Origin of the sequence: Amycolatopsis albidoflavus, from assembly GCF_039525725.1 — a bacterium.
In the GTDB taxonomy this organism is placed as follows: domain Bacteria; phylum Actinomycetota; class Actinomycetes; order Mycobacteriales; family Pseudonocardiaceae; genus Amycolatopsis; species Amycolatopsis albidoflava.
This window is the reverse complement of sequence record NZ_BAAAHV010000022.1, coordinates 108,621-164,035: the sequence shown is the minus strand read 5'-3', so window position 1 is coordinate 164,035 and position 55,415 is coordinate 108,621. Positions and strand designations below refer to the sequence as shown.

The window sequence follows — 55,415 nt, the reverse complement described above, 5'->3', positions numbered from 1 at the left end:
CGGGCTGGCCGACGCTCGCTTTCGGGGCCGGGTCGTCGTTTTCGACGTTCAGCGAACCCTCCGCCGACCCGACAACCGTCCCGTGGGTGGCCTTCACCCCGGCCAGCAGCCGGTACGGCCAGCTCCACCGGGTGTTCCCTACGATCGTCGCGGGCAGGTCGAGTGTGTGCTGTCCCGGCGCGAGCGTGACCGCCTGGTACGTCCACTTCATCGACATCGGCGAGAGCGAATCGGCCCGGAAGACCCGCACCGAACCGCCGCCGTCGCCGGTCACCGTGACCGGGATCTGGTAGGTCTTCGAGCCGGAATCGCCTTCCTTGACCGTCATCGAGCCGAGATCGACGCGCGTCAGCGGGGCCGGGTCCGGGTCCGGCAGGCCGGGCCGCCAGGCGTACGCGTCCAGCAGCCACGCCTCGCCGCCCGCCTTCCGCGGCGTCAATTCCAGGCCGGCCACCTCCAGATACGGCGGCAGCGGGACCCGGACTTCCTGGCCCCAGAACGATTTCGTCCGTTCGGTCCCGGCCAGCCCGGCCACCGTCACCGCGCCCAGTTTCGTGCGCTTGCCGCGCGCGTCGGTGACCGCGACGTCGAACGACTCGGCCGGAGCGTTCTCCGGCGCGATGATCCGCATCGCCAACGCCCGCGCGCCGATGGACGAAACCGGTTGGGGCAGCTGGATCTTCGCCGGAGCCCCGGCAGTCGCCGAGCGCACGTGCACGGCGGTCCGCGTCGGATCAGGCGCTTCTTCCAGCCCGACAAAATGCGGCGACTTGGAAGCGCCGGAATTCGTGAGACACCGCTGGTCCGGGCCGACCTGCTGGCAAACGTCCCCGCTGCCGGTGACCTTCGTCGACGAATCCGGGACCAGCACCGGGGTCCGCGCGCCGCCGAGAGCATGCGTCAACACGTGCGCCGGATCGGCGGACGGCGCACGCACGCCGGAGCCGTCCAGCAGCGGCTCGACCCGCAGATCGTGCTTCTGGAACAGCTGCGCCGCCGCGGCGACATAGGTCGCGCCGACCGCCCGCTGCTGCGCGTCCGTCAACCGCGCGGGCACGCCGGGCGAGCAATTCGGATCCGGTTCCGGAGAATGGAAATCGTCCTGCGCCGGGGCTACCGCGACGCCCGGAGTCCATTCGGCGTTGAAGTAATTGTGGTTCGCGCCCGAGACGTAAAGGGCACTGTGCAAGGCCGTGTCCCGGCTGACGCCGCGTGCCGCGTCGATGTATTGCTGCCCTTGAAGATCCGACACGTCGCCGTCGCACGAGGGCAGGAAGGTGACCGAGGGGACGTCCGGCGTCGGGTTGAGCCCGAACACGGTCGGCGCGATGAGCACGTCGCCGCGGATCTTCCACCGGACCGGCCCGGAGAAGCCAGTGTCGCCCGGCGGCGGATACAAACTGTCCATCGCGGCGCGATTGACGCCCTCGCCGCCGCGAGAATGCCCGACCAGCAACACATTCGACAGATCCGCCGCCGGAGAATCCTTCACGATCGCCGGAGCGGTCGAACGAGCGCTGCCGGACCAATCCGCCCAGTGCGCCAGGTGCAGCCGGACCAGCGACGACCGCGCCTGCGCACCGCCGTCCTCCGCCGCGTGGTCGAGCGCGTTGATCGCGTTGGCCGAAATGGACACCGTCACGAATCCCTGCGACGCCAGCAATTCCTGGGTCTGCAGGTAGCCGCGGTAGCTCGGGATCGGCAGCATCCCGGCCTTGCACGGCCAGGCCGTCGAGTAGTCGTCCGGATCCGTCGGGTTGTAGCAGGGCTGGTGCCTGCCGTGCAGGAACACCACCAGCGGCCGGTTCCCCGGCGCGTGTTTCGGCGCGACGACCAGGCCCTGCATTTCGATCGGCCCGTCCAGCCCGGGCAGTCGCACCGGGTCGAGCGAGTACTCGCCCTTGACCGTCGAGAACTGCCCGGGTTTACCGGGATCCACCGCATTAGCGGGCAACACGGGCAGCGGCGCCGCGGCCGGTTGATTCGCCGTCGCCTTGGGCGCTTCGGTCAGCGAACGTCCGCCGACGCGCGCCTCGAGCCCGCGCACCTCGCGGATCCCGCCCGCGGGCAGCGAGAACGTCCGCAGATCCGCGGCCGGCTGGGCACGCCCGAGCAGCTTGCCGCCGGACCAGAACTCCACCGCGCCGTCGCCGAACAGCGGCTTTGGCGCCGTCCAAACCAGCTGGCCGTTCGCGACGCGCCACTCGGGCGACGACGCGGCTGGACCGGCTGCCGGACGCGCCGCCGCGGGCTGTGCCAAGGTGACCGCCAGTACGGCGGCTGCCGCGATGGGGACAAATTTGCGCAGAAGGACCTTCACTGGGTGCTCCCTCCCCGATGATCTTTCCTTTCTACCGGGAAAGACGACCGCCGTGCCAGGCCGAGGTTCAGGCCCGGCTTTCCGGCAGCGACCCGGTGCGCAGCCCGGCGACGACGATCTCGCCGAACGCGTCGCCGATCTGCCGGGGCGTCATCGCGCCGCGCGGGTCGAGCCAGGTGTGCGCCCACGCCGCCACGCCGATCACCGCGAACGCGAGCACCCGCGCGGTCGCGACGGGTTTGAACGCGCCGCTCTCGATCCCTTGCTCGACCACTCGCGTGACGAGCGCTTCGAACTCGTCGCGCTTGCGCTCGATCGAGGCGAACGTCGTACTGGAGAGAAACCTGCGCTCCTGCTGGAAAATCGAGATCTCGGACCGGTAGACGCCGATCGGCTCGACCAGCACCTCGGTCATCACCCGGCGGAGCACCCGCTCCGGCGCGCCGCCCTCGGCGAGCACCTCGCGGATCCGGCGCAGCTGGAAATCCATGAACTGGTCGTGGATTTCGTGCAGCACGTCTTCTTTGGTCTCGAAATGGTAGTAGAAAGCGCCTTTGGTGAGCTTCGCGCTGTCGACGATTTTCTGCACCGAGGTGGCGTGGAAGCCGTCCTGTTCGAACAGCGTGAGCGCGGCGCCGACCAGTGCCCGCCGCGTGGCGTCCGGATCGCGCGGAGCCCGGGCCCGGCCGCCGCGTTTCCCCGTGGACGGCGGGACAGCGGCCATCGAAGTGCTCCTCACTGGCCGGTCTGGCCGCGGATCCGGGCCCAGAAGGTAACAAACAATCACGCCCGGACGGCGGGGAACGAGCAAGTCGGGGCGCATCGCACCAGGGCAGAAGTGCCGCCGTCGCGCACCCGCACCAACCGGCTGACACGAACGGAGCAACGCGCTTCGGCTTACGATGGACCGGAGCGGCGGAAAGGCGGTGCACCGATGGCGACACTCTCGCGGTTCTCCGTGCTGCACACCGCTGACCTGGAGCAGTTCCGGGCCGCCGCCTCGCGGTACCTGACCCCGCACCGGCTCTCGCCCGCCGGGCGCCACGCGGGCCTGCAGACCGACGTGGCGATGGCCGAACTGGGCCCGATCACGCTCGTCTACTGCCGCAATACCGGCGCTGAGCTGCGGGTGGAGCTGACCGAGCAGGTCGACTACTACGACGTCAACCTGGCGCTCGGCGGAACGAACCTGCTGCATGCCGACCGCGACGAGGTGTACGTCGACGCCGGGACCGCGGGCATCCTCTCCCCCAGCATGGTCGCCCGCATGGCGCTGTCCGACGGCTACCGTCAGCTGCACGTCCGCGTCGAACGGCACGCGCTGGAACGGCACCTCGAAGAGCTGCTCGACCGCCCGATCGCCGCGCCGATCCGGTTCCTTCCCGGGATGGACCTCGCCCGGCCCGCCGCCGCGTCGTGGGCGCAAGCCGTCCAATTGCTCCTGCGGGACCTCGATCAGCCTGCCGGGCTCGCCGAGGCCGGCGTCGACAGCCCGTGGCCGCGGTTCCTGATGACCGGGCTCCTGCTCGCCCAGCCGCACAACTACCGCCGCGAACTGGAGAACCGGCAGGCAAGCCCGCGCCGTTCGACGCCGGTCAAGCGCGCGCTCGAGCTGATCGAGCGGGATCCGTCGGCCGAGTTGTCGATCGAACGGCTGGCGTTCGAGGCCGGAACCACGCCGCGGTCGTTGCAACGGCATTTCAAGGAATACGTCGGCTGCAGTCCGCGCGAATACGTGCGAAGCATTCGCCTCGCCCGCGCGCACGAAGACCTGCGATCGGCGCGGCCCGGTACAACAGTCACCGACATCGCCCTCAAATGGGGATTCGGTCACGTGCCGCGATTCGCCGGGGCTTATCAAGCGCGCTACGGCGTGCCTCCCTCAGAGACCCTGCACAGTTCGTGTCGCGCGGCGGATCGGCCTGTCGCGAAACGGATCGGCGACGCGGGCGAACGTTCTTAATCTCCTCCCACGGGTTCCTTCCCGATGGGAGACAACAGATGCGCCACGACTTCGACGTCGCAATCGTGGGCTACGGACCGACCGGACTGGTCCTCGCCTCGGCACTCGGCAAGAAAGGCCACCGCGTCGCGGTGTTCGAACGCTGGCCCGGCCTGTACGGGCTGCCCCGGCTGACCCACATCGACGGCGAGACCGCGCGGATCGTCCAGGCGACCGGCGACCTGGACCACGCCCTGCGCGACGCCCTTCCGCTGCCGCACTACCGCTACCTGAGCGCGGACGGCGAGCAGCTCATCGAACTCGACTGGCGGGGCACGTCGTGCGGGCACCCGGCGCATCTGTCGATCTACCAGCCGGACATCGAGGACGCGATCGACCGGCACGTGCGGGCGACCGGGAACGTCGAGGTCAATCAGGGCTGGGCGGTCGTGAATCTCCGCGCGGAGGCCGACGGGGTGCAGCTGACCGCCCGGCCGTGGTCGAAGGACCGCACCGGCCAGTGGTCGCACTCCGGCGAAGAGCGCACTGTCACGGCGAAGTACCTCGTGGGCGCGGACGGGGCCGGCAGCTTCGTCCGTGCCACCTTGGGCATCGAACGCAGCGACACCGGCGTACACGACCAGTGGCTGAACATCGACACCGAGCGGCTGCGGCCGTTGCCTGAGCGGTTCAGCCGGGTGACCCAGTTCTGCGATCCGGCGCGCGGTCACATGCACATGCCGATCGGCCGGAGCAGGCAGCGGTTCGAGCTGGCGGTGCTGCCCGGCGAGGACGTCGCGGCGTACGAGGATCCGGAGTTCGCCTGGCGCTGGCTCGGCGAAAAACACGGTCTCGGCCGCTCGGACGTCCGGATTCTGCGGCAGGTCGTGTACACCTTCCAGGGCCGGATCGCGCAATCCTGGCGGCGCGGGAGGGTTCTGCTCGCCGGGGACGCCGCGCACACCACGCCGCCGTACCTCGGGCAGGGCGCCTGCTCGGGCATGCGCGACGGGATCACGCTGGGCTGGAAACTCGACCTCGTCCTGCGCGGCCTCGCCGGGGACCAGCTGCTCGACACCTACGAGGCGGAACGCAAACCGCACGCCACCGCGATCACTGATATCTCCACCGCGCTGGGCAAGGTCGCCAACACCCACGATCTGGCCGAAGCAGCTGCCCGCGATGATGCGTTCCGCAGCGGGAATGTTCCGCCTCCGCCGCCGTTTCCGACCATTGTCGCCGGGGTGGTCCACCCGCACAGCCCGTTGGCTGGAACGCTTGCGCCGCAAGGGGTGGTGCGAGGCTTGTCCGGTGAGGGCCGGTTCGACGATGTCGTCGGCGGCGGGTTCACCCTGGTCTCTCAGACCGATCCCGTTGGTGTGCTCGACGCGGAACAGCAGGGGTTCCTGTCCCGGTTCGGCGTGACTATCGCGACCGTCGCACCAGGCGCCGTCGAGGACGTCGACGGGACTTACCAGCGGTGGTTCTCCTCGACCGGAACGGAAGCGTTCCTCAGCCGCCCGGATTTCCATCTCTTCTGGGCCGGAACGCTCGCCGAGCTGCCTTCGGTCGTCGATCAGCTCCGGCAGCAGCTCAGCGCGGCGGTGCCCGCATGAGCTTGACCGAAGCGCTCTGGCGCGCCATGCCGCCGACCCGGCTGCTGGACGGCGGCATGGACTACGCCGACGTTCTCGCCCTGCGAACCCGCACCGCCGCCGGGCAACCGTGGGATGTCGCGGCCGAACAACTCGCTGACGCGCGGCTCGCTCGGGGCCCCGCGAATCCGGTCACCGCATTGGCGGAATTGCGTTACGCCGCAGCTGATCTACTCTTCGCGCAAATGGCGTTCAACTTCGACGAGCCACGTAAAATCGCGCTCTACCAACGGTTCACGTCCATCGTCGCACGCGCCGCCGAACTCGCGACGCCGCGCTGGGAACGGGTGGAATTGCCGTTCGGGAACGGAACGCTGTACGGCTGGCTGGTCCGCCCTTCCGGCCCGATCTCCGGAACTGTCGTGGTGTTCGGCGGCCAAAGCGGCTGGGGCGCGACGTATCTTCCGATCGCCGACGCGCTCGCGCAACGTGGGATGGCTGCCTTGCTCGCCGAAGGCCCCGGCCAAGGCGAGACGCGAATGCGCGGCGGAATCCTGCTGGACGTCGATGTCCGGGCCGCGTACTCGACCTTCGTCAAGCACGCGCCGGGCGAGCGCATCGGCTTGTGGGGCAACAGCATGGGCGGTCTCTACGCCGCCACCACCGCGGCGTCCGACGACCAGGTGACCGCGGTCTGCGTCAACGGCGCACCTGCGGCTCCCCGGCTGCTGGGCTTCCGGACGTTCGACGAACAAGCCTGCGCCATGCTCGGCACCCGGGACCACCAGGCCGTCCAAGACAACTTCGACCGGCTCGCGTTCAAGCCGGAGGACCGGATCCGCGGCGATCTGCTCGTCCTGCACGGCGGCGAGGATCCCATTGTGCGCCTGGAGGAACAGAAACCGTTCCTTGCCGCCGCGGAGGGTCGCGCGGACCTGAAGCAATGGGACGACGGCGAGCACACGATCTACAACCACGCCGCCGAACGCACCGCCTACGTCGCCGATTGGTTCGCCGACCGCTTCCGCGAACAGAAAGACTGACCACTGTGGACTTCACCGAAACCACCGCCGAACAAGCCGTTCTGGACAGCTTCGCGGCCACTGCGGACCCGCGGCTCAAGGAAATTCTGTCGGCCGTCACCCGGCACCTGCACGCACTCGTGCGGGAACTGCGCCCGACGATGGCCGAGTGGGAGCAGGCGGTCGGATTCCTCACCGACGTCGGCCAGACCTGCGACGCCACCCGGCAGGAATTCGTGCTGCTGTCCGACGTGCTCGGGGTGTCGATGCTGGTCGAAACCCTCAACGACAGCGACGGCGGCACCGAGGCGACTGTGCTCGGCCCGTTCCATCTGACCGAATCGCCGGAACGCGAGCTGGGCGACTCGATCGACCTGCTCGGCACCGGAACCCCGTGCGTGATCACCGGAACCGTCCGCTCCGTTGACGGCACCCCGCTCCCCCACGCGAGCGTCGACATCTGGCAGTGCACCGAGGACGGCTTCTACGACGTCCAGCAGCCCGAGGTGCAACCGCCGGGCAATGGACGCGGCCGGTTCCGCGCGGACGAGAACGGGAAATTCTGGTTCCGCACCGTCGTCCCCAGCCATTACCCGATCCCCACCGACGGCCCGGTCGGCCGCCTGCTGAACGCGACCGGACGGCATCCGTACCGCCCGGCTCACGTCCACGTGATCGCCGAAGCCGCCGGGCACGAGTCGCTGACCACCCACATGTTCGTCGCGGACAGCCCCTATCTCGACAGCGACGCGGTGTTCGCCGTGAAGCGAAGTCTGGTCACCGCCTTCAGTGACCACGGCGACCACCGCGAAGCCCACTTCGACATCCGCCTCACTCCGGACGGAGACTGTCCATGATGGACTCTTTCACCTACGAAGCCCTTCCCATGCGCGTCATGTTCGGCTCCGGCGCGCTGTCCCGAATCGCCGAGGAAACCGATCGCCTAGGCCTGCGCCGGGTCCTGGTTCTGTCCACTCCGGAGCAACGCGACCTGGCCGACCAGGTCGCCGCCGTCCTCGGCGACCGCTCCGCCGGAGTCTTCGACCAGGCCCGCCCGCACGTCCCGGTGCCGACCGTGGCCGCCGCCTCGCGCGCAGCCGCCGAATCGCGGGCGGACGGCTGCGTCGCGGCAGGCGGCGGATCGACGATCGGACTAGGCAAAGCCCTTGCCCTGCGCCAGGACTTGCCTGTCGTCGCACTCCCGACGACGTACGCAGGCTCCGAGATGACGCCGATCTGGGGGCTCACCGAGAACAACCGGAAACAAACCGGCCGGGACCGGAGAGTCTTGCCCCGTTCGGTGGTCTACGACCCGGACCTGATCGCCAGCCTGCCCGCGACGGTAGCCGCGACCAGCGGTCTGAACGCCATCGCGCACGCCGTCGAAGCCCTTTACGCGCCGGACGTCTCGCCGGTGATCGCCGCCATGGCGGAACAGGGCGTACGAGACCTGGCCTCGAATTTCACCGGCCCCGCCGCCCTGCGCGGAGCCTGGCTCTGCGGTGCCTGCCTTGGCGCGACAACCATGGGCCTGCACCACAAACTCTGCCACGTACTTGGCGGAATGCTCGACCTGCCGCACGCCGAAACTCACGCGATCCTGCTCCCGCATGTCGCCGCCTTCAACCTGCCCGCCGCTCCCGACGCGGCTGCCGCCCTGTCCCGCGCGCTGAACACCGACGACCCGGCCGCGGCCCTGGCCAAACTCACCGCCGACACCGGCGCTCCGACCAATCTCGCCGCATTAGGCGTCACGGAAACGGACTTGGCTTCGGTCGTAAACGAGGTACTGGCCAACCCCTACGCCAACCCTCGTCCGGTGCACCGTCCAGACCTGGAAGCCTTGCTGCACCGAGCTTTCAGGCCCGCATAGCCGTCTCAGCCCATTCCTCGAAGGAGGTCAGCGGAATCCCGAGCTCGCGCGCGAACTCCGGCCGGGCAGGCTGTCCGATCTCGTTCAACATCGTGTGCGAGAACCCCATCGGCGGCATGCCAGCGGCAAGCGCCTCGTCGACAGTCATGTCGGGCGCCGCCAGCGGCACCCCCAGCACGCGAGACAGCACCGGCGCGATCTCCGTCATCGTCCGGTAGTCGCTCGCCAACTCTAGCTCGACCCGGTCGAACCGCTCCGGCTCAGCGATGGCCGCGGCAGCCGCGCGGCCGATGTCCCGCACCGCCACCAGCGACAACCGGGTCTCCGGGCGCAGGAGCGTCACCAAGCCGCCCTCGATGCCGCGCGGGAACACGTACTGCAGCGACGGCAGGAAGTTCTCCATGAAGAATCCCGGCTTGAGCAGCGTCCACCGCGGGAACCCGGCTGCCCGGAGCCGATCCTGGACCGCTGCCTTGGCATCCATCGTCGGCGCCATGAACGCCCAGCGCTCATCGGCCAATTCCGGCGAGCCCGCCCCGCTCACCGAGGTGTGCACGAACTGCGGCACCCCCGCTTCCGCCGCTGCCTCGACCAGGTTGATCCCCTGAGCCGCCTCGCCCGCGAAATCCGGCTCCGGTCCGCTCATGTCCGGCATCTGCACGCTGAACACCGCCCGCACGCCCTTCACCGCGGGCGCCAGCCCGTCCCGATCGCGCAAATCCCCGGCGACGAGTTCGGCGCCCAACGCCTCGACCGCCTTCGCCCGCTCCGCCGCCGGATCCCGGACCAGCGCCCGGACCGGCACCCCAGCCGCCAGCAGCTCCCGCGCGGTCGCGCCGCCCTGCCGTCCCGTCGCGCCGACGACCAGTACCGGTGCTTGCTCAACCATGATTCTCCCTCGGAAACACTAAGTGGCGGACCCCGCCGTTTCGTGTCCGCTACGATACGGCGGGGTCCGCCACTTAGCAAACCCGGAGGTCACGCCATGCCCGGCCAGCAACGCGCGGACGCGCGGCGCAACTACGCGCGAATTCTGGAGGTGGCCGAGGAAGAGGTCGCCGCACACGGGGCGAACGCGTCGCTGGAACAGATCGCGCGCACCGCCGGCGTCGGCTCCGCGACTGTGCGACGACACTTTCCCACCCGGCACGCGCTGCTGGAAGCGGTCTCACAGGAACGGATCGCCCTGCTGGCCGCCCGCGCGCAGGAACTGGCCGGGGAATCCGACAGCCGCCGCGCACTCCTCGAGTGGCTTGACGACGTGGTCAGCTATTGCGTAACGGCTCGCGGACTCGCGGCGGCCCTGGCGTACGACACACCGGATCCGGCGCACGGGAACTCCTGCTCGATGACGCTGGAAGAGTCCGCGGCCCCACTGGTCGCGCGCGCCGCCCGCGACGGGGCAGTCTCGCCAGGGGTGACTGTGGGCGACCTGATCGCGTTGATCGTCGGCATCACCTTGACAACCGAACGCCACCCCGACCCGGCTGCCGAGGCCAGCCGCCTGTTCCGGATCGCGGTGGCGGGGATCAGCCCGGAAAACTAGCGCACTCGTCGCCGGTTCTCACCGCTGCCCACCACACTCCGCACCCCGGCCAGCAGCAATTCCAGCCCGAACGCGAACCGCGCCTCGAAGTCGAGCATCGATTCCATCGGCCCCGACTCCAGGTGCGCGTACTGCCGCGTCCCCAAAACCCCCATCAACACGTCGATCTCGCCCCCGGTCGCACCCTGCTCCTCGAGCGTCTCCCCGAGCACGTAGCAAAACACCGCGCCGGCCGCCCAGATCGCCTGCTTCCGCGGCAGCCCGGACGCCAGCAGGCAGCCGAGCAGAGTGTCCACAAAGGTCAGATTGCTGCGCTTGGCCGCGTAGTTCCCGCCGACGATCCGCGCGCCGTCACGATGCGCGAGCAGCGCCGTGCGCAATCCGGCGGCCAGGCTCCGCACTCGGCTTTCCCAATCGCCGTCCTCGGCGGGCAGGTGGGCGACCGCGCCGGCGAGGATCGCCTCGGCCATTTCGTCGATCAGCGCGTCCTTGCCGTCGAACAGCCGGTAGATCGCGGGCAGGTGCAGGCCCATCCGGTCGGCCAGCTGGCGCATCGTGAGCGCCTCCAGCCCGCCGGCGTCGACCAGGTCCAGCGCCTCGGCCACCGCCCGCTCGGCCCGCGTCGCCGCGATTCCCGCCCGTTTCGCCTCGGTTGACATGTTAACGATGTTACCAATACGCTCGGCCAGGCGGCAAGTAACAACGTTAACAAAAGGAGGGAAGCCGATGACTCCGAATGCCGGAACCGCCGGGAAGCTGGACGTCGCCGTGCGGCAGCTGCGCTGGGAAGCCGACGGCGTCGTCTCGCTGGACCTGGCGGACCCGACCGGGAAACCGCTGCCGAGCTGGGAACCGGGCGCGCACATCGACCTCGTGCTGCCGAACGGCCTCGAACGGCAGTACTCGCTCTGCGGCCCGCCCGGCGAACGCGCGTACTACCGGATCGGCGTCCGCCGGGAACGCGCGAGCCGCGGCGGTTCGGAATACGTACACGCGTTTCTCCGGCCCGGCCAGCGCATCTCGATCAAAGGCCCGCGGAACAATTTCGCCTTCCATCCCGCCAAGTCGTACGTCTTCGTGGCGGGAGGCATCGGCATCACCCCGATCCTGCCGATGGTCCGCGCCGCGGCAGCCCGGGGCGCGGACTGGCGACTGTACTTCGGCGGCCGCACCAGCGCGTCGATGCCGTTCCTCGACGAACTCCGCGGCTACGGCGATCGCGTGCGCTGCCACTCCTCGGACACCACCGGCCGGATCCCGTTGACCGAACTGGAAAGGCCCGTCGAGGCCGGCGCGAAGGTGTACGCGTGCGGCCCGGCGTCGCTGCTGTCCGATTTGGACACCGCAGCGGCGAACTGGCCCGCCGAAGCATTGCGGCTGGAGCGCTTCAAAGCCCCGCAGGCCGCCCCGGCGGAAAACAAGCCGATCGAAGTGGAATGCGCGGCCTCGAAGAAAACCGTGTCCGTCGCGGCTGACGAAAGCATTGTCAGCGCCCTCGAAAAGGCGGGAATCCGGCCCCTGACCTCATGCCGGTCCGGGATCTGCGGCTCCTGCGAGACCAAGGTGCTCGACGGCGTCCCCGACCACCGCGACGGCATCCTCTCCGCGAGCGAACAGGCGGCAGGCGACCGGATGTTCGTCTGCGTGTCCCGCGCCCGCACCCCACGACTGGTCCTCGACCTGTGACGGGAGAAGTCATGACCACCGCGGCAGACGCCTACCCCCCGATCACCATGGCGCGCGTCCGGGAAATCATCGGTTTCCCGGACCAGTTCATCGCCGAGAAAAAGGAACCGCACCTCGGCGAATTCGCGATGCGGTTCATCGCGCACAGCACGTTCTTCTGCGCCGCCACCGTCGGCGCGGACGGCCTCATGGACGTCGGCCCGAAAGGCGACCCGCCCGGTTCGGTGCGGATCCTCGACCCGTGGACGCTCGCCATCCCCGACCGTCCGGGCAACAAACTCGCCGACACCTTCGAGAACATCACCGCCAACCCGTCGATCGGGCTCGTCTTCTTCGTGCCCGGCCTGCGCGAGGTGATGCGGGTCAACGGCGACGCTTTCGTCACCGACGACCCGGAACTGCTGGGCATGCTCAGCGCGGACGGCAAACCCGCCGTGCTCGCGACGATCGTGCGCGTGCGCGAGGTGTTCGGCCAGTGCGGAAAAGCCATTATCCGCGCGAAACTGTGGGAGGGCGACACCCGCGGGCTCGCCGAAGCTGCGACCCTCGGCGGCGATTTCTACACCCTCTCCATCGCCGAGCAGGCGCAAAAGATGAACAACAGCCTTGGCGACCTCGTCAGCGGCACCCTATACGACGTGATCGACGACAAGTACCAGAACGAGCTGTTCTGAAAACTCCGTTGCTCCCACCACGAAGCCCTGCCTAGTATCCGTTTTGTGCGATCTCGACCGTCCTTCGTCACTGATGGCGCCATCACCCGCGCGCTCGCCGAGCATTGGCAGCCCGTCTCCGAGATCGCTTACCTGCCTTGGGGTTTCGGCGCGCACCACTGGCGCGCCGATACCCTGTTCGTCACGCTGGACCAGCTCGAACCCCGGCACACCGCGGCGTCTCTCGAAAGCACCTACGCGAGTGCCGCCGAACTGGCCGCCTCGGGGCTCGAGTTCGTCTGCGCGCCAGTACCCGCGCGGTCCGGCCAGTTCACAGTGGACACCGGCGTCGGCGCACTCAGCGTCACCCCGATGCTGAACGGCCGCAGCCCCGCGGAAGACGAGGTCGACAAACCGGCAATTCTCGCCGCCCTCGACGCTCTACACAGCACCCCGCCACCCGCCGGACTGCGCCACTGGTCCCCGCAAGTCGGCCCGAATTTCGCCGCCGAACTACGGTCCCGCACCGCCGAACCGTGGACGTCCGGTCCCTTGGCCGAAGAAGCCCGCACCGCCCTCGCCGCCCGCGCCGACGCGATCGCCTGGTGGAACGCCCGCTACCTGGAACTGGCCGCCTTCGCCGCCTCCCGCCGCGACTCCTGGGTCCCCACCCACGGCGAACCGCACAACGACAACCAGGTCCTGACCCCGGACGGCCTGCGCCTGGTCGATTGGGAAAGCCTCGCCGTCGCCCCGCGCGAACGCGACTACGCCGACCTGCCCGACACGGCGGGCCTGGACCCGGCGATGGTCGAACTGTTCGCCCTCGACTGGCGGCTGTCGGAACTGCGCGAATACGCGGACTGGTTTTCCGCGCCGCATATCGGGAGCGAGGACGACGTCATCGCGCTGGAAGGCTTGCACGAGGAACTGGCGGCCCAGGTCGTCGGACGCGAGTGACGACATCCGGCTGCCTGAGCCCCCGGGCGTCGGCCCAGCCGCCCTCAAGGTGCCCGGTGGCGACCAGCCGGTGAAGCTGGTCAGGCGAACAGAACGGGCGGTTGTCCCTGGCCCCGACTATCTCCCCGGTGTCCGCGAACAGGTGGATCTGGCGCGTGAGCGTCCATTCGCAGCGCACGATCGGGCGGCGCAGAACGGCCTCGAACCAGTTCGCGGCTTCGGCTGCCAGTTCGGCTGGCCCGCCGGTCGCGGCGAACGCGAGACCGGTCGGCTCGTCCGGCAGCGTGAACAACTGGTTGTGCAGCTCGTCGCCGCACAGAGTCCGGCCGTCCAGATGCACCCCGACGGTCACTAGGACAAGCCGCGCATCGGGATCGACCAGGTCCAGAGAAGCGACGAGCGGGAGATCCCCGTCAGGCGGGCCCAACCGGCTGTCGAGGGGGCTTGCCCGCTCACCGGCTAAGTACCCAGCAATTCCGGCACAAAAATCTCCTCCACCGTCATCAACCGCCGAGACAACCCCTGCTCGAAGTGCCACCGCAAGAACGCCTCCACCGCCAGCCGGTTCTTCTCAATCCCATACGGCCACCAATCCTCCCCGAACAACCGGCGATTCTCGTCATACAACGCGCTGAACCACGGCACCATCCCGGCATCCCCCATGTGATTGAAGATGCGCCCCCGCCGGTAATCCGCCATCGCCGTTTCCTTGGCGTCGACAAAACCCCGATACAGCCGCTCCGCCAGCCCCGGATGCTCCGCCAGCAGATCCCGCCGGACTACCACCGCATGCATAATCGGCCGGATCCCGGTACGCCGGTAATACTCCCGCTCCACCTGCACGTAATCCGGGAACAACTGCGCCACCTCCGGCGAATCCTCCCGAATCCCGCGCGGCGGATCCGCCGAAATAAACGCGTCGATCTCCCCGCTCTCCAGCATCGAACCGAGCGCTTTCCCCGCCGGAGCCTGCCGCACGTCCACTTCCGGAGGATGCAGCCGGGGCACGAAGTCGAACCATTCCATCGGCCAGTCGAACCCGCCGATCACCCATCGGCTCTGTTCCGGCCGCACGCCGTACTCGTCGGACAGGATGCCTTTCGCGACCACTCCCGCGTCGTGCCCGTAGGTCGCGAACTCGCCGATCGTCTTGCCGATCAAGTCCCGCGGCGCCCGGATGCCGCTGCGGGCGTTGACGTAGATCGCCGAATGCCGGAACTGCCGGTTGGGGAACACCGGCAGCGCGACGAACGGCGGATCCGGCAGGTCCAAGGTGCGCAGGTAGAAGGTCAGGCCCAGTTCGGAGACGGCGAACTCGCGCCCCCGCACCATCCGCTCGAACAGGTCCGAGACGATGTCGGCGGTGTGCAGGGTCGCGTCGACGCCCTCGAAGCGGACCCGTCCGTCGAACAACGGGCGGGTGTTGTCGTAGCGGTACAGGCCTAGGTCCAGTCGCAGGTCAGTCATCAGGAACCCCTCTCCGTCCCCTCCGATACTAAACGCGTTTACTATCGGAGGGCAACCGCTACGATGCCTCCCGATGGACAAGGACGCGCTCGCCGAACTCTTCGCCACCGCCTCGCTCGGCGCCCCCGAGAACGCGGTGGGCTTCGTCATGTGGCGCGTCGTGCACCGCTACGTCCGCGAGATCGACCAGGCGCTCGCCCCTCTCGATCTGACGCACCTGCAGTTCCAGACGCTCGCGCTCGCCGCCTGGCTGAACCGCGCCGGCGGCCCGGTCACCCAATCCGGTCTCGCGACCTCCGGCGACATTCACCCGATGCAGGTGTCGCAGATCCTGAAAACACTGGAGCGCAAGGGATTTGTCGCCCGCGCGCGCAGCGCCGAGGACGTCCGCGCCAAACGCGTCGAGGTGACCGACGCCGGCGGAGCCGCCCTGCGCGCCGCGCTGCCGCTCGTGATCGAGGTGCAGCACCGGATCTTCGGCGACGAGGGGCTGCCCGGCGGAAACCTGCTGAACACCTTGCTGCGCCTGGACAACGCCTGACCGCGGCGACCGGTGCTACGGTGTAAGCGCACGGTAACCCGTCTCGGGGAGGGACGACATGCCGGGAACTTTCACCGACCCCGAAGCCCAAGAGCGCTACTTCGCCGCCTACGCGAAGGTCCTGCGAAAGTGGCCGGTTCCCTCGGAGGAACTGGACATCGCCACGAAGTTCGGCCCCACCCGCGTCCGGCGCAGCGGCCCCGAACACGGCACGCCGATCGTCCTGCTGCACGGCGTCATGGGCTCGTCTTTGTCGTGGTACCCGCACCTCGCCGAACTGGCCGCCCGCCACCCGGTCTACGCCATCGATTCGATCGGCGAACCAGGCCACTCGGTCGAGACCGCCTCCGCCAGCACCGACGACGACCTCGCCGAATGGCTCTCCGAAGTCCTCGCCGGCATCAGCCAGGAGAAGGTCTACCTCGCCGGGGTTTCGCGCGGCGGTTTCCTGGCGCTGAACCTCGCGACCCGGTCCGCCGACCAGATCGCGGGCGTCATCGGGCTGGAACCGGCCGGATTCGCGGCGATCAGCGTCCCGAAGTTCATCCTTTGGAGTTTCACGGAGATCTTCCTGTGGCTGCTGCCCGCCGCGGTCCAGCGCCAGATCGTCGCCGGCGATCCGGCCGTGCGGCACACTTTGCGACCGCTGCTGTTCGCCAGCCTCAAATACAAAGCGCAACTACCGCCGCAGCACGTCTTCACCGACGACGAGCTTCGCGCGATCGAAGTCCCCGTCCGGCTGGTCCTCGGCGAACGCAGCCATATCCACCGCGCACGAGAGGTCGCCGCACGCGTCGCGCCGCTGAATCCCCTTATCAGCACGGAAATCGTGCCGGGAACCACTCACGCGCTGACGCTGCAGCAACCCGATCTCGTCACCGCCCACGTTCTTGACTTCGCCGAAGCGGACCCGGGCTGACATCAGACCTGTCGGGCAGTGGCCATCGCGCGCTCGGTCTCCCAGAACGCGCGCATCGAAACGACCAGCCCGTCCTCGTTGACCCGGTACACGAACACCCCGTCGGTGTCGACGCGGTAGCCGCCGGGCAGATACGTCGTGATCGTGCCGACGTTCGCGACCTCCGAACCCGCCGCGTGCGAATCGCGGATCACGAACTCGAACTTCTCGACGTTCCCGATCGTCTTGTCCCAGAAGGCGGAAAGCCCCTCGCGACCGTGGTGGCCCTTGCCCTCCTCGTCGAACATCGACGGGCCGACCGGGTCCTCGACGACCGCGTCCGGGGCGAACAGCGCGAGCCAGCCGTCCTTGTCCCCGGCGGTCGCCGCCGTCATCGACTTGAACGCCGCTTCCCGCGCGGGCGGCTGCTTCGCCGCGGGGTCCCAGCAGACCTCGACTCCCATGTCACTCCTCGATTTTCGCGATGATCTCGTCGCCGAACTTGCGGATCGCGTCGACCTTCGGGCCGAGTTCCGCGTCGAATCCGTGCCCCTCGAACACCCACGGCATGGTGATCGCGTCGGTGACGCCCGCCTCGGCCTGTTCGCGGAACCCGTCGAGCCCGAACCGGTCGACGCACACGGCCTGGAATTCGAACGGATCGTCGGCGCGCCCGCGCTCGGCGAGCAGGCCCTTCAGCTTGCCGATGGTCTCGCGCAACTGGTCGAGCGTCATCATCGCGGACGACCAGCCGTCCGCGACGCGCGCGGCCCGGCGCAGCGCGACGTCGGTGTGCCCGCCGATGTAGAACGGCACCCGCGACGGCGGCGCCGGGCTCATCTTGAGCTTGTCGAAGTCGAAGAACTCGCCGTGGAACTCGACCATGTCGCCGCTGAGGATCAGCCGCAGCACCTCGATCGCCTCGTCGAACCGCTTGCCGCGCCGCGCGTACGGCGCGCCGCACCATTCGAATTCCTCCGGCGACCAGCCGATCCCCAGCCCGAGGCCGAACCGGCCGCCGGTCAGTGCGGCGACCGAGTTGACCTGCCGGGCGAGCAGCACCGGATTGCGCGAGCCGAGCTTCAGCACCGACGTGTAGAACTGGATCCGCTCGGTCACCGCGCCCATCGAGGCGGTCGCGACCAGCGGATCCGCCCAGGGCGTGTTCTCGTCCCAGAACCGGCTGCCGTCGGGGGTGTAGGGATAGTCGGCGGAGACTTTCTCGGAGTAGAAGAGCGAATCGGGCAGCACGATCGAGGAGAACCCGGCCTCCTCGGCGGCGCGGGCCAGGCCGCTCAGCTGGTCGAGCGGGCTCATCGCGATCGACAAGGAGAACTTCATGCCGCGGACTATAACGTGTTCTAGTTTTGTCGGCCACCGCCCGATCGGAGGCGCCGCCGGGAACTCTCCGCGCACGGTCCGCGTTGTCCGTTTCAGAGACGGCTGCCCGGCCGTCGCGTCAGATCGAGACACGGAGTGACCCATGGGCACCGCGATCCTCCTGATCGTGCTGGTCGTCGTCATCGTCGGAGGCGTGCTGTACCTGTCGAAGAAGCAGGCCGCGACCAGACAGAGCCAGCTCGACGACGCGAAGGCCGACGCGCGCCGCCTCGTCGAGCGCCTCGGCGGCCAGGTCCTCAACATCACCGGCACCGACACCGCGTCCCAGCAGGCGATGGCCGACGCGAGCGAGCGCTACAACGCCGCCGGTTCGCAACTGGAGCAGGCCAAGACGGTCGAACAGGCCCGGCTGGTGAAGGAAACCGCCATCGAAGGCCTGTACTACGTGCGCGCCGCGCGCACGGCGATGGGCATGGACCCCGGCCCCGCGCTGCCGGACGAGGCCGAACGCGAACGCGCGGGCAAGGTCACCGAACACCGCGAGGTGGACGTCGAAGGCCAGCGCTACGCGGCCTCGCCCGACCCGGGCCAAGAAACGCCGTACTACTACCCCGGCGGCCGCGTCGCCGGCCGCCCGGTGCCGCAGGGCTGGTACAGCGAGCCGTGGTGGAAGCCCGCGCTCGTCGCCGGCGCCTGGGGCCTGGGCTCGATGTTCCTGTTCAGCGCCATGTTCTCCGGCATGAGCGGCATCGCCAGCGCCTCGGCCTGGGAATCCGGCTACGACGCGGGCCAGGCGGACGCCCTGGACGCCGGCGGCATGGACGGAGGCTTCGACGGCGGCGGTTTTGACGGCGGAGGCTTCGACGGAAGCCAGGACTTCGGCGGCGGTTTCGACGGAGGCGGCTTCGATGGAGGCGGCTTCGACGGCGGCGGAGGCTTCGACTTCTGACCGATGATCGATTGAAGGCCCCGTGGCAGGTTTGCCGCGGGGCCTTTGCCGTCTCCGCTCGCGGACAAGCTTCCGTGTGGCCGGACGGAGGTGATCTCGACGGGGTCTTCTCCATTGCGAGCCGCCGCCGCGACGATGTGCGGGATTCTCTCCGGCCGACCGGCGCGGTCCCGCGTTGTCGTCGTCCGTGAAGGGCTCCTTGAGGGAATCTGATTCCCTCAAGGAGCCCTTCACGGACGTCTGCGGATGCATCGCGCGGCCTCGCCGCGGCTGGCCTGGCGCGCAAGGCCGAGTTCCGTGAGGGGAACCCTGAGGGACTCTGATTCCCTCAGGGTTCCCCTCACGGACCTTCGCCGGAACCGGGCCACGCAGCCAGGTGGGGCCGCATCCCCGCACGCCCGCACTACCGAGAAAACCTCATTGGGGCGCGGTAATCGGCCAGCAGCGAACCCAGCTCAAGCGCTAAGCCAACTGCGCAGAACTCAAGCAGGCTGGCAAGAAGGGCACCAATAAAGATTCCGCGCAGCCAATTCCTTCTGCGCCACCGGCGTCCCGCAAACCAAACACGGCATCCCGGCCCGCCGGTAAACGTAGACCTCGCCCCCGTGCCGGTCCTCGCGCGGCGCGCGCCCCATCGCCGCGGGCAAATGCTCCGGCGCGACAGTGTCGATCCGCCCGACCCGGACCCCGGCGCGCATCAGCGTCACCAGGTCCGCCCACATGTCGTCCCACAATGCGCGGTCCAGCGCACGCCCGGGAACCATCGGCGAAATCCCGTGCCGGAACAGCACTTCCGCGCGATAAACGTTCCCGACACCGGCCAGCACAGCCTGATCCATCAGCAACGCCGCGATCGTCGTCCGAGACCGCGAAATCCGCTCCCACGCGCGATCCGGCTTGGCGTCGCGGCGCAGCGGATCCGGGCCCAGCCGGGCTTTGATCGCGTCGACCTGCGCCGGGTCCAGCAGTTCGCACCGAGTCGGGCCGCGCAAATCGGTCCAGTGGGTGCGGCCGACGAGACGCATCCGCACCTGACCGACCGGCGTGGTCTCGGGCAGCGAGGCTTCCCCGAACGTGCCGTACAGACCTAAGTGGACATGGACTGTCCCCAAAGGACCGTAGTTGTGGAACAGGTGTTTCCCGTACGCCTCAGCGGAAACGAGCACCTGCCCGTCAAGCTTCTCCGCCTCCGCGGCGAACCGGCCCTGCGGGCTGCGCACCGCGACCGGTTCGCCGGCGTACCGGCGTTTGTGCAGACGGGCCAGCCGATGGAGCGTGTGCCCCTCGGGCATCAGGCCTCCGGCAGGGCCGGCGGGGTGCCGGTGCGCTCGTAGTCGAGCAGCTGCTGCACGCGCCGCGCGTGGCGTTCGGCCGGGTCGACCGGCGTGGCCAGGAACGCCTCGACGATCTCGGTCGCCTGCTCCTCGGTGTGCATCCGCGCGCCGACGCCCAGCACCTGGGCGTGGTTGTGTTCCCGGGTCAGCTGCGCGGTTTCGACGCTCCAGCCGAGTCCGGCACGGATGCCCGGCACCTTGTTCGCGGCGATCTGCTCGCCGTTGCCGGACCCGCCGATGACGATGCCGAGGCTGCCCTCGTCGGCGGCCACGCGGCGCGCGGTCTCGACGCAGAACGCCGGGTAGTCGTCGGCCGCGTCGTAGACGAACGGACCGATGTCGGTCACCTCGTGCCCCTGTTCGCCGAGGTGGCGGACAAGGTGGTTCTTCAGCTCGAAACCGGCATGGTCGGATCCCAAGTAGACACGCACAGCGGGAGTGTGCCATCTCGCCGCCGACCCGGCATGCTCCGGGGGTGGACATCGCAACGCAGCACGGCGCGGACGTACGGCTCGAATGGGGCGGCGACGGCGTCGAAATCCTCGGCCGGGAGTGCGCGGTTCTGATCATCGTGGACGTGCTTTCCTTCAGCACCACAACGGATCTCGTCGTCAGCCGGGGCGGCCGCGTGCTGCCGGTGCGCTGGCGCGACGAACGCGGAATCGCCGAGGCGCGCGGAGCGGGAGCGGTGGTCGCCGGCGAAGAGGAATGGACGCTCCGGCCGTCTTCTGTGACGCAGATCCCGTCCGGCACGCTCCTCGCCCTCCCCTCCCCCAACGGCGCGACGCTCTGCGCGGCCGCGGCGAAAACCGGTGCGCACGTATTAGCCGGTTGCCTGCGGAATGCGTCGGCGACTGCGGCGAAAGCCAGGGAAATCGCCGACGGACGGCCGATCGGCGTCATTCCCGCCGGGGAACGCTGGGGCGTGGACATGTTCGGCGAAGGTGAAAGCATCGAGTTCGGCCCGCTGCGACCGTGCGTCGAAGACCAGCTGGGCGCGGGCGCGATCGTCAGCGCGCTGACCGGATCGAGGTCCGCCGAAGCCGCACTCGCGGCGGCTGCCTACGCGGCCACCGATGTGCCAGCCGCGCTGCGCGACTGCACCTCCGGCCGGGAACTCGCCGCGACCGGCCATGGAAACGACGTATTTCTCGCCGCCCAGCAGGACGTCAGCGATAGCGTGGCGAAGCTGTCGCACGGAATTCTGGAGGGGCAATGAGCTGGACCGAGGTGGCCGACGGGGTTTTCGCCCGCCGGTACGACGAGCTGGACCTCACCACCGGCTTGGTGCTCGGCCAGGAACAGTGCCTGGTGATCGACACCCGCGGCGACGTCGACCAGGGCGCCGAATTCGCCGCCGCGGTGCGTGAGCTGACGGAGCTGCCGTGGTCGGTTGTCTACACGCACGCGCATTTCGACCACGCCTTCGGCACCACGCCGTTCCTGCCGTGTGACGTCTGGGCCCACCCCGGCTGCCTGCAAGCCCTGCTGAAGAACGGCGAAGCCGACAAACAAACCTGGGCCGCCCACTACCGCAAAGAGGGCAAGCCGGAGATCGCCGACGCCATCGAGCGCACCGGGCTCATGCCCCCGGACCGCCTCGTGCCCGACCGCGCCGAACTCGACCTCGGCGGCCGCACCGTCACTCTCGTGCACCCCGGCCCCGCGCACACCGACCACGACCTGCTGGTGCACGTGCCGGACGCCGACGTCGTCTTCGCGGGCGACGTCGTGGAGCACGGTCCGCACGGCTTCACCGCGTACTCGTTCGGCCCCGACGACGAACTCGACGCCTGGGCCGCCGCGATGGACGCACTGCTCACGCTCAAACCGCGCGTCGTCGTCCCCGGCCATGGCGACCCGGTGGACGAAGCGTTCGTGCGCACGCATCGCGACGGACTGTTGCGGCTGCACGAGCTGAAGACCGCCAAGACGCCGCTCGAGGAGGCGCTGAAAAACTCGCCCTACCCCGAGGACGTCACGAGAGCAGCGCTCGGTTGCTGATCCCGGCGGAAACCGGGACCAGCACTCCCGAGAGCGGTCAGTCGAAGTTCAGGTCCCCGGTCCGGGTGCGCTTCAGCTCGAAGAAGTCCGGGTAGCTGGCCAGCGCGACCGCGCCGTCGAACACCTTCAGCGCGTCCTCGCCCCGCGGGATCGACGAGAGCACCGGGCCGAAGAACGCGGAGCCGTTGACGTGGATGGTCGGCGTGCCGACGTCCATGCCGACCGGGTCCATGCCCTCGTGGTGGCTCTTGCGCAGCGCCTCGTCGTATTCGGTCGATTCGCCCGCCTCGGCGAGTTCGGCCGGGGCGCCGATCGCGGCCAGCGCCTCCTTGATGACGAGCTTGCGGTCCTCGTTGTGCTGGTTGTGGTAGCGGGTGCCGAACTCGGTGTAGAAGTCGCGCACGGCTTCCTGGCCCTGGGTCTGCGCCAGCGCGGTGGCGACGCGGACCGGGGCCCAGCCCTCGCTCAGCAGCGCCTTGTACCGCTCGGGCAGGTCTTCGCGGCCTTCGTTCAGCACCGACAGGCTCATCACCCGGAAGGTCAGGTCCAGCTCGCGGTGCTTCTCGACCTCGAGGATCCACCGCGACGAGATCCACGCGAACGGGCAGATCGGGTCGAAGAAGAAGTCCACCGTGGTGGGCTGGGACGAGTCAGTCATTTTTCACGGGCTCCTCGGCGAGGCTGCTCCCCGGCGCTCGCCGAGGGCGGGGCGAACCCCCGCACTGCGAGGCAACGCGGGAAGCCCTCCGCATTGTTCCCTGGTCGCCGGTTCCGGGCGCGTCATGATTGGATGCTGAACGTCGTGCCAACCGGAACCGAAGACCAGAGGTGCCCGTGCCCGCCCCCAACCTGACGCGTGACGAAGCCAAGCAGCGCTCCGGCCTGCTGGACGTGTCGTCCTACGACATCGAGCTGGACCTGACCGACGGCCACGGCCGTCCCGGGGAGAAGACCTTCCGCTCCACCACCACGGTGCGGTTCTCCAGCAGCCGTCCCGGCGAAGCGTCGTGGATCGACCTCGTCGCCGAAGGCGTCCGCTCCGCCGTGCTGAACGGCGCCGAGCTCGACGTCAGCGGCTACGCCGAGGAAAAGGGCATCGCGCTGCCCGGCCTTGCCGCGGACAACGAACTCGTCGTCACCGCGGACTGCCGCTACATGAACACCGGCGAGGGCCTGCACCGGTTCGTCGACCCGGTCGACGACGGGGTGTACCTCTACACCCAGTTCGAGACCGCGGACGCGAAGCGCATGTTCGCCTGCTTCGACCAGCCGGACCTCAAGTCCGTCTACCGCGTCGCGGTGCACGCCCCGCGCGACTGGAAGGTCGTTTCCAACGCGCTGGTCGAAAGCGCCGAGGACACCGAGGACGGCGCGCGCCGCACGCAGTTCGCCGAATCCGAGCGCATCTCCACCTATCTGGTGGCGCTCGTCGCCGGCCCGTACGCGGAGTGGACCGACGAGTTCCGCGACGAGCACCGCACCATCCCGCTCGGCATCTACTGCCGCGCGTCGCTCGCCGAGCACATGGACGCCGAGCGGCTGTTCGTCGAAACCAAGCAGGGTTTCGCTTTCTACCACGAGAAATTCGGCACCCCGTACCCGTTCTCCAAGTACGACCAGCTGTTCGTGCCGGAGTTCAACGCGGGCGCGATGGAGAACGCCGGCGCGGTCACCTTCCTCGAGGACTACGTCTTCCGCAGCCGCGTCACCCGCTACGCCTACGAGCGCCGCGCCGAGACGCTGCTGCACGAGATGGCGCACATGTGGTTCGGCGACCTGGTCACCATGCGCTGGTGGGACGACCTGTGGCTGAACGAGTCGTTCGCGACCTTCGCGAGCGTCTTCGCCCAGGCCGAGGCGACCGAGTACAAGAACGCCTGGACCAGCTTCGCGAACATCGAGAAGTCCTGGGCCTACCGCCAGGACCAGCTGCCCTCGACACACCCGATCGCGGCCGACATCGTCGACCTGCACGCGGTCGAGGTCAACTTCGACGGCATCACCTACGCCAAGGGCGCGAGCGTCCTCAAGCAGCTGGTGTCCTACGTCGGCATCGACCACTTCCTCGACGGCCTCAAGGTCTACTTCGGCAAGCACGCCTGGGGCAACGCCACGCTCGCCGATCTGCTGGCAGCGCTCGAGGAAGCGTCCGGCCGCGACCTGTCGTGGTGGAGCGCGGAATGGCTGGAGACCACCGGCCTCAACTCGCTCAGCCCGCGCTACGAGATCGCCGCGGACGGCACCTTCGCGTCGTTCGCCGTCGTGCAGACCGGCGCGAAGCCGGGTGCCGGCGAGCTGCGCACGCACCGCGTCGCGGTCGGCGTGTACGACGAGGACGCCGACGGCAAGATCGTCCGCACCCGCCGCGTCGAACTGGACGTCACCGGCGAGCGCACCGAGGTCCCGGACCTCGTCGGCCAGGCCGCGGGCAAGCTCGTGCTGGTCAACGACGACGACCTCACCTACTGCCGGATGCGCCTCGACCCGGCGTCGCTCACCACGCTGATCGACCGGATCGGCGACATCACCGAATCGCTGCCGCGCACGCTGTGCTGGTCGGCTGCTTGGGAGATGACGCGCGAGGCGGAGCTCAAGGCGCGCGACTTCGTGACGCTCGTGGCGCGCGGGATTCATGCCGAGAGCGAGGTCGGCGTGGTGCAGCGGCTGCTGCTGCAGGCGCAGACCGCGCTCAATTCGTACGCCGATCAGAAGTGGGCGGCCGCGGAGGGGTGGCCCGCGTTGAGCGGGCGGTTGCTCGAGTTGGCTCGGACCGCGGAGGCTGGGTCGGATCATCAGCTGGCGTTTGTGAACTCGCTGGCCGGTGGAGTGTTGAGCGACGAGATTCTGGCGGAGATCGCTGGGTGGCTCGACGAGTCCGCACCGTTGCCGGGTCTCACGGTGGACACTGATCTGCGGTGGCGCTTGTTGCAGGCGTTGGTCGCGCACGGCAAGGCTGGTGCGGACGAGATCAATGCCGAGCAGGAGCGCGACGACACTGCTGCTGGGCGGCGGCACGCTGAGCGGTCTCGGGCGTTGCAGCCGACCGCTGAGGCCAAGGCAGATACTTGGCAGCGGGCTATTTACGACGACGAGATTCCCAATGCGGTCAGCGATGCGTTGATTTCCGGGTTCTCGCACCCGGGGCAGAAGCATTTGCTCGGGGAGTACATCGAGCGGTACTTCGAGGTTATCGACGACGTTTGGGCTCGCCGTTCGAGCGAGCGTGCTCAGCCGACTGCGATTGGGTTGTATCCGTCGTGGGCTGTTGAGCCTGCGACGGTGAATGCTTCGGATGAGTGGCTTGAGGGGGAGCATCCGGCGGCGTTGCGGCGGCTTGTTTCCGAGGGGCGCGCGGGGATTGTGCGGGCGTTGGCTGCTCGGGACTTCGACAGCCAGGGTTGAGTTTTCTTGGGGTTTTGACGCAAGCGTGTTGCGTTGGGGCACCCCGAAGCTGATGGTGACTACGGGCTGAGGGTGCTTGTCAAGGCGGGAAAGATGCCTTGACAAGCACCCTCAGCCCGTGTTTTTGGCTTCGTATCGGGGTGCAGGGCCGGGTCTGGGTGCCTGGCTGGTTTCGCAGGTCGGCTGCGGTTGGGTAGGGCGGCTAGCGCCCCAATGTGGCATTGGGTGCATGCGACGCACCCAATGTGGCGTTCGGTGCGTCAGACGCACCCAATGCCACATTGGGGCGCATCCCGGCGCGCGCTGGGCGGGCGGGCCGTGAAAGGCTCCTTGAGGGAATCTAAGTCCGTGAAGGGGCCCCTCACGGACCGTCGAAAGGTCGTGAGGGGAACCCTGAGGGACTCAGAGTCCGTGAAGGTGGCCCTCACGGACGCTCCGGAGGCAGAACGTAGAAAGAGCCGCCCCGCGCGGTGGCGGGACGGCTCCTTGAGAGGTTGTGCGGGGTCAGTGCTTGGGGGCGGGGCCTGCTTGGTCGCTCAGCATGCGCAGGGCGTTGACCAGGCCGCCGGTCAGGTCGCCTTCCTTGAAGGAGGCCACCATGCTCGCCACGGCCAGGTTCGCGCCTCGGTCGGGCAGGCGCGAGTGGGCGCGTTCGCCGGTGACGATCTCGATCGCGCGCTGCGCGGGCGAGACGCCCAGCAGGACCGCGTTCGAGGGGTCGTCGGTGGCGGCGTGCAGCTTTTCCGCGCCGGCGCGGGTGTCTTCGCCGAGGTCGCCCAGGTAAATGCTGAAGCCGAGGCCGGTTTCGCGGGTCGCGAAGGTCAGGGCCTCGTCCAGGCGCGCGAGCTGCTGCACCGTGAACGGGCTCGTCGGGGCCGCGGGCTCGTACATCTTCGCCGCCGACAGCCTGCCGCTGTTGGTGATGACCTCGCCGAAGGCCAGGTCTTTCTCCGCGACCGCGGTCTGGGTCACTTCACCACTTGCCACGAGCGCCTCCTGCGGCCGTCGAAGCGCCCGCGGGCGCCGCATTCACGTCAACCGCCGGGCCGTGGCCGGCTCCTACGCCGTCCGGGTTGGCGGTCCACCACATCGCGGGGTACTCCCACGGCTGCCCCGGCCGGTACCGCGGCGTCCCCGAGAACTTCTTCCGCAAGGTCGCGGCGCCGACCACGAAGTAAATGGCCCCGGGGATGACCGCGTAGACCAGGATCGTCTCGACAACGTTCACGCCGGTGAGCGTATCGGATGCCTTCCGGAGCCACCGCGCGACACCGCGACCGGCGGCGACCGTTCGTCGTCGCTGAGGCGCCGTCCGCCGCTTGGCCCGCCCCCGCTGGAACGTTGGGGCGAAGGGCGGCGGGCCGAAAGATGGCAACTCGCCGTACAGGCGGCCGTACCGGGCGATACCGGCTTGTCCGAACCTTGAAATCCTCGTAGCTTTTTCACCTGTACGGGCCTTGCGCCCGCCTCCCCAGCCCCAGCCCGTTACGCACCGGTCCCAGGAGGACACCTCATGCAGAGCGTCCAGACCCCCGCTCAGGCGATCACCGAGACCATTTCGTCACCCAGCGAGACCGGATTCGTGCCCGGAACGCGGGTCACGTCCGGCACCAGGGTTACGCGCGGCACTCGGGTCACCCGCGGAACCCGGGTCACCGCGGGCACTCGCGTGACAATGGGTACCCGGGTCACCATGGGAACTCGAGTCACCAGGGGCACCCGCGTTACCCGCGGGACCCGCGTCACGGCAAGCACTCGCGGGACTCGCGTCACGCGCGGCACTCGGGTCACGGCAGGCACGCGGGTCACCTGCGGCACTCGGGTCACGATGGGCACGCGGGTCACGATGGGCACTCGGGTCACGCGCGGCACCCGGGTCACCGCCGGAACCCGCGTCACCATGGGCACCCGCGTCACCATGGGCACCCGGGTCACCCGCGGTACTCGCGTCACGCGCGGCACCCGGGTCACGATGGGCACGCGGGTCACCTGCCAGGCCGACTACAGCCTCGCCGCCTGAGCAAACAGGCGCAGCAAGCACCGCCCAGCACCGGATCAGGGACGTCGAGCACGATCCATCGGCTCGCCCCGGCCGCCGCACAGGCAGCCGGGGCGCCGACGTGTCCGGGTCCGGGAGCCTAGGCCGCCGACCCGAGATACGGCCGCCACAGCGGATCGGCCTCTTTGGAATGCGCCAGCAGCCGCCAGTGCGGGCCGTGCGGGGCGCGCGGCACCACGCGCAGCCGCCAGCCGATCTCCGACAGGAGCCGGTCGGCCTTGCGGTGGTTGCACTTCGCGCAGCAAGCGACGCAGTTGGTCCAGCTGTGCGGACCGCCCTTGCTGCGCGGGACGACGTGGTCGATCGTCTCGGCCCGGCCGCCGCAGTAGGCGCAGCGATGCCGGTCCCGGTGCATCAGCCCGGCCCGGGTGAGCGGCACCTGCGCCCGGTAGGGCACCCGCACGTACGTGCTGAGCCGGATCACCGAGGGGACGGGCAGCGACACCGTCGCGGCGTGCAGTTCGACGCCGCCCGGATCGCCGTGCACGACCTCCGCCTTGCCGCACATGACGAGCACCACCGCGCGCCGCATGGGCACCGCGGTCAGCGGCTCGAAAGTGGCGTTGAGCAGGAGGACCCGGCGCCGCCCCCACGCCGGGGCGACCGGATCGCGGGCTCTACGCTGTCCGGGCGGACGGGAAGCTCCCCCTGGACGGGTCCCCGGCCCGGACGGGACGGAGCCGCCGGATGCGGACCCTCCCGGGCAGGCACGCAGGATCGCCTCCGGCGGCAGCTCGGCCATGGCTTGGCCGGCGCCGCCGAGGGGGACGGGTTGTCGGTCTGGCACTCGACCACCTCCACCGGTGCAGGCATAGTCGACCACACATCAGGGCCCCGGCGCACGCGTGTTCTGTGACGTGTCACATACCCGCGACCCGGCGGCCACCCGCCGGCCGCCTGCGCGCCGCCGGGACAACGAACCGAGAAAGGACTGTCTCCACCAGTGAATGCCGTGCTCAGCGCTCCACCCGCCTGCATCTCCGAGACCGGGACGTGGTGCGCCCAGGTCTATTCGGTCACGCACAACGAGTGGCTCGCCGCGTCGGCGGGCTGGCTCCTCACGAAGCCGCTGAAGATCGTCCTGATCCTCGTCATCGCCTTCCTGGTGCGATATCTCACCAAGCGGCTGATCGACCGGGTCACCACGCTTCCGGCCTCGGGCAGCGGCGGCAAGATCCCCACGCTGTTGAGACCGCTGCGCGAACGCGCGCCGGACATGCTCGGCACGGCGGTGACCGAGCGCCGCAGGCAGCGCGCCAAGACGATCGGCTCGGTGCTGAAGTCCGGCTCCACGTTCCTGATCTACGGCCTCGCGTTCATCCTCGTGCTGGGCGAACTGGGCATCGACCTGGCGCCGATCATCGCGTCCGCCGGGATCGTCGGCGTCGCGCTCGGGTTCGGCGCGCAGAACCTGGTCAAGGACTTCCTTTCCGGGATGTTCATGATGATCGAGGACCAGTACGGCGTCGGGGACGTCGTGGACATCGGCGAAGCGACCGGCACCGTCGAGGCGGTCGGCCTGCGCATCACCACGCTGCGCGACCTGAAGGGCACCGTCTGGTACGTCCGCAACGGCGAGGTGCTGCGCGTCGGCAACTCCAGCCAGGGCTTCGCCTACGCCGTGGTCGACGTCCCGCTGAGCTACTCCGCGGACGTGGACCGGGCGACCGAGGTGCTCAGCGGCGCGGCCACGAAGGCGGTCGAATCGGACGCGCTTTCGGCGAACGTGCTGGAGCCGCCGGAGCTGCTCGGCGTCGAACAGGTCACACCGGAGGGAATCGTGTTGCGCCTGACGGTCAAGGTGCGACCGGGCAAGCAGTGGGCGGTGCAGCGGAAGCTGCGCGGGCAGCTGCTCGGCGCGCTCGAGGAGGCCGGTTTCGAACCGCCGCTCGGCCGGTTGCTGTCGTCCATGCAGGACAAGCAGTCGGGCGCGCAGCGCAGCTGAGGCAGGGCAAGATGGAGGTGTGTCTGTGAGCGAGCCGGAACCGGCGAACCTGTACGAGGCGGTGGGCGGCGAACCGACCTTCCGCCGGATCATCAAGCGGTTCTACGAGGAAGTGGCCCGCGACGAGGTGCTGCGCCCGCTCTACCCGGAAGAGGACCTCGGCCCGGCGGAGGAGCGGTTCCGGCTGTTCCTCATCCAGTACTGGGGCGGTCCGCACACCTACTCCGACCAGCGCGGCCACCCCCGGCTGCGGATGCGGCACGCGCCGTTCAAGATCGGCCCGATCGAACGCGACGCGTGGCTGCGCTGCATCCGGATCGCGATCGACGAGGAGAACCTGCCCGAGCCGTACCTCAGCCAGCTGTGGGCGTACCTGGAAATGGCCGCGCACAGCATGATGAACAGCTTCGTCTGATGAGACGCCGGGTCGCGGGCAGGCGGCCGGACCGCCTTCCGCGGCCGTCGTGGTGGTCGGACGCGGTGTTCTACGAGATCTACGTGCGGTCGTTCGCCGATTCGGGCGAGGACGGCATCGGCGATCTCGAGGGCATCCGCAGCAAGCTCGGCTACCTGGAACTGCTGGGCGTCGACGCGCTGTGGCTGACGCCGTTCTACCCGTCGCCGATGGCCGACCACGGCTACGACGTGGCGGATCCGCGCGGCGTCGACCCGATGTTCGGCACCCTCGGCGACTTCGACGTGCTGCTCACCGAGGCGCACCGGCGCGGCATCCGGGTCACCGTGGACGTGGTGCCCAACCACACGAGCAACCAGCACGCGTGGTTCAAATCCGCGCTGGCCGCCGGTCCGGGCAGCCCGGAGCGGGAGCGCTACCACTTCCGCGACGGCCGCGGTCCCGGCGGAGCCGAGCCGCCCAACAACTGGGTCAGCGTGTTCGGCGGCCCGGCGTGGACGCGGGTGCCGGACGGGCAGTGGTACCTGCACCTGTTCGCGCCCCAGCAGCCGGACCTGAACTGGGCCAATCCGGACGTCCGCGCCGACCTCGAACGCACCCTGCGGTTCTGGCTCGACCGGGGCGTCGACGGGTTCCGGATCGACGTCGCGCACGGGATGGCCAAGCCCGCCGGGCTGCCCGACATGGATCCCGACACGCCCGCGCACGGCGGCGGCGCGCCCGGCGATCCGCGCTTCGACGACGACGGCGTGCACGAGGTGCACCAGCTGATCCGCAAGGTGCTCGACGAGTACCCGGACGCGATGGCCGTCGGCGAGATCTGGGTGCAGGACGAGGAACGGCTGGCCCGCTACCTGCGGCCGGACGAACTTCATCTGGCGTTCAACTTCCGCCTGGTGCTCACGCATTTCGACGCGGACGCGATGCGCACGTCGATCGAGCGTTCGCTGGCGGTGCCGCGCGCGGCGGGCGCCCCGGCGACCTGGACGCTGTCCAACCACGACGTCTGGCGCGCGGCGAGCCGCTACGGCGGCGGCGCGGCCGGGGTCCGCCGGGCGCGCGCGATGGCGCTGGTGGAACTCGCCTTGCCCGGCGCGGTGTACCTGTACCAGGGCGAAGAGCTGGGCCTGCCGAACGCCGAGCTGCCGCTGGACGCGATGACCGACCCGCGCGCCCGCACCCAGGGCCCGGAGTTCAGCCGCGACGGCGAGCGCGTGCCGCTGCCGTGGGAGGGCACGCTTCCGCCGTACGGCTTTTCGCGCACGGCGCAGACCTGGCTGCCGATGCCCGCGGACTGGGCTCCGCTGACGGTGGAACGGCAGCTCGAAGACCCGGAATCGACCCTGTCGCTGTACCGGCGCGCGGTGGAGCTGCGGAAACACCACCCGGCGTTCCGGGGCGGCGACGAGCTGCAGTGGTACGGCGCGCCCGCCGGGTGTTTCGCGTTCCGCCGCGGCCGGGGCGGGCTGATCTGCGCGCTGAACACCTCGGCCAGCTCGATCGCCCTGCCGCCGGGCGAAGTGCTGCTGACCAGCAGCCCTCTCGTCGACGGCAGGCTCGCGCCGGACTCAGCTGCCTGGCTCGGGTAGCGCTTCCGCCCGCTGGCGGGCAGCGCAGCCGCGTGCGGGTCCGTGAGGGGAACCTTCACGGACTCTGAGTCCCTCAGGGTTCCCCTCACGACCTGCGCACAGGATCAGACTCGGGCGCCCGCCTCCAGGCCGAGCATGGCGAGCAATCCCCGCAGGTCGTCGGCGTCGTGCGCGTGTTCGGCGACGGTGCGGGTGGCGTGTTCCTGCTGGACGCGCAGGTCCTGTTCGGCGGAGACCCGGGCGCGGGCGAATTCACTGGTTTCGGCGGACAGCGGACGTCGTTCCGAGCGCATGTCGCTCCTCGTCGAGGTGGAAGGGGCCACCGGCGGCTCCGTTCGGGGCGGATCCGCCGGGGACGGCGCCGGCTCGAACGCCGGCGCACGGTGAGACTTCTCGACGGTGCCGACGCTACTCCCCGCCCCGACCTGCCCGCGAGCCCGTCCCCGTCCGCGCGTCGCGGCGTCCACAGTGGACCCGCGGGGCGGCAGCCCTGGTGAGACCGGCTCCGGCGTGCTTTACTGACGACGGTCGTGTTTTGTGTTCGTGCGGTGGGTACGTCCCGCAGCCACGCTCGCAAGATGTAGCGGGCGTGGTGTTCTCTTTCGGAAGGCACTCCGTCGGTTGCCGGCCCGGGTGCCGAGGTGGCATCTGATGTTTAGTCCCGATGGAGATAGTTTTTATGACGCAAGGCACCGTGAAGTGGTTCAACGCCGAAAAGGGCTTCGGGTTCATCAGCCCGGACGACGGCAGCGCCGACGTCTTCGTGCACTACTCGGAGATCCAGGGCAACGGGTTCCGCAGCCTTGAGGAGAACGCGCGCGTGGAGTTCGAGGTCGGCCAGGGCCAGAAGGGCCCGCAGGCCACCGGCGTCCGCGCCATCTGAGTTCCGCTGGTGTTTCCCCTGGTGCGGAAGGCTTTCCGCACCAGGGGGACCCTCGCCGGAGCGGACTTTCCGCCCCCGGCAACCGATTTCGATCCACCCCCTGGTGCGCGCCGGTGAATTCACCCGGCCGCGCAAGGTCTTCCGCGTCCCGGGAACCCGGACCGAAGATCACCCGTTGACCAGAGCAGGTCGCGACTGGCCTCGAGGCCCTCCCCTGCCTGGCCAGTTCGCAACGCACGGCGCATCCCGTCCGGCGGCTCCCCCCTCGCCCCGGACAGCCGCCGCGGCACCGGCCTCGGCCCCGCAGAGCGCGGCGGCCGGACCAGCTCGACAGGAGCGTTACCCATCGACACCCAGAGCACCGTCCAGCACCCCCCGAAAACCCCGCAGCCCATGCTCGCCGGCCGCAAGACCGGCACCGAGGCCTTCCTGGTGAAGCTCTTCGCCGTCGTCCCCCTCGTCGCGGTCGCCGCCGCGGTGCCGCTGGCCTGGGGCTGGGGCCTCAGCTGGCTGGACGTCGGCCTCGCCGCCGCCTTCTACTGCGTCAGCGGCCTCGGCATCACCGTCGGCTTCCACCGGTACTTCACCCACGGCGCGTTCCGCGCCCGCCGCGGGCTGCGGATCGCGCTCGCCGTCGCGGGCAGCATGGCCATGCAGGGACCGGTGATCGACTGGGTCGCCGACCACCGCCGCCACCACGCGTACTCCGACCGCGACGGCGATCCGCATTCGCCGTGGCGCTTCGGCACCACGCCCGCCGCGCTCGCGAAGGGCTTCTGGCACGCGCACATGGGCTGGCTCTTCGGCCGCGACCGCACGAACCCGCGCCGCTTCGCCCCGGACCTGCTCGACGACGCCGACCTGAAGCGGATCGACCGGCTCTTCCCGGTGCTGACCCTCGCGACGCTGCTGGGGCCCGCGCTCCTGGGCGGGCTGATCACGATGACCTGGTGGGGCGCGCTGACCGCGTTCTTCTGGGCCGGCCTGGTCCGGGTCGCCGCCCTGCACCACGTGACGTGGTCGGTCAACTCGCTGTGCCACCTGATCGGCGAGCGCCCGTTCGAGGCGCGCGACCGTTCGGCGAACTTCTGGCCGCTGGCGATCGCGTCCTTCGGCGAGTCCTGGCACAACTCCCACCACGCCGACCCGACCGGGGCCCGGCACGGCGTCGGCCGCGGCCAGCTCGACATCTCCGCGCGGCTGATCTGGATGTTCGAAAAGTTCCGTTGGGCCTCGCACGTCCGCTGGCCCCGGGCCGAACGACTCGCGCGCAAACTCAAGACCGCCTGACCCAGCACCAGGAACCCGCCTGGCCAAGGCGCGGTTCGCGGTCCGTGAAGGGAACCCTGAGGGACTCAGATTCCCTCAGGGTTCCCCTCACGGACCTCAGGACAGCGGCGGCTTCTCAGGCTCTGCGGACCCGTTCCTCGAGCCGGGTCCGCAGGTCGCCGTGGCTGGACACCGCCAGCACCGGCCCCGGAGTCTCGGCCTTTTCGGCCGAACTCACCACGTCCGCGACGAACCGGCGGACCCGTTCCGGTGCGGGCGTCACGTCGCCGCCCAGCTGGGCCACCTGCTGCGGGGCCTCGGCGGGCGTCGTCTCCACCGCCACCGACCAGCCTTGCCGCATGGTCCACAGCAGCATCAAATCCCGGCCGGGGAACCGCGGCGACCGGCCGCTCAGCGCGACGTACGCGGTGATCGTGTCGGTGACCTCGCACGACGTGCACTCCACCGAAACCCCGACCGCGGCGGCGACCTCGCGCACGTACGCGGCCAGCGCCTGCCGCAGCACCTGCGGATCGTCGGCGGTGGGCAGGGACATCGGGCGTTCCGGACCGGACAGGAGCATGGGTCTCCTCTTCCGCCGCCGCGTCCGCTTCGCGCGGAAACCGGGGTCGTCGGGGCGCGCGAAGGCCGGCGGTCGCGATGATCGGGGTCGCACCGGATCGGGCATCCGGCGGCTGGACCGGACTCCGACTCTACCCGCTGGGACAAGCCCGGAGCCGAGATCAACCCGTCTGGCCGCCGCCGAAGTCGCTCGATCGGCCGCCGCAGCCGGCGGAATCCGCGATCGACGTGGCGATCCGCGCGGCGAACAGTCCTGCTTGGACACATGGCGCGGCCTCGCCCGGTTCCCAGCAGCCAAGATCAGCCGCTGACATCGCCCGTCTGGCCGCCGTCCGCCGAATCCGCGATCGACGTGGCCACCCACGCGGCGAACAACCCCGCCTGCACATAGGGCGCGGCCTCGCCGACCGCGCGCACCACCGACCGGGCACGGCCAGGCCCAGGCTCGGCTTCCGGAGCGGGATCAGCGTCCGCGGGCCGGTCGGTGCGCCACGGCGTCTCCTCGGCCCGGACCTCGGCGAGGAAGTCCGCGGTCGGGTCGCCGTCGGGTTCGGTCATCCACTCACGATGACATCGCCGGACGGCGCCCGCCAGCAGAATCGCCTCAGAACAGCAACGGCAGCAACGCTTGGCGCCGTTTCAGCACCGCGCCGTAGCGGGCGTCGAGGCGCAGCCACGAGTCCGTGGCGGTCACACGGACCACGTCGCCGTCGATCGACGAATCGAACAAACCCATGCCGGACAACGCGAACAGGCATCGCATCTGGACCTTGACCTCGAGGTCTCCCCCGGTGACGGTGAGCACCGCCTGGTCCATCAGCGAAGCGGGCGGCGTGCCGTGCGGCCCGGCGTTGTCGCGAGCGAGCGCGACGCCGCGGTCGGCCAGCTCCGACACCACGCCGACCGGCAGCTCGTCGACCTTCTGCCAGCGATCCGACACCGGAAGCTCGGCGTGCCACAGCAAATCGCGCGCCGGACCCGGGTCCATCACCTCGCCGCCCGCGACGGCGAGCGCCGCGAGCAGTTCGTTGCCGGACACCGTGACGTCCGAGGGCGTCACGGTCCCCGCCACCGCGCGGGTCGCGAGGACCTCGAACGGCGTGGCCGTCCATGCCTCGACGACGTCGTCGCCCCGGCGGCGCAGCCGGACGGCGGTCGTGCCGTCCAGCCGCACCGCGCGGGCGACGAACGCGCTGAGCGTCTCCCGGTCGCCCGGATCGGGGATCCGCAGCTCAGGCATCGGCCAGCACCCGCTTGAGGAATTCCGATTCCTCGTCGCTGAAGCGGCGCGGCCGGAGCTCGGCCGTGTTGTACGGGGCCAGCACGGTTTCCGCGGTGACCGCGACCGGATCGGCCGCGTCCGGGCCGGTCCGCACGACGTACCCGAGCGTCACCGTCGAGGCCTTCAGCTCGGCGAGCGTGATCTCCACGCGCACCGTGCGGCCGGGCGTCGCGACGATCGGCGCGCGGTAATGCACGGCGAGCTTCACGACCACGACGCCCTTCGGCAGCTCGTGCAGCCCCGCGCGCTCGGCTTCGCCGAACAGCACGGGCACCCGGGCCTCTTCGAGCAGCGTCACCACGTTGGCGTGGTTGACGTGCCCGTACACGTCCATGTCCGACCATCGCGGCTGGACGTGGGAAACGAATGTCACCGCACCGTGCTCCGGATCTGGCGCGCGGCCACGGACAGCGTCGCGAGGTCGAGCCGCCCGGAACGGGTGATCTCGTCCAGCGCCACGCGCGCCCGCGAAAGCCGCGACGCGTTGGCTTTCTCCCATTGCTCGATCTGCTCGTCGACGGACAGGTCCTGGTCGCTGTGCCGCAGTGCGTCGAGCGCGATCGCGCGCAGGGAACCGTACACGTCGTCGCGCAGCGAGAGCCGGGCGAGGGCGTGCCAGCGGTTGCCGCGTTCCAGTGCGCTGATCTCGGTGAGCATCTTGTCGATGTCCAGGTGGTCCGACAGCGCGTAGTACAGCTCGGCGGTGTCCGCCGGGGTGTGCGTCGCGTCGAGCCCGACCTGCTGCTCGGCCAGCTCCGCCACCTCGACCACGTCGAGCAGGCCGTAGCTGTGCAGCAGCAGCGCGATCTGGCGGGCGAGGCCGGCGGGCACGCCTTCCTCGACCATCCCGGCCGCGTCCTGCTCCACCGACTCCAGTTCGCGTCCGCGCAGCAGCTCGCCCAGCTTCGGGCCGAGTTCGGCGAGCACCGGGCCGAACCGGTTGATCTCGGCCAGCGGCGCGAGCGGCTGCGGGCGGTTGGTGAGGAACCAGCGCGCGGCCCGGTCGAGCAGCCGCCGCGTCTCCAGCACCATCCGGTCCGCGACCGCGGTCGGCACCACGTTGTCCAGCGCGTCGATCTCGGCCCACAGCTTCGGCAGGTCGTAGACGTGCGTGACCACCGCGTACGCGCGCACCGCGTCGGTGGCGGTCGCGTTCATCTCCTCCATCAGGCGGTAGACGAACGAGATGCCGCCGCCGTCGACCAGCTCGTTGGTGATCAGCGTGGTGATGATCTGGCGGCGCAGCGGGTGCTGGGTGATCGCCGCGGCGAAGGGTTCGCGCAGCGGGGCCGGGAAGTACTCCGGCAGCCTGCGGGTGAACACCTCGGATTCGGGCAGGTCGGAGGCGAGCAGCTCGTCCTTGAGGTCGAGCTTCACGTGCGCGAGCAGCGTCGCCAGCTCCGGCGAGGTCAGTCCTTCGCCCGCCTTCTCCAGCGCGCGGAACTGCGACGGGCTCGGCAGCGCTTCCAGCTTGCGGTCGAACGCGCCCTTCGCGACCAGCGCGGACACCTGCCGCGCGTGCACCGAGACCATCGGCCCGGCGTGCGCCCGGCTGACGCCGAGCACCGCGTTCTGCCGGTAGTTGTCCGCGAGCACGAGCGAGCCGACCTCGTCGGTCATCTCGCCGAGCAGCTCGTTGCGCCGCGCGTGCTGCAATTCGCCGCCCGCCACCAGGTGATCCAGCAGGATCTTGATGTTGACCTCGTGGTCGGAGCAGTCGACGCCGGCCGAGTTGTCGAGCGCGTCGGTGTTGATCTTGCCGCCGTTGCGGGCGAATTCGATCCGGCCGAGCTGGGTCAGGCCCAGGTTGCCGCCCTCGCCGACGACCTGCACGCGCAGCTGGTTGCCGTTGACGCGGATCGCGTCGTTGGCCTTGTCGCCCGCCGCGGCCTGGCTTTCGCTCTCGGCCTTGACGTAGGTGCCGATGCCGCCGTTCCACAGCAGCTCGACCGGGGCCAGCAGGATCGCCTGGATCAGGTCCATCGGCGCGAGCTTGGTGACGCCTTCGTCGAGGCCGAGCGCCTCGCGGACCTGCGGGGTGATCGGGATGGTCTTGGCCGAGCGCGGGTAGATCCCGCCGCCCTCGCTGATCAGCGAACGGTCGTAGTCGTCCCACGAGCTGCGCGGCAGGTCGAACAGCCGGCGCCGCTCGGCGAAGGTCGAGGCGGCGTCCGGGTTCGGGTCGAGGAAGACGTGCATGTGGTTGAACGCCGCGACCAGCCGGATGTGCTCGGACAGCAGCATGCCGTTGCCGAAGACGTCGCCCATCATGTCGCCGATGCCGACGACTGTGAAGTCTTCGGTCTGGGTGTCCTTGCCCAGCTCGCGGAAGTGCCGCTTCACGCTCTCCCACGCGCCCTTGGCGGTGATGCCCATGGCCTTGTGGTCGTAGCCGACCGAACCGCCGGAGGCGAACGCGTCGCCGAGCCAGAATCCGTACTGCGCCGAGACTTCGTTGGCGATGTCGGAGAACTTCGCGGTGCCCTTGTCCGCCGCGACGACGAGGTAGCTGTCGTCGGCGTCGTGGCGCACCACGTCCGGCGCGGGCACGGTCTCGCCCTCGACGCGGTTGTCGGTGAGGTCCAGCAGGCCGGAGATGAACATCCGGTAGCAGGAAATGCCTTCGGTGAGCTGGGCGTCGCGGTCGACCCCGGCGTCGCCGGTCGGGCGCGGCGGACGCTTCACGACGAAGCCGCCCTTCGCGCCGACGGGCACGATCACCGCGTTCTTCACCGCCTGCGCCTTGACCAGGCCCAGGATTTCGGTGCGGAAGTCCTCCTGCCGGTCCGACCAGCGCAGGCCGCCTCGGGCGACCTCGCCGAACCGCAGGTGCACGCCCTCGACGCGCGGCGAGTACACGAAGATCTCGTACTTCGGGCGCGGCTCGGGCAGCTCCGGCACGCCGCTCGGGTCGAGCTTCAGCGCCAGGTACGGCCGCGGGTGCCCGTCGGCGTCGCGCACGTGGTAGTTCGTGCGCAGCGTCGCGTTGATGACGGCGAGCAGCCGGCGCAGGATCCGGTCCTCGTCGAGGCTCGTGACCTCGTCGACCATCGAGGAGATCTCGGCGGTCAGCGATTCCGCGTGCGTCTTCCGGTCCACATCGGACAGTTGCGGATCGCAGCGGGTTTCGAAGAGCCGCAACAGCTTCGTCGAGACCTCGGTGTGCTTGACGAGCGTGTTCTGGATGTAGGACTGGGAGAACGGGCTGCGCGCCTGCTGGAGGTATCGCGAATAGGCGCGCAACACCGCGGCCTGGCGCCAGGTGAGCCCGGCGCGCAGCACGAGCGCGTTGAGGCCGTCGACCTCCGCCTCGCCCTGCCACGCCGCGTGGAACGCGTCCTGGAACCGCTCGCGCAACTCGTGCGCGGCCGCCTCGTCGGCGTTTTCGAGGCCCTTCTTGTCCACGCGCAGGCCGAAGTCGTAGATCCAGCTGGCCCCGCCGTCCTCGCGGAACAGCTCGTACGGCCGCTCGTCCACCACCTCGACGCCCATCGCCTGCAGCACCGGCAGCACCTTGGACAGGGTGACGCCCTCGCCGCGCAGGTAGAGCTTGAACCGCCGCTCGCCGGGTTCGGCGTCCGCGGGCAGGTAGAACGACAGCGCGAGATCGCCTTCGTCCGCGAGGGTGTCGAGCTTGGCCAGGTCGGCCAGCGCGTCCTCGGCGGTGAAATCTTCCTTGTACGCCTCGGGGAACACCGCGCCGAAGCGCTGCCCGCGGTCGACCGCGGACTCCTCGCCCATCATGCCGATCGGGCCGCCGTCGCCGACGCGCTCGCGGCGTTCGGCGATGATCGCCTCGACGAGGCGGTCGTCCCAGCTGCGCACGACGGTGTTGAGCCGTTCCTGGATCCGCAGCGTGTCCGGCTCGACCGCGTTCGACGGGTCGGTGTGCACCATGAAGTGCACCTGCGCCAGCAGCGTCTCGCCGACGCGCGCGCTGTACTCCAGCTGCGTGCCTTCGAGTTCTTCCAGCAGCACTTCCTGCATCGCCAGCCGCGAACGCGTGGTGTAGCGGTCGCGCGGCAGGTAGACCAGGCAGGAGTAGAAGCGGCCGTACGGGTCGCGGCGCAGGAACAGCCGCAGCCGGCGGCGGTCCGACAGCGTGATGGCGCCGGTGGTGGTGGAGTACAGCGAATCGGTGTCCGCGGAGAACAGGTCCGCGCGCGGCCAGTTTTGCAGGACCTCCAGCATCCGCTGGCCGGAGAACGACTCCATCGGGAATCCGGCGCGGTGGATCACCTCGCGCACCCGCTGGCCGACCACCGGGATGTCGAGCACGTTCTCGTGCAGCGCGGTGGTGGTGAACATGCCGAGGAACCGGTGCTCGCCGGTGACCTTGCCGTGCTCGTCGAACGTCTTCACGCCGACGTAATACGGATAAACCGGACGGTGCACCGTGCTCGGCGCGCTGGCCTGGGTGAGCACGAGCAGCGACGGCGCGAGCGCGTCGACCGAGCTGTCCAGGCCGGCGGTGAGGCTGCGCGCGGCCAAGCTGTCCTGGCGCAGCACGCCGAGGCCGGACGCGAGGACCGCGCGCAGGGCGGGCTCGTCGCTGTCCGGCTGCGGGCTGTCGACCAGCTCGTACTTGCGGTAGCCGAGGAAGGTGAAGTGGCCGTCGGCGAGCCAGCGCAGCAGGCGCGCGCCCTCGACGACCTGGTCGCCGGAGAGCTTCGGCGGGTGCTGTTCGAGGGTTTCCGCGAGCGAGCAGGCGGTCTGCGCCATCTTGTCGGCGTCCTCGACGACCTCGCGCACATCGCCGAGCACCGACGACAGCCGGTTGTCCAGCTCGCGCGCCCGCTGCGGGTCGGTGACGAGGTCGATTTCCACCAGCATCCACGATTCCGCGGACGCGCCGGCGGGCGGATCGGCCGGGTCGGCGTCGAGGTGCAGGCCCTCCAGCTCGCCGGTCAGGCCGCGGCTCACCACGACGATCGGGTGCACGATGCGCTGCACCTGCACGCCGTCGCGGGCGAACTCCGCGGTGACGCTGTCCACGAGGTAGGGCATGTCGTCGGTGACCACCTGCACGACGGTCGCGTCGCGCGTCCAGCCGTCCTCGGCGGTGGTCGGGTTCAGCAGGCGGACCGCCGGGCGTCCGGGCATGCGCTGCTTCGCCAGCTGCAGGTGCGAGCGCACCGCGCCGACGAGCGCGACCGGATCGTCGCCGACGATCTCGTCGGCCGGAATGTGCCGGTAGTACAAGCGGATCAGGTCCGCGATCTCCGGCGCCTGCGCCGCGGCGGTGTCGATCAGCTCGTCCCGGATCTGTTCCGGGCTGGCCGTGCGGCGGGCGGCGCCGGCTTCGGTGCCGACATCGGGCGGGGACGAGACTCCCGTCGAGCTCATTGAGCAACTCTCCAGTGTGCGAGACCGAGATGCGTCCGTCACCACAACGTGCCGGACTTCCTTCACCCTAATCCGCCCGGAGACGCCCCCGTGCACGGCGGGGAAAGACTTAAGGTTCGTTTCAGGGGTCCCCGGCGACGCCGTCGCGCGGGATCGGTTCAGCTACCGGCGAGTTCGGCGCGGGCGGCTTTCGGCAAAAGGCTTGGCACGAGGCCGGAGGACGGGTTCCCCGGGCGCGGCGGCGGCTTCGGGATCGGTTCAGTGCTCGTATCGCCCGCGGCGGGAACGGAAAAGGTTGCCTCCCTCCCCTGCGAGAATTCCCACCCGTACGGGCTAATTCTTCCGTTGCGGAGGACCGAGCCGGGCGGGCTGGGAGGAGCAGCCGGGTTTCAGGATGAGGCAAGCGCTGGGTGCGCGCAGATCGGCGGAGCGGGATGGCTTGTGCTGCATAATCTCGGCGCGTTCTGCCAGTGACTGGGAAAACCGCTTGGTGCAGCGCGAAAATCGGCGGGCGAGCGTAGCCTCGGCGGGTCGCGTGTGCGTACTTCCGCGGAAGTACGTGAGGGGAACCCTGAGGGAATCAGAGTCCCTCAGGGTTCCCCTCACGTACCTTTCGGGCGGAAGCCGCAGGATTCGCCGCGTCGATGAGGTTTCGCCAGCAGCGCGGGGCGCGAGGCCACCTCACTCACGAACCGCTCGGGGTTGAAGCCGCAGGATCGTCCGCGTCGATGACGTTCTCCGCCAGCAGCCCGGGGCTCGTGGCCGCTCTCCCGCTGTGGTCCGTGAAGGGCTCCTTGAGGGAATTAGATTCCCTCAAGGAGCCCTTCACGGACCGCTCGAGGCTAAAGCCGCGTCGATGTGCGATCCCCTGCCCCGCCAGGGGATCTGCCTGGCCGAGCCAGCGCATCACCTGCGGCGCAAGGGTTTTCAGTCGCCGTTGTTGTGGTGGCGGTCCGCGGTCGCGCGGCCGTTGATCGGCTTCGGCTCGTCGTTCGGGCCGAGGCGTTTCACCAGCGCCGCCGCGCTCGCCGTGCCCGCCTGATGCTCCGCGAGGGCGCGGGCGAGCAGTTCCGCGAGACCGGCGTCCGGCGGCGGTTCGTCCTCCGCGATGGCTCGCGCGTAGCTCTCCGGGAACGGCTGCTCCGACGGGGTCCACGCGTCGATGTCGGACAGCGGGTCCAGCGCCGGCGGCATCCGCAGCCGGGGCAGCCAGGGCTCCTCGACCGGCTCCGGTTCCTCCGGACGCGGCGCGGGGGCCAGCTCCGGCTTGTCCTGCGCGGGCTTGTCCTGCGCGGCAGCTTCCGCTTCCGCCACGGCGGATTCGGCACGTCCTGGCTCGTCGGCCCGGCGGCGTCCCCCGCCTCCGCCGGTCGCGGTGATGCCCAGCCGGTCCAGCACCGACTTCGCGGCGACCGAACCGTGTTCGGCGTCGTGCCGGGTCTTGCGTCCGCGCGAATCGCGGCGGGCCGCTTCCTCCTGCGCCCATTCGGCGCTTTCCCACAACGGGGCGGCGGCCTCTTCGGCGGGAGCCGGGGCGAGCGGCAGCTCCGGCAAGATGTCGGACAGATCCGGCATCCGCAGCGAGAACCTCGGCGACTCCTCGGCCGCTGCTTCTTCCACCGCGCGACGAGGGGTTCCCTCGCGCGCCCAGGGCGTTTTGGTGTCGTCGGCCGCCCGCAACGGACGGACCGGCGCGTCCTCGTCTTCCCGGCGCGCGGGTGCTTCCTCAGCGGCCCGCGGCTTCTCCGGCCAGCGCACCGACGCGTCCTCGACAACCTGCGTCTTCTCCGCTGCCCGCGACGTCTCCGCGCGGCGAACCGGAGCCTCGTCAGCAGCGCGCGACCCGGCCGCGCTCTCCGGGGCACGAGACGGCCGTTGCGGCGTCTCAGCCCGACGACTCCGCACGTCCTCCGCCTGCGTCCCGCGCGCGCTCTCCGCTCCGCGCGGCGCGTCCGTCCAGCGCACTGATACGTCCTTCGCCCGGCGACCTGGCGGTTCCGCAGCCTGCGCCTGGCCAACCGGCTCCTCAGCGGCAACCGCCCGCACCGGAGCGTCCTCGGCCGCCCGTTTCCGCGGCGCGGGCGTTTCCGCGCCCTTCCGCCCGAACGGCCGCGCCCAACCCGGCAGCACCGGCGACTTGCGGTCCTCAGCCCGCCGACGTCCGCCGGTCCGCGGAGCCTCCCCGGCCGGTTCCCGGATCGCGGGCAGCACCGACGTCTGCTCGACCTCGGCCTCCGCCGCGGCCCGCCGGAACGACCACGCCGGCTTCTTCTCCGCCGCCTCGACCCAGGCCGAGGCCGAAACCGGTTCCGGCTCCGCGGCCACCTCGACCTGCGCCGGAACGACCGGCAGCGGGGCCGCCACCGGGTCCGGCCGCGGGGCGGGGACGTCGCGGATCGCCGGCATCACCGAGGTCTCCTCGGCCGCGACACGCGGCTCGACCTCCATCGACACCGGGCGTCCGTCGCGCGGGGCGGACGCGGCGAGGACGTCGTCGAGATCCATCGACGCCACTGATTCCGCACCCAGCTCGCCCGCGATCAGCCCGCACGCCTGGCGCCGGGCCCGCGCGTGCACGTGCTCCGCGGCCCGCGCCCGGTGCAGGCAGCCGATGGCCTCTTCCGCGCTGCCGAACCGTTCCTCGATCTGCGCCAGCTCCAGCCACAACCGCGCGGTGACCGCCGCGAGCCCGTGCCGGTCGGTGGCCGCGACGGCCTCCCCCACCAGCTCGGCGGCGGCGTCACCGGCACCGGAGGGCAGGTGGATGCGGGTCGCGACCGCCAGCCGCAGCCAGGCCGCGGGCGCGACACCGGCGGCACGGACCGGTTCGCGCAGCATGGGTTCGGCGATGTCGTACGCCATGTCGGCGTCGCCGCGGTCGAGCAGCGTGCTGACCAGCTGGAGCACGAGCCGGATCCGGACGAGACCGCCGTCGTCGCCGGGACGGTCCATCTTCTCCAGGAACCCGAGCCCGGTCCGCGCGGCGTCCGCGGCCGCGGTGAGATCGCCGTGCCGACGCCGGTGCGCCGCGGTTCCGTTGCGCAGCAAGGCCCGCATGAGCAGCCGGTCGTCCGCGTCGAGCGAATCGTCGGCCACCAGCAGCCGATCCGCCTCGACGAGCACCCGGTCCAGCTCCGCCTTCCGGCCGAACTGGGCGAGGCATCCGACGAGGTGACACAACGCTTCCGCGCGCAGCGACGGCGGCACGTCCTCCGACAGCACCGGCCGCAGCGCGGCCAGCCCCATCAGCGGGACGCCGAGGCTGCGCGCGCACACCGCGAGGTCGACGCGCAGCCGCGCCGCCGTCGTGGCGTATCCGGCGTGTTCAGCCGCGCGCAAGGCCGCAACCGCGCGGCCGACCGTGGACGTCCGTTTGCCGATCCGCACGCGAGCGGACACCACGAGCGCTTCCGCCCGGATCCAGTGCCCGTCCGCGCTCGCAGTCTCCGCGAGCGCGGCCGAGCGTTCGCCGAGAACCAGCGACAGCTCGGGCGCCCGGAAGCGCAGTGATTCCGCCCGGTCGATGAGCCGACCGAGGTCGGCGAGGGTCCCGCCACTGGCAACGGCGGGCCGCCCGTCCGCGGTCGCGGACGGGCTGGGCCGGTTGTGCCTGCTGGTTTCCACTCGGGACCCCCGCGCCGGTCAGTCGCGCTTCAACTTGCGGTGGGTGACCCGGTGCGGACGAGCCGCTTCGGCGCCGAGGCGCTCGACCTTGTTCTTCTCGTAGCCCTCGAAGTTGCCCTCGAACCAGAACCACTTCGCGGGGTCCTCGTCGGTGCCTTCCCAGGCGAGGATGTGCGTCGCGACCCGGTCCAGGAACCACCGGTCGTGGGAAATCACGACCGCGCAGCCGGGGAACTGCTCGAGCGCGTTCTCCAGCGAGCCCAGCGTTTCGACGTCCAGGTCGTTCGTCGGCTCGTCCAGCAGGATCAGGTTCCCGCCCTCTTTGAGCGTCAGCGCGAGGTTGAGCCGGTTGCGCTCGCCGCCGGACAGCACGCCGGCCGGCTTCTGCTGGTCCGGGCCCTTGAAGCCGAACGCGCTCACGTAAGCGCGCGAGGGCATTTCGGTCTGCCCGACGTGGATGTAGTCGAGCTTGTCCGAGACGACCTCCCACACGGTCTTCTTCGGGTCGATCCCGCCGCGGCTCTGGTCCACATAGGACAGTTTGACCGTCTCGCCGATCTTGACCGAGCCGCCGTCCGGCTCCTCGAGCCCGACGATGGTCTTGAACAGCGTCGTCTTGCCGACGCCGTTCGGGCCGATCACGCCGACGATGCCGTTGCGCGGCAGGTCGAAGGAGAGCCCGTCGATGAGCACCCGGTCGTCGAAGCCCTTGCGCAGCTTCTCGACCTCGACCACGACGCTGCCCAGACGCGGGCCCGGCGGGATCTGGATCTCCTCGAAGTCGAGCTTGCGGTGCTTGTCCGCCTCCGCGGCCATCTCCTCGTAGCGGTCGAGCCGCGAACGGGACTTGGTCTGGCGCGCCTTGGCGTTGGACCGCACCCACTCGAGTTCGCTCTTGAGCCGCTTGGCCAGCTTGGCGTCCTTCTTGCCCTGGACCTCGAGTCGCTCGCGCTTCTTCTCCAGGTAGGTGGAGTAGTTGCCCTCGTAGCCGACGACGCGGCCGCGGTCGAGCTCCATGATCCACTCGGCGACGTTGTCCAGGAAGTACCGGTCGTGGGTGACGGCCAGGACGGCGCCCTTGTAGTTGGAGAGGAACTGCTCCAGCCACAGCACGCTTTCGGCGTCCAGGTGGTTAGTGGGTTCGTCGAGCAGCAGCAGGTCGGGCGCGGACAGCAGCAGCTTGCACAGCGCGACGCGGCGGCGCTCGCCGCCGGAGAGGTGGGTGACCGGCTCGTCCGGCGGCGGGCAGCGCAGGGCGTCCATGGCCTGCTCGACGGTCGAGTCGAGCTCCCAGGCGTCGGCGTGGTCCAGCTCCTCCTGGAGCTGGCCCATCTCCTCCATCAGCGCGTCGCTGTAGTCGGTCGCCATCAGCTCGGCGATCTCGTTGTAGCGATCGAGCTTCTGCTTGGTCTCGCCGAGGCCCTCCTCGACGTTCTGCCGAACGGTCTTCTCCTCGTTCAGCTCCGGCTCCTGCATGAGGATGCCGACGGTCGCGCCCGGCTGCAGGAAGGCCTCGCCGTTGCTGGCCTGCTCGATCCCCGCCATGATCTTGAGAACGGTCGACTTGCCGGCGCCGTTCGGGCCCACGACGCCGATCTTGGCTCCGGGGTAGAACGCGGTGCTCACGTCGTCGAGGATCACCTTGTCCCCGACGGTCTTGCGCACCTTCTTCATGGTGTAGATGAACTCGGCCATGCCATCGATCGTAGAGTGGCTCCTCCGGCGGCCTGACGGCGGTCACCACCGTGCTACCGAGGGTCAAGTCGAGGTCACGCGGACAGCATGATTTTCGGCCGCGTCATTCGGCCCGTTTGCCCTCCGCGAGGTTCTTCAGCATCGCGTTGTAGGCAGCGAGTACTTCGCCGCCGGTGTTCTCCTCGCGCCGGTCGCGCCGCTTCGCCTCGCGCTCGTCCTGGCGCGCCCACTGCACCAGCAGCGCGATCAGCACGAGCAGCACCGGCACCTCGCCCGACGCCCACGCGATGCCGCCGCCGAGCCGCTGGTCGGTCAGCAGGTCGCCGACCCACGGCAGCTTCAGCGACGTGTAGAACTCGCGGCCGATCACGGTCTGCATGTTCATGAGGATCACGCCGAAGAAGGCGTGGAACGGCATCGCACCGAACATCATCCCGAGCTTGCCGACCGGCGGCAGCCGCCGCGGCGCGGGGTCGACGCCGATCACCGGCCAGTAGAAAACGTAGCCGACGAGCAGGAAGTGCGCGTTCATCGCCAGGTGCGCCCAGTGGTAGTTGAGCGCGTTGTCGAAGAGGCCGGAGAAGTACAGCCCGTAGAAGGACCCGACGAACAGCAGCAGCGCGACGATCGGGTTCGTCAAGAACCGCGACACCGGCGAGTGCACGGCGGCCAGCAGCCATTCGCGCGGTCCCGGCGGGGCGTCGCGGCCGGCTGGGGCCAGCGCGCGCAGGGCGAGCGTCACCGGGCCGCCCAGCACCAGCAGCACCGGCGCGACCATCGACATCAGCATGTGCGTGCCCATGTGCACGCTGAACATCGCGGGCGCGTACCGGCCGATGCCCGACGACGTGGCCAGCAGGATCACCAGGCAGCCGGCGAACCACGCCACCATCCGGCCGACCGGCCAGGCGTCGCCGCGCTTGCGCAGCCGCCGCACGCCGGCGAGGTACAGGCCGGCGAGAACGATCGCGAGGGTGCCGTAGACGAGGTCGAACCGCCAGTCGGTGAGCAGCCGCCAGAACGTCGGCGGGCCCTGGAGGTCGTAGCCGATGAGGAGTTCGACGGTGCCCGGCTGGGTGACCGCGTCCGGCGGCGGCGGTGTGCGGGCGAGGCCGGAGGCGATGCCGATGGTGACGAACATGATCAGCACTTCGACGGCCGCGAGCCGGAGCAGTTGACTGCCGCCCTTGCCGTCGACGAGGTTCGCGACGCCGCGGCTGCGCTGCTGCTGGCCGAAGACGCCGAGCAGAAGCAGCGCGACGATCTTGGCGACGACGAGCAGGCCGTAGTCGGTGGTGAACAGGTCGCCGAGGTTGATCCGGACGAGCGCGTTGACGATGCCGGACACCGCCATCACGACCCAGCAGACCAGGGCGAGCTTGGAGAAGCGCTGCGCGGCGAGGCTGAGGTTCTTGCCGCGGCGCCAGCCGAGCGCCAGCACGGCGAGCAGGCCGCCGACCCACAGGGCGGCCGCGACGAGGTGGAACAGCAGGCTGTTGGTGGCCAGGTCGTGCGAGCCGCCGCTGGCCGAGTGCCCGGTGACCGCGACCGGGACGAGGCCGGCGACGGACAGGAAGAACAGCACCGCCGTCCAGCCCCAGCTGAGCACCAGGCGGCAGCCGAGGGCGAGCAGGATCGCGATCAGCGCCGTCCACAGCCAGGCCTTCGGCTGTTCGATCGCGCTGACGAGGCTCAGCAGGGTGTCCGGGGAAAGGACGTCGCCGAACGGCTTGCCCGCGCTGTCCGCGGCGGTGAAGGCGACCGACAGGATCGAGGCCGCGAACCACACCCACGCGGCGATCCCGGCGGTGCGGACCGCGGCGTACCCCTCGGGCGCGAGCGTGCCGGATTTCTGTGGCGGGACGAGGAAAGCGGCCAGCAGCAAGGCACCAACGCACACCACCGACGACGCTTCGGCGAGCACGCGGACCACCGTGACGCCGTAGCGCGTGACGAGTCCCGGGTCCGGCAGCCCGGCGATGACGTAGCCCGCTCCGCCGGTGAGCGCGACGAGCCCGACCGCGACGACCGCGCCGAGCACGACTCCGACCGAAAGCAGCGGGAGCACACTCGTCTTGCGTCCGCGGTTCGGGGCGGGTTTCGTCACAGGTTCCGAGCTCACGCTACGAGACTAGGCCGGTCGCGCGCGGGGCGGCACCGGGGTGGGTTTCGCACCGGATCGCTCGCTCGCGGCGTTTGCGCTGGTCGAGCCGGGTTGCCGGGCGGAACCCGGTGCGCGGCAAGGCTTTCCTCTATGCTCCGCCGATGACCAGCAGCCGTCGCCGCCGCCCGACGCTGGACGACGTCGCGGAGGCGGTCGGGGTGTCGCGCGCCACTGTGTCCAACGCCTACAACCGGCCTGACCAGCTGTCGACGCAGTTGCGGGAGCAGATCCTGCGCGCGGCGGGTGAACTCGGTTACCCCGGCCCGAACCCGACCGCCCGCAGCCTGGCCACGAGCCGCACCGGCGCGATCGCTTTCCTGCTCGATTCGTCGCTGTCGGCGGCCTTCTCCGACCCCGCGCTGTCGATCACCTTGGACGCGCTCGCGAAAACCGTGGAACCCACCGGCAACGCGCTGCTGCTTTTGCCCGGCCACGAAGCCCAGGAAGGCCCGCCGGCGTCGCGGGTCCTGGCCGCACAAGCGGATATCGCCGTGGCGTACTCTCTCGCCGACGGCACGCCCGCGCTGGAAGCCGTGCGGGCACGGGGTTTGCCGCTGGTGGTCATCGACCAGCCACCGCTGCCGGACACGGCCCGAGTCGGCTGCGACGACCGCGGCGGCGCGTCGTTGGCCGCACGCCATTTAGTGGAGCTGGGACATCGCCGGTTCGGAATTCTGGCCGCACCGCGCCTTTCCGCGGTGACCAGCCCTTTCCACGGCACCCGCGAACGCCTCGCCGGCTACCTCGACACGCTGGCCGCCGCCGGAATCACCGACGTCTCCATCACCGAAGCCCCATGGCTGTCGGCCTCCACCGCCCGCGCCGCCGCCACCGAGCTGCTCACCGCCTCGGTGCGGCCGACAGCGCTGTTGTGCATGTCCGACCAGCTCGCCTTCGCCGCGATCGCCGCCGCCCACCGGCTGGGCCTGCGCGTGCCCGGCGATGTCTCGATCGTCGGCTTCGACGACACTCCGCAGGCCGCGTGGTCTGAACCACCTCTCACGACCGTCCGGCAAGACCTGGCGGGCAAGGGCCGCGTCGCCGGGGAACTGGTGATGGACCTGCTGGCGGGGGAGCCGATCCCGCCGCCGGTCGAACTCCCGGTGTCGCTGGCCGTCCGCGAAAGCACCGCGGCGATTTAGCAAGACCGTTCGGCGATCTGTGGACAACTAGGTCTCTTCCGGGTGAAGGGAAACTACTTGTCCACAGACGTAGGAATGCGGGCAGACAAACCGCACGGAACCCGCCAAGGTGGAGAACACGCCCGGTTTCCCGGGATGCCGCCGGCCGCTTCGCCCGGCACCGTTTTCGATTGAGGGGGAGTTCCCACGATGTTCCGCCGCCTGCTGCCGTCTCTGCCGTTCCCGGGCCGCCGCACCTGGCCCGCCGCCGCCCCGTCCCGCCTGCCCGGCGTATTGCTGCTGGTCACCGCCGGCCTCCTGACCAGTTCCGGACTAGCCCAAGCCACTCCGGCTGGTCCCCCCGCGCCCGCCTGCAACGCGGGAGAGTTCTGCCTGTGGGACACCGAAACGTATTCCGGAGGGGCACAGAGTTACGACCTGCGCACGGCAAATCCGGGTGATTGCATTCCCCTGCCCGAGGGATTCCAAGGACATTCCTTCGTCAACCGGATGACCCGCGACGTCACGATCTACCAAGGAGCCGACTGTTCCACCGAGGGCGATTTCATCACCTATCCGGGCGGTGGCACGTACGTTCCGCAGTCCCCGTTCGCGGTGCGTGCCCTGAAAGTGTGGGAATAACCCGAGACCGGGCCAGGCGAACAAGGCAAGCTCCAGGACGAGTCGACTCGCAGCCAAAGTTCGCCGGCCCGGGGGCCGCACCCCCGAGCGGCCCCCGGCCCGTGGGCGCGCAGCCCGGAACACCCGCGCCCACGGGCCCCTGACCCCTCGCCTCCCGCTCCCGGCCCCGACCTGGGAGCGAGAGGCGAGGCCTGGGGTTGTGTCGTGGTTGGGCGGTGCCCTGCCGCCGCTGGAGGCCTGCGGTTCCGCCTTGGCAGGCCTGCGGCTCCGTCGCGGTTGGCCTGGCTTCCGTCGTCGTAGTCCTGGCTTCCGTCGTGGCAGGCCTGGGTTTCGTCGCGGTAGACCTGCGGTTCCGTCTTGGTTGACCTGGCTTCCGTCGCGGCGGGCCCGGCTTCCGTCATGGTTGGCCCGGCTTCGGTCGCGGCAGGCCTGCTGCTCCGTCGCGGCGGATCCGGCTTCCGTCGTCGTAGGCCTGGGGTTCCGTCGCGGCAGGGGTGGAGTCCCGTGGTGGAAGCCCGAGTTCCATCGCGGCGGGCCTGTGGTCCGTCATGTCGGCCGGTGCTCCGCCGCGCGCCCGCCGGCCGTCAGGTTCAGGCACCAGCCCGCCCCCGATCCGCCATCACCTGCCGCTCGCCGGACCACGCCCGCCAGTGGTTCGGCCCTGCCGCTGACCTGGCACGTCGACGCCTGACCGCAACCGCCGAACCGCCCAACCCTCACCCGCCCGGCCAGACGTCCTACATCACAAGATCGCCACAGTCTCCGCCAGCCGTCAGCCCCGAATCCCCGTCCCGTCCGACGCCCCAGCCAGGAGATCCAGGTGCCCAAGCTGCACAAACCGCCGCTCACCAGCCGCACGAGGCCGCTCTCCCGAGCGGTGCGTGCCGGAGCCGTCGCGCGCTGTGGCATTCCGCCCCCGAGGCACCGCAAATCCGACGAACGGAAGCTGAAACGATTCGACGGTGTCGAACGATCGAGAGATTGGCGATGACTAAGCTGCCCATGCTGGAGGTCAGCAGCTGTCGGCCACCCGGGCCCTCGTAGCTCAGCTGGATAGAGCAAGAGCCTTCTAATCTCTAGGTCGCAGGTTCGAGTCCTGCCGGGGGCACAGCGGGCCTGGTCAGAGACAACTCTGGCCAGGCCCACCCGGACCGAACCTGCCCGATGGTCCATCAATGGTCCACTTTCGATCGAACCGCCCGCCAGCCGCGACACAAGCCGCGCCGAGCGATCCCACACCCTCAGCACCACGTGCTGGTGCCAGCCGCGGACCGCGTTCGACGGCCACACCGGGACCGACCCCGTTTTCGAGGCGACGGCCGGCGACCCGATCGGCCCGGACGGGTTCCCGCTCGAGGCGACCTCATGAGCGCGCGTCGACGGCTCGCGGTGTACCGCGGGTGGCTTCTGCTGAACACCGTCCTCGCGGTGTGCCTCGTGCTGCTCATGCCGCCGGCGTTGTTCGCCCGCGGCTTCCACGACCCGTCGGTGGTGCTGCCCGGGGTGGGCCTGCTGATCGCCTGGTGGCTCACGTTCGTCGCGGCGTGGTGTGCGTGGCAGCGCGTCCCGCGCCAGGCCCCGGTAACGCTCGGCGCGGTTGCGGCGACACGGGTGGTGCATTCGACGGCGAAGGAGCCCACCGTGACAACGACCCCGCAACCCTCGAAGCCCGCGCCGGTCCGGAAGCTGTGGACGTGGGTCATCGTCGCCGTCGTGGCGGTGGTCGTCTGGATCGTCATCGCGAGCAACAGCGATCAGCCGGCCAATCCGCAAGCCGCACCGCCGGCACCGACCGGCGCGGCGGCCGTCCTGAAGGCGGCCGGCCCGCTGCACGCGCACGTCGAGAACACCAACCACCTGATTTGCGACTCCGCGACGGCGACGATCGCCGAGTCCGGCCGCGGGTTCCGGGTGCACGTCGACTTCCCCGGTCCCGGGAACCTGGCTGTCGCGGCGACCAGCGTCGACAGCCAGGACGCCAACGAGACCTACACAGTCGGCGCGCAGGAAACCGGCCACGACTTCGCATTCAGCCAGTTCCCGCTCAGCAAGGTTCAGGTCGCGTCAGTCAGCGTCACCGCGGCCGCGGGCGGCGGCACCTGCGACGTGGTGGACCGCAGGCCGTAGGAGCAGGGGTCAGGCGAGGCCGCCGAGCACGCGCTGCAGCAGCGTACGGGCGGCCTCGCCTTCTGCTGCGACCTGCCAGAGCTGGTCGACGATCGTGTCGTACAGCGCGACGTCATCGGCGTCGACGACGGTCAGTTCGGTGTGGTTGACCTCCACGAGGACGGTGTCGTCGTGGATCGTGAAGCCGTGCATGGTGATCGTCGGCAGCGGCCGGTCGAGCGGGATGATGCCGAAGCGGACGTGAGCCAACCCGATCAGGTTCAGCAGCCGGTCAATCTGCACCCGGAGAACCGGGACTTCGCAGATCGGATAGCGGAACGCCGACTCGCCGATCAGGATCTCGATGCGCTTGCTCGGGTCGTAGAGCACGTCCTGCCGCCGGATCCGCTCGCGCACCGCGTCATCGGTGTCGGCGCGGGTGTCGTGCATTTCTGCGGCCATCTCGAACACATTCCTTGCATAGCCCGGCGTTTGGACCAGGCCGGGAACGAGGAACAGCTCGACGGACACGATGCGCGTGGCGTCGCGCTCAGCGACAGCTTCGGCGTGCTGCCGCTGGGAGTGGCCTCGGCGGAGCTGCTGCTTCCAGCGGTCGCGTTCGAGGCGCAGGTCGACCAACGCGCCACCCAGCCGCGCACTCGTCTCTTCGTCTGCGCCGACCGCGGGCAGCCACACCTTGAGGTCGTCGTCCGACGGGATCGTGCGCGCATTCTCGATCCGCGACACCTTGGACGCGACCCAGCCGATGGCGCTGGCGAATTCCTTGCCGGTCTTGAACCCGGCATTGAGCCGCAACCGGCGCAGCTCGCCCGCGAAGATCTGATGGTCCCGATCGGTCACCGCGCAATCGTGACGTACTCCGCGTGCGGGGTCGCTACTGGCCATGCCGTGTCGCGCAAGAGTCGATGTTCGTCGAGGACGTCAGGGTCGTCGTCGACCACCACGCCGGCGAGTTCCTTGTCGTCGGTGAATTCGAGGATCGCCACGCGTTCGTTGTCGAGCAGGTAGAAGTCGTAGCCCGGCAATTCGAGTTCGGCCGCGGTCGCTTCGGGGAGCCAGCGCACGTCTTCGCCCGCGGCGACGTTCGGTCCGATGGCCTGCCGCATCCATGCGGCGTAGTCGTTGAGCGGGTCGGGGTAGACGCGGACGCGCTGGAACGGGATGCCTGCCTCACGCAGACGCGCCAGGTGCGCGAGCCATGCGCGGTCGTCGTCGGTTTCCTCGGCGGGTTGGCCGGCGAGCCACCGGTCGACCTCTGGCCGGTCGACGGCGTACTCGCTCTGGCATTCCCACCGCCACGACGAGCGCCGCACTGATCGGAGCAGCGCGGCGAACTCGTCGTGCGGGTTCAGGTGGTGCCGGGTCACGCGGTGCTCTTCGCGTCGGCGGTGAGCGGCGTCGGCGAGAGGTAGTCGAGGAGGGCTTTGGGCACCTCGACAGCGGTCTCGTGATCCGGAAGGCCGCGTTCGCGCAGCTGTGCCAGGACTTCCGGGTCGGTGACTTTGGCGCCCTGAACCACGTAGGTGCCGCGGTCTGTCTCGTAGAGCTCCGGGCAGCCGCCGTTTTTCGAGGTCGTGTGCAGGTGGGTCAGCTTCATGAGTCCTCCGCCATTCGTGGAATCCACAGAATTCCATGATCGATCACGGGTTTGCGAGGGACTGTCCGGGGCTATTGGTCACATGATTCGTGACATACGGTAGCGATCAAGTAGCCCATTAGGACTATCTTGCGCAAGAATTCTATGGATTCTATTGCACCATCGTCGGTGGCGCCCCATGCTCGACGCCGTGCGGGGATGGCGAAAGGAACGCGTCGTGATCGCGAAGGACAGCATCGGCCAGCAGGTTCTGGTGACGACTGGCCTCACGATGGACGCGGACGGCAACGACGTAATAGGCGTCGCGATCGGCAAAGGCCCGACGGCAGCGCTCACGATCACCGACGGAGCCCGCCTCAGCGTGAACATCCGCTCCTCGCTGCACGACCTGATCGAACATCTGGGAGGCGTGTGATGGGCACATTGTGCGGCGAGCTGCCCGCCGAGGACGTGGCCGCGGCGACTGCTGGCGCTCACCGGATGCACACGTCGCAACTCGTGCTCCGCGTGCACTCCGATCCAACCGCCGCGTACCGGCGGACGGTGCATCGCTACTGGAAACGGGAGCTGGACGACCCGTCGGTTCAGTGGCTGATCCCCTGGTGCTGTGGAGACACGCCTTACCCGGAACGCCACGAACGCGGCGAGATCGACCCCACCGGGTTCGCGGATGCCGAATGGTGCCGCGGTTTAGCCGGGCTGGACGCGCGATGACGGCCTCGTATGCGGAGCGCAATGCCGCGCTGCTGCGCGACCACCAGGAAGGCTTGTCAGACGAGGAGATCGGGCAGCGCTACGGCGTAACGCCCAAGCACGTGCGGAAACTGATTGGCCGACTGACGGATCCCGGCCCCGCCGACCCTGGATCACTGAAGCACCGCTGGGCGAACAACCCTCCAGTGTTCGCCCGCCCCGCAACGTCTCCGCCTCCGCGCCCCAAGCCAATCAAGTTCACCTGCCGCCCATGCGGCGGCACGGTGTCGCCCCAGACCTGGGAATGCGGCGGGTGCGGACTGGTGTACCGCAGCTTTGCCAAGCTGGGCGGCTCGAAATGAACCAGGACCTTGACACGGACGACGACGCCGCCCCCGAGACGAAGGAGAAGCCCGTGCTCGTCGAGCCCGGTCCGGATGCGAGTCCGGACGAGTGGGTTCGCTACGTCAACCAGCGGTATCCGCGCCATGGGGTCACCGCTCCCGGGTCGCACATGGGTCGGCTATGACGGTCGCCGCGGTGGGTGCCCCCGACCCCTCCGCGGCACCGACTGCGCCCCCACGAGACGGGGCGCGCGGCGGTGGCCTCCCTCCCGGCCCAATCCCTCCGGAGGCCACCGCCATCCACTCTCCTGGTCGCTTGAAACTCCCCGGTCACCGGGCCGCCAAGCCACCCACGGGTGGGGTTCGGGACCGGCAGCGAAATCCATGACGTTCTAGCTGCCGGTCCCGCCTTTCTGCGGGCATGGAAAAGCCGCCCCCGCACCCGTGGACGGACGGGCGCGGGGGCGACGATCTTGGGTTCAGGCCGTGGCAGCCGAGAGATAGA

The 55,415-nt window shown here is 69.8% G+C and carries 56 protein-coding genes and 1 tRNA gene (2 of these 57 cut by a window edge); 29 read left to right on the top strand and 28 right to left on the bottom strand.

The genetic code is table 11. From position 1 onward, the window contains the following. Both ABD156_RS33855 and ABD156_RS33850 read right to left on the bottom strand, forming a co-directional pair. A protein-coding gene (locus ABD156_RS33855; protein WP_344283434.1) for an alpha/beta hydrolase crosses the window boundary here: on the bottom strand, positions 1-2,320 show its 5' portion. Its footprint begins 371 nt before the window's first position; the window shows 2,320 of its 2,691 coding nt (coding positions 1-2,320); it begins with the start codon at positions 2,318-2,320; its stop codon lies beyond the left edge, outside the window. A gap of 67 nt (positions 2,321-2,387) precedes the next feature. Continuing rightward, positions 2,388-3,044 carry a TetR-type transcription factor C-terminal domain-containing protein gene (locus tag ABD156_RS33850; RefSeq protein WP_344283431.1) on the bottom strand — a complete coding sequence of 219 codons (657 nt, stop codon included), beginning with the start codon at positions 3,042-3,044 and terminating at the stop codon, positions 2,388-2,390. Positions 3,045-3,254: 210 nt separating this feature from the next. Here ABD156_RS33850 and ABD156_RS33845 point away from each other — a divergent pair, with 210 nt between their 5' ends. Genes ABD156_RS33845 through ABD156_RS33825 form a run of 5 tightly spaced genes read left to right on the top strand, consistent with a single transcriptional unit; the run spans position 3,255 to position 8,752 of the window. Next, positions 3,255-4,283 carry an AraC family transcriptional regulator gene (locus ABD156_RS33845; RefSeq protein WP_344283428.1) on the top strand — a complete coding sequence of 343 codons (1,029 nt, stop codon included), beginning with the start codon at positions 3,255-3,257 and terminating at the stop codon, positions 4,281-4,283. Positions 4,284-4,321: 38 nt separating this feature from the next. Then, the gene (mhpA, locus tag ABD156_RS33840; protein ID WP_344283427.1) at positions 4,322-5,878 is read left to right on the top strand and encodes a bifunctional 3-(3-hydroxy-phenyl)propionate/3-hydroxycinnamic acid hydroxylase MhpA; all 1,557 of its coding nucleotides are present in this window, start codon (positions 4,322-4,324) and stop codon (positions 5,876-5,878) included. Then, positions 5,875-6,900 (top strand): alpha/beta hydrolase family protein, encoded by a 1,026-nt coding sequence (locus ABD156_RS33835; RefSeq protein ID WP_344283425.1) that lies wholly within the window; start codon positions 5,875-5,877, stop codon positions 6,898-6,900. The genes mhpA and ABD156_RS33835 overlap by 4 nt, the downstream gene beginning before the upstream one ends. A 5-nt stretch (positions 6,901-6,905) precedes the next feature. Then, complete coding sequence (locus ABD156_RS33830; RefSeq protein ID WP_344283423.1) at positions 6,906-7,736, top strand: dioxygenase family protein; 831 nt, start codon at positions 6,906-6,908, stop codon at positions 7,734-7,736. Beyond that, on the top strand, positions 7,733-8,752 hold the full coding sequence (locus ABD156_RS33825) for a maleylacetate reductase (RefSeq protein ID WP_344283421.1): 1,020 nt from the start codon (positions 7,733-7,735) through the stop codon (positions 8,750-8,752). Before ABD156_RS33830 ends, ABD156_RS33825 begins: the two co-directional genes overlap by 4 nt. On the opposite strand, the gene ABD156_RS33820 is transcribed toward ABD156_RS33825, so the two are convergent. Then, positions 8,739-9,641, bottom strand: a complete 903-nt coding sequence (locus tag ABD156_RS33820; protein WP_344283417.1) for an NmrA/HSCARG family protein — start codon at positions 9,639-9,641, stop codon at positions 8,739-8,741. The genes ABD156_RS33825 and ABD156_RS33820 overlap by 14 nt on opposite strands. A 96-nt stretch (positions 9,642-9,737) precedes the next feature. Between ABD156_RS33820 and ABD156_RS33815 the strand changes: the two genes are divergently transcribed. Further along, positions 9,738-10,298 (top strand): TetR/AcrR family transcriptional regulator, encoded by a 561-nt coding sequence (locus ABD156_RS33815; protein ID WP_344283414.1) that lies wholly within the window; start codon positions 9,738-9,740, stop codon positions 10,296-10,298. Here ABD156_RS33815 and ABD156_RS33810 read toward each other — a convergent pair. Continuing rightward, the gene (locus tag ABD156_RS33810; RefSeq protein ID WP_344283412.1) at positions 10,295-10,957 is read right to left on the bottom strand and encodes a TetR/AcrR family transcriptional regulator C-terminal domain-containing protein; all 663 of its coding nucleotides are present in this window, start codon (positions 10,955-10,957) and stop codon (positions 10,295-10,297) included. The genes ABD156_RS33815 and ABD156_RS33810 overlap by 4 nt on opposite strands. A 67-nt stretch (positions 10,958-11,024) precedes the next feature. Here ABD156_RS33810 and ABD156_RS33805 point away from each other — a divergent pair, with 67 nt between their 5' ends. The 3 genes from ABD156_RS33805 to ABD156_RS33795 are packed head-to-tail and all read left to right on the top strand — an operon-like array spanning position 11,025 to position 13,597. After that, complete coding sequence (locus tag ABD156_RS33805; RefSeq protein WP_344283409.1) at positions 11,025-11,984, top strand: PDR/VanB family oxidoreductase; 960 nt, start codon at positions 11,025-11,027, stop codon at positions 11,982-11,984. 11 nt (positions 11,985-11,995) lie between these two features. Beyond that, a complete protein-coding gene (locus ABD156_RS33800) occupies positions 11,996-12,658 on the top strand; it encodes an MSMEG_1061 family FMN-dependent PPOX-type flavoprotein (RefSeq protein WP_344283406.1) in 663 nt (220 codons plus the stop codon). A gap of 45 nt (positions 12,659-12,703) precedes the next feature. Beyond that, positions 12,704-13,597, top strand: a complete 894-nt coding sequence (locus ABD156_RS33795; RefSeq protein ID WP_344283403.1) for a hypothetical protein — start codon at positions 12,704-12,706, stop codon at positions 13,595-13,597. On the opposite strand, the gene ABD156_RS33790 is transcribed toward ABD156_RS33795, so the two are convergent. After that, positions 13,539-13,949, bottom strand: a complete 411-nt coding sequence (locus ABD156_RS33790; protein ID WP_344283401.1) for a hypothetical protein — start codon at positions 13,947-13,949, stop codon at positions 13,539-13,541. The genes ABD156_RS33795 and ABD156_RS33790 overlap by 59 nt on opposite strands. Positions 13,950-14,056: 107 nt before the next feature. Then, complete coding sequence (locus ABD156_RS33785) at positions 14,057-15,064, bottom strand: type 2 periplasmic-binding domain-containing protein (RefSeq protein WP_344283398.1); 1,008 nt, start codon at positions 15,062-15,064, stop codon at positions 14,057-14,059. 73 nt (positions 15,065-15,137) lie between these two features. On the opposite strand from ABD156_RS33785, the gene ABD156_RS33780 reads away from it, so the two are divergent. Further along, positions 15,138-15,605, top strand: a complete 468-nt coding sequence (locus ABD156_RS33780) for a MarR family winged helix-turn-helix transcriptional regulator (RefSeq protein WP_344283395.1) — start codon at positions 15,138-15,140, stop codon at positions 15,603-15,605. Between the two features lie 58 nt (positions 15,606-15,663). Beyond that, positions 15,664-16,524, top strand: a complete 861-nt coding sequence (locus tag ABD156_RS33775) for an alpha/beta fold hydrolase (protein WP_344283392.1) — start codon at positions 15,664-15,666, stop codon at positions 16,522-16,524. 2 nt (positions 16,525-16,526) lie between these two features. Here the strand turns inward: ABD156_RS33775 and ABD156_RS33770 are convergent, their stop codons facing one another. Then, positions 16,527-16,967 carry a nuclear transport factor 2 family protein gene (locus tag ABD156_RS33770; protein WP_009081273.1) on the bottom strand — a complete coding sequence of 147 codons (441 nt, stop codon included), beginning with the start codon at positions 16,965-16,967 and terminating at the stop codon, positions 16,527-16,529. Between the two features lies 1 nt (position 16,968). Next, positions 16,969-17,844 carry a TIGR03619 family F420-dependent LLM class oxidoreductase gene (locus ABD156_RS33765; protein ID WP_344283385.1) on the bottom strand — a complete coding sequence of 292 codons (876 nt, stop codon included), beginning with the start codon at positions 17,842-17,844 and terminating at the stop codon, positions 16,969-16,971. A gap of 142 nt (positions 17,845-17,986) precedes the next feature. Between ABD156_RS33765 and ABD156_RS33760 the strand changes: the two genes are divergently transcribed. Then, a complete protein-coding gene (locus tag ABD156_RS33760; RefSeq protein WP_344283383.1) occupies positions 17,987-18,793 on the top strand; it encodes a hypothetical protein in 807 nt (268 codons plus the stop codon). Positions 18,794-19,275: 482 nt separating this feature from the next. On the opposite strand, the gene ABD156_RS33755 is transcribed toward ABD156_RS33760, so the two are convergent. Both ABD156_RS33755 and ABD156_RS33750 read right to left on the bottom strand, forming a co-directional pair. Further along, positions 19,276-20,085, bottom strand: coding sequence for an Fpg/Nei family DNA glycosylase (locus ABD156_RS33755; protein WP_344283380.1), 810 nt, complete (start codon positions 20,083-20,085; stop codon positions 19,276-19,278). Next, the gene (locus ABD156_RS33750) at positions 20,085-20,558 is read right to left on the bottom strand and encodes a ribose-5-phosphate isomerase (protein ID WP_344283378.1); all 474 of its coding nucleotides are present in this window, start codon (positions 20,556-20,558) and stop codon (positions 20,085-20,087) included. The genes ABD156_RS33755 and ABD156_RS33750 overlap by 1 nt, the downstream gene beginning before the upstream one ends. Positions 20,559-20,602: 44 nt before the next feature. On the opposite strand from ABD156_RS33750, the gene ABD156_RS33745 reads away from it, so the two are divergent. Continuing rightward, entirely contained in the window at positions 20,603-21,346 is a 744-nt protein-coding gene (locus tag ABD156_RS33745; protein ID WP_344283375.1) for a 2-phosphosulfolactate phosphatase, read from the top strand. Further along, on the top strand, positions 21,343-22,131 hold the full coding sequence (locus ABD156_RS33740) for an MBL fold metallo-hydrolase (protein WP_344283372.1): 789 nt from the start codon (positions 21,343-21,345) through the stop codon (positions 22,129-22,131). The genes ABD156_RS33745 and ABD156_RS33740 overlap by 4 nt, the downstream gene beginning before the upstream one ends. Before the next feature lie 37 nt (positions 22,132-22,168). On the opposite strand, the gene ABD156_RS33735 is transcribed toward ABD156_RS33740, so the two are convergent. Further along, positions 22,169-22,789: a mycothiol-dependent nitroreductase Rv2466c family protein gene (locus tag ABD156_RS33735; RefSeq protein ID WP_344283369.1), complete on the bottom strand. Its 621-nt coding sequence runs from the start codon at positions 22,787-22,789 to the stop codon at positions 22,169-22,171. A gap of 176 nt (positions 22,790-22,965) precedes the next feature. On the opposite strand from ABD156_RS33735, the gene pepN reads away from it, so the two are divergent. Further along, positions 22,966-25,533: an aminopeptidase N gene (gene pepN / locus ABD156_RS33730; RefSeq protein WP_344283366.1), complete on the top strand. Its 2,568-nt coding sequence runs from the start codon at positions 22,966-22,968 to the stop codon at positions 25,531-25,533. Between the two features lie 504 nt (positions 25,534-26,037). On the opposite strand, the gene ABD156_RS33725 is transcribed toward pepN, so the two are convergent. The 3 genes from ABD156_RS33725 to ABD156_RS33715 form a co-directional block, all read right to left on the bottom strand. Then, a complete protein-coding gene (locus tag ABD156_RS33725) occupies positions 26,038-26,520 on the bottom strand; it encodes a DUF5130 family protein (protein WP_182894010.1) in 483 nt (160 codons plus the stop codon). Beyond that, a complete protein-coding gene (gene ctaJ / locus ABD156_RS33720) occupies positions 26,507-26,761 on the bottom strand; it encodes an aa3-type cytochrome oxidase subunit CtaJ (protein WP_037814055.1) in 255 nt (84 codons plus the stop codon). The genes ABD156_RS33725 and ctaJ overlap by 14 nt, the downstream gene beginning before the upstream one ends. Positions 26,762-27,069: 308 nt before the next feature. After that, positions 27,070-27,243, bottom strand: a complete 174-nt coding sequence (locus ABD156_RS33715) for a hypothetical protein (RefSeq protein WP_235146640.1) — start codon at positions 27,241-27,243, stop codon at positions 27,070-27,072. A gap of 118 nt (positions 27,244-27,361) precedes the next feature. On the opposite strand from ABD156_RS33715, the gene ABD156_RS33710 reads away from it, so the two are divergent. Beyond that, on the top strand, positions 27,362-27,553 hold the full coding sequence (locus ABD156_RS33710; protein WP_344283353.1) for a hypothetical protein: 192 nt from the start codon (positions 27,362-27,364) through the stop codon (positions 27,551-27,553). A gap of 118 nt (positions 27,554-27,671) precedes the next feature. Here the strand turns inward: ABD156_RS33710 and ABD156_RS47895 are convergent, their stop codons facing one another. Further along, complete coding sequence (locus ABD156_RS47895) at positions 27,672-28,124, bottom strand: HNH endonuclease (RefSeq protein WP_050788293.1); 453 nt, start codon at positions 28,122-28,124, stop codon at positions 27,672-27,674. Between the two features lie 411 nt (positions 28,125-28,535). Between ABD156_RS47895 and ABD156_RS33700 the strand changes: the two genes are divergently transcribed. From ABD156_RS33700 to ABD156_RS33690, 3 genes are read left to right on the top strand one after another with little or no spacing between them, the layout of a single operon-like run. Further along, the gene (locus ABD156_RS33700) at positions 28,536-29,537 is read left to right on the top strand and encodes a mechanosensitive ion channel family protein (protein ID WP_344283347.1); all 1,002 of its coding nucleotides are present in this window, start codon (positions 28,536-28,538) and stop codon (positions 29,535-29,537) included. Between the two features lie 19 nt (positions 29,538-29,556). Further along, positions 29,557-29,952 carry a globin gene (locus tag ABD156_RS33695; protein WP_116201571.1) on the top strand — a complete coding sequence of 132 codons (396 nt, stop codon included), beginning with the start codon at positions 29,557-29,559 and terminating at the stop codon, positions 29,950-29,952. Then, positions 29,952-31,541 carry a glycoside hydrolase family 13 protein gene (locus ABD156_RS33690; RefSeq protein WP_344283344.1) on the top strand — a complete coding sequence of 530 codons (1,590 nt, stop codon included), beginning with the start codon at positions 29,952-29,954 and terminating at the stop codon, positions 31,539-31,541. Before ABD156_RS33695 ends, ABD156_RS33690 begins: the two co-directional genes overlap by 1 nt. A gap of 104 nt (positions 31,542-31,645) precedes the next feature. Here the strand turns inward: ABD156_RS33690 and ABD156_RS33685 are convergent, their stop codons facing one another. Beyond that, a complete protein-coding gene (locus ABD156_RS33685; protein ID WP_344283341.1) occupies positions 31,646-31,834 on the bottom strand; it encodes a hypothetical protein in 189 nt (62 codons plus the stop codon). A 386-nt stretch (positions 31,835-32,220) separates the two neighbouring features. Here ABD156_RS33685 and ABD156_RS33680 point away from each other — a divergent pair, with 386 nt between their 5' ends. Both ABD156_RS33680 and ABD156_RS33675 read left to right on the top strand, forming a co-directional pair. Next, the gene (locus tag ABD156_RS33680) at positions 32,221-32,424 is read left to right on the top strand and encodes a cold-shock protein (protein WP_037814060.1); all 204 of its coding nucleotides are present in this window, start codon (positions 32,221-32,223) and stop codon (positions 32,422-32,424) included. A gap of 393 nt (positions 32,425-32,817) precedes the next feature. Next, a complete protein-coding gene (locus ABD156_RS33675) occupies positions 32,818-33,714 on the top strand; it encodes an acyl-CoA desaturase (protein WP_344283336.1) in 897 nt (298 codons plus the stop codon). A 115-nt stretch (positions 33,715-33,829) separates the two neighbouring features. Here the strand turns inward: ABD156_RS33675 and ABD156_RS33670 are convergent, their stop codons facing one another. From ABD156_RS33670 to ABD156_RS33635, 8 genes are all read right to left on the bottom strand, one after another. Next, entirely contained in the window at positions 33,830-34,276 is a 447-nt protein-coding gene (locus tag ABD156_RS33670; RefSeq protein WP_344283333.1) for a DUF6292 family protein, read from the bottom strand. A 299-nt stretch (positions 34,277-34,575) separates the two neighbouring features. Continuing rightward, a complete protein-coding gene (locus ABD156_RS33665; RefSeq protein ID WP_344283330.1) occupies positions 34,576-34,833 on the bottom strand; it encodes a hypothetical protein in 258 nt (85 codons plus the stop codon). Positions 34,834-34,879: 46 nt separating this feature from the next. After that, complete coding sequence (locus ABD156_RS33660; protein WP_116201566.1) at positions 34,880-35,515, bottom strand: DUF8010 domain-containing protein; 636 nt, start codon at positions 35,513-35,515, stop codon at positions 34,880-34,882. Further along, positions 35,508-35,930, bottom strand: coding sequence for an acyl-CoA thioesterase (locus ABD156_RS33655; RefSeq protein ID WP_344283323.1), 423 nt, complete (start codon positions 35,928-35,930; stop codon positions 35,508-35,510). The genes ABD156_RS33660 and ABD156_RS33655 overlap by 8 nt, the downstream gene beginning before the upstream one ends. Continuing rightward, on the bottom strand, positions 35,927-40,903 hold the full coding sequence (locus ABD156_RS33650) for an NAD-glutamate dehydrogenase (RefSeq protein ID WP_344283320.1): 4,977 nt from the start codon (positions 40,901-40,903) through the stop codon (positions 35,927-35,929). Before ABD156_RS33650 ends, ABD156_RS33655 begins: the two co-directional genes overlap by 4 nt. Positions 40,904-41,830: 927 nt before the next feature. Beyond that, positions 41,831-44,527: a hypothetical protein gene (locus tag ABD156_RS33645; protein ID WP_344283316.1), complete on the bottom strand. Its 2,697-nt coding sequence runs from the start codon at positions 44,525-44,527 to the stop codon at positions 41,831-41,833. Positions 44,528-44,545: 18 nt separating this feature from the next. After that, on the bottom strand, positions 44,546-46,222 hold the full coding sequence (ettA, locus tag ABD156_RS33640; RefSeq protein WP_344283313.1) for an energy-dependent translational throttle protein EttA: 1,677 nt from the start codon (positions 46,220-46,222) through the stop codon (positions 44,546-44,548). A gap of 103 nt (positions 46,223-46,325) precedes the next feature. Further along, on the bottom strand, positions 46,326-48,344 hold the full coding sequence (locus ABD156_RS33635; RefSeq protein WP_344283310.1) for a bifunctional copper resistance protein CopD/cytochrome c oxidase assembly protein: 2,019 nt from the start codon (positions 48,342-48,344) through the stop codon (positions 46,326-46,328). A 143-nt stretch (positions 48,345-48,487) separates the two neighbouring features. Between ABD156_RS33635 and ABD156_RS33630 the strand changes: the two genes are divergently transcribed. The 4 genes from ABD156_RS33630 (at position 48,488) to ABD156_RS33615 (ending at position 52,276) form a co-directional block, all read left to right on the top strand. After that, on the top strand, positions 48,488-49,528 hold the full coding sequence (locus ABD156_RS33630) for a LacI family DNA-binding transcriptional regulator (protein ID WP_344283308.1): 1,041 nt from the start codon (positions 48,488-48,490) through the stop codon (positions 49,526-49,528). Positions 49,529-49,717: 189 nt separating this feature from the next. Then, positions 49,718-50,149 carry a peptidase inhibitor family I36 protein gene (locus ABD156_RS33625; protein WP_344283306.1) on the top strand — a complete coding sequence of 144 codons (432 nt, stop codon included), beginning with the start codon at positions 49,718-49,720 and terminating at the stop codon, positions 50,147-50,149. A gap of 1,034 nt (positions 50,150-51,183) precedes the next feature. Next, positions 51,184-51,257: transfer RNA gene (locus ABD156_RS33620), tRNA-Arg, on the top strand. Between the two features lie 257 nt (positions 51,258-51,514). After that, the gene (locus ABD156_RS33615; protein WP_344283301.1) at positions 51,515-52,276 is read left to right on the top strand and encodes a hypothetical protein; all 762 of its coding nucleotides are present in this window, start codon (positions 51,515-51,517) and stop codon (positions 52,274-52,276) included. A gap of 9 nt (positions 52,277-52,285) precedes the next feature. Here the strand turns inward: ABD156_RS33615 and ABD156_RS33610 are convergent, their stop codons facing one another. The 3 genes from ABD156_RS33610 to ABD156_RS33600 are packed head-to-tail and all read right to left on the bottom strand — an operon-like array spanning position 52,286 to position 53,873. Continuing rightward, complete coding sequence (locus tag ABD156_RS33610) at positions 52,286-53,116, bottom strand: helix-turn-helix domain-containing protein (RefSeq protein ID WP_344283298.1); 831 nt, start codon at positions 53,114-53,116, stop codon at positions 52,286-52,288. Beyond that, a complete protein-coding gene (locus ABD156_RS33605) occupies positions 53,113-53,643 on the bottom strand; it encodes a DUF6879 family protein (protein ID WP_344283295.1) in 531 nt (176 codons plus the stop codon). The genes ABD156_RS33610 and ABD156_RS33605 overlap by 4 nt, the downstream gene beginning before the upstream one ends. Then, entirely contained in the window at positions 53,640-53,873 is a 234-nt protein-coding gene (locus ABD156_RS33600) for a hypothetical protein (RefSeq protein ID WP_344283292.1), read from the bottom strand. The genes ABD156_RS33605 and ABD156_RS33600 overlap by 4 nt, the downstream gene beginning before the upstream one ends. 178 nt (positions 53,874-54,051) lie before the next feature. On the opposite strand from ABD156_RS33600, the gene ABD156_RS33595 reads away from it, so the two are divergent. The 4 genes from ABD156_RS33595 to ABD156_RS33580 are packed head-to-tail and all read left to right on the top strand — an operon-like array spanning position 54,052 to position 55,095. Further along, positions 54,052-54,288, top strand: a complete 237-nt coding sequence (locus ABD156_RS33595) for a hypothetical protein (RefSeq protein ID WP_344283290.1) — start codon at positions 54,052-54,054, stop codon at positions 54,286-54,288. Then, on the top strand, positions 54,288-54,587 hold the full coding sequence (locus tag ABD156_RS33590) for a hypothetical protein (RefSeq protein WP_344283287.1): 300 nt from the start codon (positions 54,288-54,290) through the stop codon (positions 54,585-54,587). The genes ABD156_RS33595 and ABD156_RS33590 overlap by 1 nt, the downstream gene beginning before the upstream one ends. Continuing rightward, positions 54,584-54,928, top strand: a complete 345-nt coding sequence (locus ABD156_RS33585; protein ID WP_344283284.1) for a helix-turn-helix domain-containing protein — start codon at positions 54,584-54,586, stop codon at positions 54,926-54,928. Before ABD156_RS33590 ends, ABD156_RS33585 begins: the two co-directional genes overlap by 4 nt. Next, entirely contained in the window at positions 54,925-55,095 is a 171-nt protein-coding gene (locus ABD156_RS33580; protein ID WP_344283281.1) for a hypothetical protein, read from the top strand. The genes ABD156_RS33585 and ABD156_RS33580 overlap by 4 nt, the downstream gene beginning before the upstream one ends. A gap of 294 nt (positions 55,096-55,389) precedes the next feature. Here the strand turns inward: ABD156_RS33580 and ABD156_RS33575 are convergent, their stop codons facing one another. Then, a protein-coding gene (locus tag ABD156_RS33575) for a hypothetical protein (RefSeq protein ID WP_344285272.1) crosses the window boundary here: on the bottom strand, positions 55,390-55,415 show its 3' end. The gene runs 763 nt beyond the window's last position; 26 of the gene's 789 nt are visible here — the last part of the coding sequence; its start codon lies beyond the right edge, outside the window; the stop codon is at positions 55,390-55,392.

Bases quoted from the DNA above. Each gene is read 5' to 3' on its own strand.
- ABD156_RS33775 (WP_344283392.1), top strand. From the start codon at position 15,664: ATGCCGGGAACTTTCACCGACCCCGAAGCCCAAGAGCGCTACTTCGCC.
- ABD156_RS33805 (WP_344283409.1), top strand. From the start codon at position 11,025: ATGACTCCGAATGCCGGAACCGCCGGGAAGCTGGACGTCGCCGTGCGG.
- ABD156_RS33665 (WP_344283330.1), bottom strand. From the start codon at position 34,833: ATGACCGAACCCGACGGCGACCCGACCGCGGACTTCCTCGCCGAGGTC.
- ABD156_RS33660 (WP_116201566.1), bottom strand. From the start codon at position 35,515: ATGCCTGAGCTGCGGATCCCCGATCCGGGCGACCGGGAGACGCTCAGC.
- ABD156_RS33825 (WP_344283421.1), top strand. From the start codon at position 7,733: ATGATGGACTCTTTCACCTACGAAGCCCTTCCCATGCGCGTCATGTTC.
- mhpA (WP_344283427.1), top strand. From the start codon at position 4,322: ATGCGCCACGACTTCGACGTCGCAATCGTGGGCTACGGACCGACCGGA.
- ABD156_RS33630 (WP_344283308.1), top strand. From the start codon at position 48,488: ATGACCAGCAGCCGTCGCCGCCGCCCGACGCTGGACGACGTCGCGGAG.
- ABD156_RS33755 (WP_344283380.1), bottom strand. From the start codon at position 20,085: ATGCCCGAGGGGCACACGCTCCATCGGCTGGCCCGTCTGCACAAACGC.
- ABD156_RS33770 (WP_009081273.1), bottom strand. From the start codon at position 16,967: ATGGGAGTCGAGGTCTGCTGGGACCCCGCGGCGAAGCAGCCGCCCGCG.
- ABD156_RS33580 (WP_344283281.1), top strand. From the start codon at position 54,925: ATGAACCAGGACCTTGACACGGACGACGACGCCGCCCCCGAGACGAAG.
- ABD156_RS33820 (WP_344283417.1), bottom strand. From the start codon at position 9,641: ATGGTTGAGCAAGCACCGGTACTGGTCGTCGGCGCGACGGGACGGCAG.
- ABD156_RS33780 (WP_344283395.1), top strand. From the start codon at position 15,138: ATGGACAAGGACGCGCTCGCCGAACTCTTCGCCACCGCCTCGCTCGGC.
- ABD156_RS33735 (WP_344283369.1), bottom strand. From the start codon at position 22,789: ATGACTGACTCGTCCCAGCCCACCACGGTGGACTTCTTCTTCGACCCG.
- ABD156_RS33800 (WP_344283406.1), top strand. From the start codon at position 11,996: ATGACCACCGCGGCAGACGCCTACCCCCCGATCACCATGGCGCGCGTC.
- ABD156_RS47895 (WP_050788293.1), bottom strand. From the start codon at position 28,124: ATGCGGCGCGCGGTGGTGCTCGTCATGTGCGGCAAGGCGGAGGTCGTG.
- ABD156_RS33765 (WP_344283385.1), bottom strand. From the start codon at position 17,844: ATGAAGTTCTCCTTGTCGATCGCGATGAGCCCGCTCGACCAGCTGAGC.
- ABD156_RS33670 (WP_344283333.1), bottom strand. From the start codon at position 34,276: ATGCTCCTGTCCGGTCCGGAACGCCCGATGTCCCTGCCCACCGCCGAC.
- ABD156_RS33710 (WP_344283353.1), top strand. From the start codon at position 27,362: ATGGGCACGCGGGTCACGATGGGCACTCGGGTCACGCGCGGCACCCGG.
- ABD156_RS33690 (WP_344283344.1), top strand. From the start codon at position 29,952: ATGAGACGCCGGGTCGCGGGCAGGCGGCCGGACCGCCTTCCGCGGCCG.
- ABD156_RS33850 (WP_344283431.1), bottom strand. From the start codon at position 3,044: ATGGCCGCTGTCCCGCCGTCCACGGGGAAACGCGGCGGCCGGGCCCGG.
- ABD156_RS33650 (WP_344283320.1), bottom strand. From the start codon at position 40,903: ATGAGCTCGACGGGAGTCTCGTCCCCGCCCGATGTCGGCACCGAAGCC.
- ABD156_RS33585 (WP_344283284.1), top strand. From the start codon at position 54,584: ATGACGGCCTCGTATGCGGAGCGCAATGCCGCGCTGCTGCGCGACCAC.
- ABD156_RS33685 (WP_344283341.1), bottom strand. From the start codon at position 31,834: ATGCGCTCGGAACGACGTCCGCTGTCCGCCGAAACCAGTGAATTCGCC.
- ettA (WP_344283313.1), bottom strand. From the start codon at position 46,222: ATGGCCGAGTTCATCTACACCATGAAGAAGGTGCGCAAGACCGTCGGG.
- ABD156_RS33590 (WP_344283287.1), top strand. From the start codon at position 54,288: ATGGGCACATTGTGCGGCGAGCTGCCCGCCGAGGACGTGGCCGCGGCG.
- ABD156_RS33675 (WP_344283336.1), top strand. From the start codon at position 32,818: ATGCTCGCCGGCCGCAAGACCGGCACCGAGGCCTTCCTGGTGAAGCTC.
- ABD156_RS33615 (WP_344283301.1), top strand. From the start codon at position 51,515: ATGAGCGCGCGTCGACGGCTCGCGGTGTACCGCGGGTGGCTTCTGCTG.
- ABD156_RS33680 (WP_037814060.1), top strand. From the start codon at position 32,221: ATGACGCAAGGCACCGTGAAGTGGTTCAACGCCGAAAAGGGCTTCGGG.
- ABD156_RS33595 (WP_344283290.1), top strand. From the start codon at position 54,052: ATGCTCGACGCCGTGCGGGGATGGCGAAAGGAACGCGTCGTGATCGCG.
- ABD156_RS33845 (WP_344283428.1), top strand. From the start codon at position 3,255: ATGGCGACACTCTCGCGGTTCTCCGTGCTGCACACCGCTGACCTGGAG.
- ABD156_RS33600 (WP_344283292.1), bottom strand. From the start codon at position 53,873: ATGAAGCTGACCCACCTGCACACGACCTCGAAAAACGGCGGCTGCCCG.
- ABD156_RS33815 (WP_344283414.1), top strand. From the start codon at position 9,738: ATGCCCGGCCAGCAACGCGCGGACGCGCGGCGCAACTACGCGCGAATT.
- ABD156_RS33625 (WP_344283306.1), top strand. From the start codon at position 49,718: ATGTTCCGCCGCCTGCTGCCGTCTCTGCCGTTCCCGGGCCGCCGCACC.
- ABD156_RS33785 (WP_344283398.1), bottom strand. From the start codon at position 15,064: ATGACTGACCTGCGACTGGACCTAGGCCTGTACCGCTACGACAACACC.
- ABD156_RS33810 (WP_344283412.1), bottom strand. From the start codon at position 10,957: ATGTCAACCGAGGCGAAACGGGCGGGAATCGCGGCGACGCGGGCCGAG.
- ABD156_RS33835 (WP_344283425.1), top strand. From the start codon at position 5,875: ATGAGCTTGACCGAAGCGCTCTGGCGCGCCATGCCGCCGACCCGGCTG.
- ABD156_RS33740 (WP_344283372.1), top strand. From the start codon at position 21,343: ATGAGCTGGACCGAGGTGGCCGACGGGGTTTTCGCCCGCCGGTACGAC.
- ABD156_RS33760 (WP_344283383.1), top strand. From the start codon at position 17,987: ATGGGCACCGCGATCCTCCTGATCGTGCTGGTCGTCGTCATCGTCGGA.